Genomic DNA, 57671 nt, shown 5'->3' with positions numbered 1-57671 from the left:
CTCGCGGGACGAGCAGCAGGCGTTGATCGAAGCGGTGATCGTTCCGGAAACCTGGTTCTTCCGCTATCCGGAATCCTTCGTCACCCTGGCGAAACTGGCGAGCAAGCGTCTGGCCGAGATCAACCACCTGCGCGCACTGCGGATTCTCAGCCTGCCGTGCTCCACCGGCGAAGAACCGTACTCGATCGCCATGGCGCTGCTCGATGCCGGGCTCAAACCGCACCAGTTCAAGGTCGACGGCCTGGACGTCAGCCCGTTGTCAGTGGAAAAAGCCCGGCGGGCGTTGTTCGGCAAAAATTCCTTTCGGGGTGACGACATTGCGTTTCGCGACCGTCATTTCATTGCCGAAGGCGAGAGCTATCGCCTCGATCAGCGCGTGCTTGAGCAAGTGCGCCTGCAGGTCGGTAATCTGCTGGATCCGGCCTTGCTGGCCGGTGAGCCGCCATTCGATTTCGTGTTTTGTCGCAACCTGCTGATCTATTTCGACCAGCCGACCCAGAAGCAAGTTTTCGAAGTACTCAAGTGCCTGACCCACGTTGACGGCGTGCTGTTTATCGGTCCGGCCGAAGGCAGTCTGCTGGGGCGTTTGGGGATGCGCTCGATCGGTATCGCACAGTCCTTCGCGTTCAGTCGGCAAGGGATGCCGGACCCTGAACCCTTGCCGGCATTCGTTCCAGCGCCATTGCCAGTGTCGCAACCGCTGCGCAATCCACCGCCTGCGCCAGTGCGCAGCCGTCCGTTTGCCCGGGTTGCGCCGCTGCAGGCTGCGCCTGCAATCTCAGGTGCCGATACTGCCGCGCTGCTGGCCAATATCGCCGTGCTGGCCGATGAAGGCAAAAGCGCCGATGCGCGAGCGGCGTGTGAAAGCTACTTGCGCAGCCATGAGCCGGTGGCCCAGGTCTTTTATTGGTTGGGACTGCTCAGCGATGTGGCCGGCAATACCCTTGAAGCCCAGGGTTTTTACCGCAAGGCGTTGTACCTCGAACCGCAACATCCTGATGCGTTGATGCACCTGGCCGGATTGCTGCAGGCCCAGGGCGACGTGATGGGAGCCAGACGATTGCAGGAGCGTGCCGCCCGCAGCGCACGCGCCGCCGACAGTGAGCGTAAACGATGATCGCCTCCGACACCTTTAGCGTCACCCGGGATGCCCAGGCCATCGACGACTGCTGGAACCGCATTGGTATTCACGGCGACAAGTCCTGCCCGCTGCTCAGCGAGCACATTCATTGCCGCAATTGTGCGGTGTATTCCGCGGCCGCCACACGCTTGCTGGATCGCTATGCGTTGCAGCAGGAAGATCGCGGGCCCGTGTCCGCCTCGGTCGAGAGCGAGGTGAAAACCCGCTCGCTGTTGATGTTCCGTCTGGGTGAAGAGTGGCTGGGGCTTGCGACCCGTAGCCTGGTAGAGGTGGCGCCGCTGCAAGCGATTCACTCTTTGCCGCATCAACGTTCCCGGAACTTGCTCGGTGTGGCGAATGTGCGCGGTGCGCTGGTCGCCTGCCTGTCGCTGGTGGAGCTGCTCGACCTCGACGGCACCAGCAACGTGGCACCCGGCGCGCGGGTCATGCCACGCATGTTGATCATCGTCGCCGATGGCGGGCCGGTGGTGGTGCCGGTGGACGAGGTCGACGGGATTCACGCCATCGATGAGCACATCCTCGATGCCGCGTCGCGCTCGGGTGCTCAGGCCAGCGCCAAATACACCCGTGGCGTGTTGCAATTCAAAGGTCGCAGCCTGCGTTGGCTGGATGAAGAACAGCTGCTGTCCGCCGTGACCCGGAGCCTCACATGACCCCCGAGCAAATGCGCGACGCCTCTCTGCTGGAACTGTTCAGCCTGGAGGCCGAGGCCCAGACCCTGGTCTTGAGCGCCGGCCTGCTGGCGCTTGAGCGCGATCCGACTCAGGCCGATCAACTTGAATCGTGCATGCGTGCGGCGCACTCGCTCAAGGGGGCGGCGCGAATCGTTGGCGTCGATGCCGGGGTCAGCGTTGCCCATGTGATGGAAGATTGCCTGGTCAGTGCCCAGGAAGGCCGCCTGTTGCTGCGCCCCGAGCACATCGATGCTTTGCTGCAAGGCACCGATTTGCTGATGCGCATCGCCACACCGAGCAACAACCCGGAGGCCGCGGACATCGAGGCCTACGTGGTATTGATGGCGCGGTTGCTGGACCCGGCGGCCTTCCTGGTTGCGGCTGCTGCACCGGTGATGGCCGAGCTACAACTCGAGGCACCCGTGCCCAAGGTCGAGCCGCCGGCGCCGGCCGTCGAACCGCCACCGGCGCCAGCCCCGAGCAAGACCAAACGCACCACCGAAAACGGCGAACGTGTGCTGCGCGTCACGGCCGAGCGCCTGAACAGCCTGCTCGATCTGTCGAGCAAATCCCTGGTGGAAACCCTGCGGCTCAAACCGCACCTGGCGACCATGCAGCGACTCAAACGCATGCAGAGCAATAGCCTGCGCGCACTGGAGAATCTCAACGTGCATCTCAAGGATCACGCCTTGAGCCTGGAGGCTCAGGAAACCCTTGAGGATGCGCGCCGCTTGCTCGCGCAATCCCAGCAACTGCTCATGGAAAAGAACGCCGAACTCGATGAGTTCGCCTGGCATGCCAGCCAGCGGGCGCAGGTGTTGTACGACACGGCGCTGGCCTGTCGCATGCGGCCGTTTGCCGATGTGCTGACCGGGCAGGTGCGGATGGTCCGGGATCTGGGGCGCGATCTGGGCAAACAGGTGCGGCTGGAAATTGAAGGCGAAAAAACCCAGGTCGATCGCGACGTACTGGAAAAGCTCGAAGCACCGCTGACTCACCTGTTGCGCAACGCGGTCGACCACGGCATCGAAACCCCGGAGCAGCGCCTGCTGGCGGGCAAGCCGGCTGAAGGTTTGATTCGCCTGCGCGCTTCGCATCAGGCCGGTTTGCTGGTGCTCGAATTGAGCGATGACGGCAACGGCGTGGACCTGGAAAAGGTCCGTCGCAGCATCGTTGAACGAAGTTTGTCGCCCGTGCAAACCGCCGCTCAGTTGAGCGAAGAGGAGTTGCTGACGTTCCTGTTCCTGCCCGGTTTCAGTCTGCGCGACACGGTCACCGAGGTGTCCGGTCGCGGCGTCGGCCTGGATGCGGTGCAGCACATGGTCCGGCAGTTGCGCGGCGCGGTGGTGCTGGAGCAGACGGCGGGCAAGGGCAGTCGTTTCCACCTTGAGGTACCGCTGACCCTGTCGGTGGTGCGTAGCCTCGTGGTGGACGTCGGCGACGAAGCCTATGCCTTCCCGCTGGCGCATATCGAGCGCATGTGCGACCTGGAGCTGGCGGATATCGTGCAGGTCGAAGGCCGCCAGCATTTCTGGCACGAAGGCCGGCATGTCGGCCTGGTGGCAGCCAGTCAGTTGCTGCAACGTCCGGCCAGCCAGAACAGCGGGCAAACCCTGAAAGTCGTGGTGATTCGCGAGCGCGATGCGATCTACGGGGTGGCGGTGGAACGGTTTATCGGTGAGCGGACATTGGTGGTGCTGCCGCTGGATGAACGTCTGGGCAAGGTGCAGGACATTTCCGCCGGGGCCCTGCTCGACGACGGTTCGGTGGTGCTGATCGTCGATGTCGAAGACATGCTGCGCTCGGTGGAGAAGCTGCTCAACACCGGGCGTCTGGAGCGCATTGCCCGTCACAGCAATCAGGTGGTCGAGGCGGCCCGCAAGCGAATTCTGGTGGTGGATGATTCCCTGACCGTGCGAGAGTTGCAGCGCAAGCTGTTGCTTAATCGCGGCTACGACGTGGCGGTTGCGGTAGACGGCATGGACGGCTGGAACGCGCTACGTTCGGAGGATTTCGATCTGCTGATCACCGACATTGATATGCCGCGCATGGATGGCATCGAACTGGTCACGCTGCTGCGCCGGGACAATCGCCTGCAATCGCTGCCGGTGATGGTGGTGTCCTACAAGGATCGTGAAGAGGACCGGCGCCGTGGACTGGATGCCGGGGCCGACTATTATCTAGCCAAGGCCAGTTTTCATGACGATGCCTTGCTCGATGCGGTGGTCGAGCTCATTGGGGGAGCGCGGGCATGAGGATCGCAATCGTCAACGACATGCCCATGGCAGTGGAGGCCCTGCGCCGCGCCCTGGCATTCGAGCCGGCCCACGAGGTGGTCTGGGTCGCCGGCAATGGCGCCGAAGCGGTGCGCCAGTGCGCGCTGGACACGCCGGACCTGATTCTGATGGACCTGATCATGCCGGTGATGGACGGCGTCGAGGCCACGCGGCGGATCATGGCCGAGACCCCGTGTGCCATCGTCATCGTCACCGTGGATCGCCAGCAGAATGTGCACCGGGTGTTTGAGGCCATGGGCCACGGTGCGCTGGACGTGGTCGACACCCCGGCCCTTGGCGCCGGCAATGCCCAGGAAGCGGCCGCGCCGTTGTTGCGCAAGATCTTGAACATCGTCTGGCTGATCGGCGACAAGGGCAACCGCCCGCGCCCGACGCCGGCACCGTTGCGCAGTTCGGGCTCACGCCAGAGCTTGATCGCCATTGGCTCATCCGCCGGTGGACCGGCAGCGCTGGAAGTCTTGCTCAAGGGACTGCCAAGTGATTTCTCTCCGGCCATCGTGCTGGTGCAGCACGTTGACCAGGTGTTTGCCGCCGGCATGGCCGAATGGCTCGGCAGCGCCAGCGGCCTCGACGTGCGCCTGGCCGAGGAAGGCGAACCGCCGCAAAGCGGCACGGTATTGCTGGCCGGCACCAATCACCATATTCGCTTGCTGAAAAACGGCACGCTGGCCTACACCGCCGAACCGGTCAACGAGATCTACCGGCCCTCCATCGATGTATTCTTCGAGAGCGTGGCCAGTTACTGGAACGGCGACGCCGTGGGGATTTTGCTCACCGGCATGGGGCGTGATGGCGCCCAGGGGCTTAAACTCATGCGCAAACAGGGCTACCTGACCATCGCACAAGACCAAAGCAGCAGTGCGGTGTACGGCATGCCGAAGGCGGCCGCGGCCATCGATGCTGCCGTGGAGATTCGCCCGCTGGACAAGATAGCACCACGATTGCTGGAGATTTTCGCCAAATGAGCACCTTTTCCCTCATTCCTGGCTCAGGTAGTACTCAGGTGACCGAACATGACTGAATTACAGCTCGACGACTTCAAGACCGACGAAAACGCCGCCATGGTGTTGCTGGTGGACGATCAGGCCATGATCGGCGAAGCCGTGCGCCGCGGCCTGTCGAACGAAGAGAATATCGATTTCCACTTCTGCGCCGACCCGCACCAGGCCATCGCCCACGCGGTACGCATCAAGCCGACAGTGATCCTGCAGGATCTGGTCATGCCCGGCCTTGACGGCCTGAGCCTGGTGCGTGAATACCGCAATCACCCGGCGACCAAGGACATTCCGATCATCGTCCTGTCGACCAAGGAAGACCCGTTGATCAAGAGCGCGGCCTTTGCGGCCGGGGCCAACGATTATCTGGTCAAGCTGCCGGACAACATCGAACTGGTCGCGCGCATCCGCTATCACTCGCGCTCCTACATGACCCTGCTGCAACGGGACGCGGCGTACCGCGCGTTGCGGGTCAGCCAGCAGCAACTGCTCGACACCAACCTGGTGCTGCAACGCCTGATGAACTCCGATGGCTTGACGGGATTGTCGAACCGTCGGCACTTCGATGAATACATGGAACTGGAGTGGCGTCGTTCGTTGCGTGAGCAGAGCCAGTTGTCGTTGTTGATGATCGACGTGGACTACTTCAAGGCCTACAACGACAGCTTCGGCCACCTGGAAGGCGATGAAGCCCTGCGCAAGGTCGCCACGGCGATCAAGGACGCCAGTGCCCGGCCTTCGGACCTGCCGGCCCGCTACGGCGGCGAAGAGTTCGCGTTGGTGCTGCCCAACACCTCCCAGGGCGGGGCACGGCTGGTGGCCGAGAAGCTGCGCCAGACCGTGGCAGCCCTGAAGATCCCGCATAACTCACCAACCGAAGGTTCGAGCCTGACCATCAGCATCGGCCTGTCGACCATCACGCCGAAAGCGGGCAGCAACTGCCGCGACCTGATCCTGGCGGCGGACAAGGGGCTGTATTCGGCGAAGAACAATGGGCGCAATCAGGTGGGCGTCGAGTAACGCTCGACCTGATGGTGATGAACCTATGGTGGGTGGTGACTGCTTGATTTGCAGTTGGCAGGTGGCCGCTGACTGAAACCATTCGCCGGTAAACCCGCCATGCGGGCTGCCGGGGCCGCTTGATTACGGTATACTCGCCGGCTTTCAAAAGTTCGCCAACGAGTGCTGCCCGTCATGGAAATCAACCCGATCCTGAACACCATCAAGGACCTGTCCGAGCGCTCCGAAACTATTCGGGGGTATCTTTGACTACGATCAAAAGCATGAGCGTCTGACCGAAGTCAATCGCGAGCTTGAAGATCCGAGTGTCTGGAACAAACCTGAATACGCCCAGGAGCTGGGCCGCGAGCGCGCTGCGCTGGCGCAGATCGTCGATACCCTCGACGAGCTGAACACTGGTCTGGCCGATTGCCGCGACCTGCTGGACATGGCCGTTGAAGAGAACGACGAAGGCGCAGTGGGCGATGTCGTCGCCGAGCTGGCCCGTCTTGAGGAAAGTCTGGCCAAGCTGGAATTCCGGCGCATGTTCAGCCATGAAATGGACCCGAACAACGCCTACCTGGACATCCAGGCCGGTTCCGGCGGCACCGAAGCCCAGGACTGGGCCAACATTCTGCTGCGCATGTACCTGCGCTGGGCCGACAAACGCGGTTTCGACGCGACCATCATGGAGCTGTCGGCCGGTGAAGTCGCCGGGATCAAGGGCGCCACCGTGCACATCAAGGGCGAATACGCCTTTGGCTGGCTGCGTACCGAGATCGGCGTGCACCGTCTGGTGCGCAAGAGCCCGTTCGACTCCGGCAACCGTCGCCACACCTCGTTCTCCGCGGTGTTCGTCTCGCCAGAGATCGATGACAAGGTGGAAATCGAAATCAACCCGGCAGACTTGCGGATCGATACCTATCGCTCCTCGGGTGCCGGTGGTCAGCACGTAAACACCACCGACTCGGCCGTACGTATCACCCACGTACCGACCAACACCGTGGTCAGCTGCCAGAACGAACGTTCCCAGCACGCGAACAAAGACACCGCCATGAAAATGCTGCGGGCCAAGTTGTACGAGCAGGAAATACAGAAGCGCAACGCGGCGTCCCAGGCGCTGGAAGACACCAAGTCCGATATCGGCTGGGGTCATCAGATCCGTTCGTACGTGCTTGATGCCTCGCGGATCAAGGATCTGCGCACCAACATCGAACGCAGCGACTGTGACAAGGTGCTCGATGGCGACATCGACGAATACCTGGAAGCGAGCCTGAAGTCCGGGCTGTAAGCAATGCAATACAGGATCGGCTGACTCAGCGCGATCCTTGTAGGAGCGGGCTTGCCCGCGATCCCCAGCCGCAGGCTGGGGACAACGAACCTGATGGAATTTTTAAAGACATGAGCGACCTAGAACTCGACCCGCAAGCCCTGCAACAGGAAGAAAACTCCCTGATCGCCCTGCGCAAGGAAAAGCTTGCTGCCGAGCGCGCCAAGGGCAATGCCTTCCCGAACGACTTCCGCCGCGAAAACTACTGCGAACAACTGCAGAAACAGTACGCGGACAAGACCAAGGAAGAGCTGGCAGAGGCTGCGATCCCGGTCAAGGTTGCCGGTCGCATCATGCTCAACCGTGGCTCGTTCATGGTGATCCAGGACATGACCGGTCGCATCCAGGTCTACGTCAACCGCAAGACCCTGTCCGAAGAAACCCTGGCCGCGGTGAAAACCTGGGACATGGGCGACATCATTGCCGCCGAAGGCACCCTGGCCCGTTCCGGCAAGGGCGACCTGTACGTTGAAATGACCAACGTGCGCCTGCTGACCAAATCCCTGCGCCCGCTGCCGGACAAGCACCACGGCCTGACCGACACCGAACAGCGCTACCGCCAGCGCTACGTTGACCTGATCGTCAACGAAGACGTGCGCCAGACTTTCCGCGTGCGTTCGCAAGTCATCGCGCACATCCGCAGCTTCCTGATGAAGCGTGACTTCCTGGAAGTGGAAACGCCGATGCTGCAGACCATTCCTGGCGGCGCGGCAGCCAAGCCGTTCGAAACCCACCACAATGCGCTGGACATGGGCATGTTCCTGCGTATCGCGCCGGAGCTGTACCTCAAGCGCCTTGTTGTTGGCGGCTTCGAGAAAGTGTTCGAGATCAACCGCAACTTCCGTAACGAAGGCGTTTCGACTCGTCACAACCCTGAATTCACCATGTTGGAGTTCTACCAGGCCTACGCCGACTACGAAGACAACATGGACCTGACCGAAGAGCTGTTCCGCGAACTGGCGCAGCTGGTTCTGGGCAGCACCGACGTGCCATACGGCGACAAGGTGTTCCACTTCGGCGAGCCGTTCGTGCGTCTGTCGGTGTTCGACTCGATCCTCAAGTACAACCCTGAGCTGACCGCTGATGACCTGAGCGACATCGACAAGGCTCGTGCCATCGCGAAGAAGGCCGGCGCCAAGGTGCTGGGCTTCGAAGGCCTGGGCAAGCTGCAGGTGATGATTTTCGAAGAGCTGGTCGAGCACAAGCTGGAGCAGCCGCACTTCATTACCCAGTACCCGTTCGAAGTGTCGCCGCTGGCCCGTCGTAATGACGACAACCCGAATGTCACCGACCGTTTCGAGCTGTTCATCGGTGGTCGTGAAATCGCCAACGCCTACTCCGAGTTGAACGACGCGGAAGACCAGGCCGAGCGCTTCATGGCCCAGGTGGCCGACAAGGACGCCGGCGACGACGAAGCCATGCACTACGACGCCGACTTCGTTCGTGCGCTGGAGTACGGCATGCCGCCAACGGCGGGTGAAGGCATCGGTATCGACCGTCTGGTGATGCTGCTGACCAACTCTCCGTCGATCCGCGACGTGATCCTGTTCCCGCACATGCGGCCGCAAGCGTAAGTGTTTCAAATAAAAAGCCGCCTTTGAGGCGGCTTTTTATTGCCTGTCTGGTACAAACGTATCAACTTGTTACTTTCATCTGAGAGGAAATACCAGTCGTGATTCGTGCAATAGCTCAAGAAGGTGCAGCGGGTATCGCCACTGCGGTCGCTGAAAGTGTTCAGTACCAGGGCCGCAAGGCCAGCCGACAGGGCAGCGAACAGCGACGACAGGAAATCCTGGATGCCGCCATGCGCATTGTCGTGCGTGACGGTGTACGGGCCGTACGGCACCGTGCGGTGGCCGCCGAGGCACAAGTGCCGTTGTCGGCGACCACTTACTATTTCAAGGATATCGATGACCTGCTCACCGATACCTTCGCCCAATACGTGGAACGCAGTGCGGCGTACATGGGCAAACTGTGGGTGAACAACGAGGGCCTGCTGCGCGACATGATCGACAGGGGCGATGGCAGCCCGCAGGCGCGCTCGAAGCTGGCGGACGATATTGCGCGGCTGATGACCGACTACGTTCACCGGCAACTGGTCAATCGTCGTGAGCATCTGATGGCCGAGCAGGCGTTCCGTCAGGAGGCATTGCTCAACCCGCGCCTGGCCGAACTGGTGCGCTCGCATCAGCAAATCCTGTTGCAGGGCTCTTGCCAGCTGTTCCAGGTGTTGGGCTCGCGCGAGCCGCATCAGGATGCCAAGGTGTTGACGGCGATTATCGGCCGGATGGAATATCAGGGCCTGCTCAACGTAGACGAGCCTGCCGCCGAAGAGGAAATGCTCGGCATCCTGACGCGCTACATGCACCTGGTGCTGGCGTCGGTGTAGCTCGGTTGGTGCATTACCTGTGGGAGCGGGCTTGCTCGCGAAAGCGGTGTATCAGTCGACTTGAATGCTGAATGTTGAACCGCCTTCGTCGGAACGCCGCCCGGAGCAAGCCCGCTCCCACAGGGTGAAGCCGTGTGATCTTCAAGGGAGTGTTGAATGAAAGCCTGGCGTGTCGTTGTGATCGCCTTGTCGTTCCTGCTGCTCAGTGGCTGTCTGGTGACCTTCCAGGAACCGCTGCCTGCAAGCGAACCCGCGCCCAAGGGATTGCTCGGCAAATGGACCAGCACCAATGCCTGGGGCGAGCCGCTCAACCTCGAACTGACCCGCATCGGCGACAATCGCTATCAGGCCGTCAGCTATTACCGGGCCAGGCCCAAGGCGCGGGAGACCTATCCCTTCACGGTGTCGCGCCATGGCAACCGCTGGTATCTGTCGGCGAAGGTGCCGGCGCAGTTCGGCGGGCATTTCACCTTGGCCGGTTTTGAACTGACCGACAAACATGAGTTGGTGGTCTACAACCTCGATCTCGAACAGATCAATCAAGCCATCAAGCAGAAAGCCCTGAGCGGTGAAAGCTTCCAGACCCACGACGGCGATGGCGTATTGATCGACAGCCAGATGGATCAGGTCGCTGCCTACCTCGACGACCCGGCCAATTCCGATGTGTTCGTCGAAGCCGTACGCTACCAGCGTCAGGCCAAAGCCAAATAAGCAGCACAAACAGGTTTCTACAGGAGTTTCGGGTGGACGATTACCAACAGTCGATACGCATTTTGTCCGATCGCATCGTGCTGGCGCAGACGCCGATCCGCGTCCTCGATGCGGTCAAGTGGGACGACAACATTCGTAAGGGTTTCCTCAAAGCCAAGGGCAAGGAAATGCCGGCGGTGGACCGCGACTACTACCTCAACCGGCCGCTGGCCTTCGACTCCAGCAAAGTGAAGCTGGAGTTCCAGAACATCGAGCGCGACATCACCCGCCAGCTCGGCCAGTTCAACCCGGTCGGCCAGATCATGCGCCGCATGTGCAAGGAATACCGCATGGTGGTGCGCATGCTCGAAGCGCGCGGCACCGAGGATTTCGGCCTGATTTCCCAGGAGTTGTACGGCGCCGCGTCCGACGCGTTCCACGCTGGCGACCCGACGCTGTCCGACCTGGGCATGATGTTGTCCGAATACCTGAACAACATCGACGGTCGTGGCGACCTCAAGGATGAGCCGAAGACATTGACCGCCAAGGATGCCGTCAACCTGCTGCAACACCGCTTGAACAAGGTGTTCGGCGAGGCCGAGGAAACCATCCGGGTGTTCGAGTCCGACGGCATCGTCGCCGATGCGGCGGCCGGCGCCGATTACATCAAGATCCGCGCCGACGCGATGTTCAACGACCGCGACGTGCGGGCACTGGAAGTTCATGAAGGGCTGGTGCATGTCGGCACCACCCTCAACGGCCTGAACCAGCCGATCTGCACCTTCCTCTCCAAGGGGCCGCCCTCGTCGACGGTGACCCAGGAAGGCCTGGCGATCCTGATGGAAATCATCACCTTCGCCTCTTACCCGAGCCGCCTGCGCAAACTGACCAACCGCACGCGGGCCATTCACATGGTGGAGGAGGGTGCCGACTTCCTGCAGGTGTTCGAGTTCTTCCGCGAGCAAGGCTTCGAAATGCCCGAGAGCTACAGCAACGCCAGTCGCGTTTTCCGCGGCTCGGTGCCGACAGGTCTGCCATTTACCAAAGACTTGTCCTACCTCAAGGGCTTCATCATGATTTACAACTACATTCAGCTGGCCGTGCGTAAAGGCAAGCTGGAGCAGATACCGCTGTTGTTCTGCGGCAAGACCACCCTGGAAGACATGCGTACCTTGCGCCAGTTGGTGGACGAAGGCCTGGTGGTGCCGCCCAAGTACCTGCCGGAACAGTTCCGCGACATGAACGCGCTGTCGGCGTGGATGTGCTTCTCCAACTTCCTCAACCACCTGAGCCTGGACCGGATCGAGGCGGATTACTCCAACATCCTTTAAGGCTGGTGAGATCCAAATGTGGGAGCGGGCTTGCTCCCACATTGAACCGTGTTCCACTCCTTTTCTGCGAGGTTTCAACGGATGAGAATCCTCGGCATCCTCTGCCTTCTCCTGGCCTTGAACGGTTGCAGTTCGCTGTTGTTCTACCCTGAACCCGGCCAGTTGTTCACCCCTGAAAAAGCCGGGCTCGAATACCGCACCGTCACCCTGATCACCGCCGATTGCCTCAAGCTGAATGCATGGTGGCTGCCGGCGAAGAAGGGTGTGGAGGTCAAAGGCACGGTGCTGCACCTGCACGGCAACGGCGGAAACCTGCCCATGCACCTCGGCGGGAGCTTTTGGTTGCCGAAAAATGGTTACCAGGTGTTGCTTGTGGACTATCGCGGTTATGGCTTGTCCGAAGGCGAGCCGAGCCTGCCGGCGATCTACCAGGACATCGATGCGGCGTTCGCCTGGCTGGACAAGGCGCCGGAGGTTCAGGGCAAGCCGCTGATCCTGCTCGGCCAGAGCCTCGGTGGTTCGATGGCCGTGCATTACCTGGTGCAGCACCCGGAACGCCAGAAACAACTCAAGGCCATCGTGCTCGATGGCGTCCCCGCCAGTTACCGCAGCGTCGGCCAGTTTGCCCTCAGCAACTCCTGGCTGACCTGGCCGTTCCAGGTGCCGTTGTCGTGGCTGGTGCCGGACGGCGACAGCGCGATCAACGCCATCGCACAACTCAAGGACGTGCCGAAACTGATCTACCACAGCATCGACGATCCGATCGTGCCTCTTTCCAACGGCATCCGACTGTATCAAGCTGCGCCGCCGCCGCGGGTGCTGCAACTGACCCGTGGCGGTCATGTGCAGACGTTCGCCGACCCGGTCTGGCGCAAGGTCATGCTGCGTTATCTCGATGATCCACAACATTTCAACGGCCTGCGCCGGTTGGGTGAGATTCCCAATTACCCGGCGCCCCCGAATTCAGAAGATGAACCACCAGAGAGTCCGCAATGAGTGAAGAACGTAACGCCATCCCGCTGATCATCACCGGTATCTGCAGCATCCTCGGCACCGTCGGTGCCCTGTGGTGGTACGGCTACCTGCACTTCGCCAAGCCCGAGGATGCGTTGCTGCTCAACGAATTCACCATGCTCAAGACCGTGCCGGGTGAAGACTACAAAGTCTCACTGGAACCGGCAGCCCAAGTGGCGCAGTGCATCGATGGCGTGCTGGTGCTGTTCGACATGGAACAGAAAGGCCTGACCGGCGTGTTGGTCGACAGCAAGAAAAAAGCCGTGCGCTGCATGGGGCAGGAGACGCCGCAGAAGCTGGAGCAGTAACCCGGTTCTAACTAACAACACAGATCCAATGTGGGAGCAAGCCCGCTCCCACAGGTTCTGTGGAAAATCAGTGTTTCTGTTTGTCGTCAGGCACCGACAAATCGTGCAAATGCCGACGGGACAGCGCCAGAAAGCGCGGGGTCGGCCCGATGTCTTCGTATAGCGGATCGCCTTCTTCATCGGTGGCGACCACGGTCGTGCCTTTGACGTACGGGAAGCTTCTTTCCAGCTCTTCCAGTGCGGCGCCGATCAGATCGCCGAGCAGTTCTTCGGGATGCCGCTTGGGGTACATCTCGACGAGCGCGGCCAGCCGTGCGGCAGACTCCACATCCAGATGAATCGAGTAGCCGGTGTCGGTCAGGCGACCCTTGGCGTTTTCTTCCCAGTGGTGGGCAAGCTCGCGGATTTTCATATTGACCTCATTGCGCTCCCGCTCGTGGCAGGCAGAGTGAGTGTCCGGCATTGGCCGGCGACAACCGTTGTACGGCTTACCGTTCAGACTAGCCTCAACAGGCAGGGTTTACAGTCCCTTCGTCGTCTTGCTTGTAAGAACCTGTCTGGGGCGGCACTCTCTAGGTTCTTAGCCGCCCGGATTTTTTGCTGGAGACCTGCTGATGACCGATATTGATGCACGCTTGCGCGAGGACGTTCACCTGTTGGGTGAGCTGTTGGGCAACACCATTCGTGAGCAATATGGCGACGGTTTTCTCGACAAGATCGAGCAGATCCGCAAGGGCGCCAAGGCTGACCGGCGTGGCTCCATGGACGCCGAACTCAGTGCCAGCCTCAACCAGTTGAGCGAAGACGAGTTGCTGCCGGTGGCGCGGGCGTTCAACCAGTTTCTCAACTTGGCCAACATCGCCGAGCAGTACCAGTTGATTCACCGCCGCGAGGAATCCCAAGAGGCGCCGTTCGAAGCCCGGGTACTGCCGGAGTTGCTCGCGCGCCTGCGCGCCGAAGGGCATGGCGCCGAAGCGCTGGCCCGGCAACTGGGCCGGCTGGAGATCGAGCTGGTATTGACCGCGCACCCGACCGAAGTTGCACGCCGCACACTGATCCAGAAGTACGACGCCATCGCCGCGCAACTGGCGGCTCAGGATCACCGCGACTTGACCAGTGCCGAGCGCGAGCAGATCAAGACCACCTTGCAGCGCCTGATCGCCGAAGCCTGGCATACCGAAGAAATTCGCCGCACGCGTCCGACACCGGTGGACGAAGCCAAGTGGGGTTTCGCGGTGATCGAGCATTCGCTGTGGCAGGCCATTCCCAATTATCTGCGCAAGGCCGATCAGGCCCTGCACGCCGCCACTGGCCTGCGCTTGCCACTGGAGGCGGCTCCGATTCGCTTTGCCTCGTGGATGGGCGGCGACCGGGACGGCAATCCGAACGTGACGGCGGCGGTTACCCGAGAGGTTTTACTGTTGGCGCGCTGGATGGCGGCCGATTTGTACCTGCGCGATGTCGATCGCCTGGCCGCCGAGCTGTCGATGCAGCAGGCCAGCGATGAATTGAAGGCCAAGGCGGGAGACAGCGCCGAACCGTACCGGGCAGTGCTCAAGCAGCTGCGCGACCGCCTGCGGGCAACGCGCAACTGGGCACATGCCGCCTTGTCGACGCCAGCCTCTGCACCCGCCGATGTGCTGCAAGACAACCGCGAACTGCTCGATCCACTGGAGCTTTGCTACCGCTCCTTGCACGAGTGCGGCATGGGCGTGATCGCCGACGGGCCGTTGCTCGATTGCCTGCGTCGGGCAGTGACATTCGGTCTGTTCCTGGTTCGTCTGGATGTACGCCAGGACTCGTCGCGGCACACTGCGGCGATGACCGAAATCACCGACTACCTCGGCCTGGGTCGCTACGAGGACTGGAGCGAGGAAGAGCGCATCGCCTTCCTGATGCGCGAATTGAGCAACCGTCGCCCCTTGTTGCCGACGTACTTCAAGCCTTCCGCCGACACCGCCGAGGTGCTGGCGACCTGCCGGGAAATCGCCGCTGCGCCGTCGGCATCCCTCGGTTCCTATGTGATTTCCATGGCCGGAGCGGCTTCCGATGTGCTGGCCGTGCAATTGCTGCTCAAAGAGTCCGGCGTGTTGCGGCCGATGCGCGTGGTGCCGCTGTTCGAAACCCTGGCCGACCTCGACAACGCGGGTCCGGTGATCGAGAAGCTGCTGCTGTTGCCGGGCTATCGCGCGCGCCTGCAAGGGCCGCAGGAAGTGATGATCGGCTACTCCGACTCGGCCAAGGACGCCGGCACCACCGCAGCGGCCTGGGCGCAGTACCGGGCGCAAGAGCGACTGGTGGATATCTGTCGCGAGCAACAAGTCGAGTTGCTGTTGTTCCACGGTCGCGGCGGCACCGTGGGGCGCGGCGGCGGCCCGGCCCATGCGGCGATCCTGTCGCAGCCACCGGGTTCGGTGGCGGGGCGTTTCCGCACCACCGAACAGGGCGAAATGATTCGATTCAAGTTCGGCCTGCCGGACATCGCCGAGCAAAACCTCAATCTGTACCTGGCCGCCGTGCTGGAGGCGACCTTGCTGCCTCCGCCGCCACCTACGCCCGAGTGGCGCCATTTGATGGACGAACTGGCCGCAGACGGTGTCAGTGCCTACCGTGCCGTGGTTCGAGAGAATCCGCAGTTCGTGGAGTATTTCCGCCAGTCGACGCCGGAGCAGGAACTCGGTCGTTTGCCGCTGGGCAGTCGTCCGGCCAAGCGCCGGGCCGGGGGGATCGAAAGCCTGCGGGCGATTCCGTGGATCTTCGGCTGGACCCAGACGCGCCTGATGCTGCCGGCCTGGCTGGGTTGGGAAGCGGCCCTGAGCAAGGCTCTGGAGCGCGGCGAAGGCGAACTGCTGGGGCAAATGCGCGAGCAGTGGCCGTTCTTCCGCACCCGCATCGACATGCTGGAAATGGTCCTGGCCAAGGCCGATGCCGACATTGCACAGTCCTACGATGAGCGTCTGGTGGAGCCGAATCTGTTGCCATTGGGTGCGCACTTACGCGACCTATTGTCGCAGGCGTGCGCCATCGTTCTCGGCCTGACCGGGCAGTCGCAGCTGCTGGCACATAGCCCAGCGACCCTTGAGTTCATCCGCTTGCGCAACACCTACCTCGACCCGCTTCATCTATTGCAGGCCGAGTTGCTGGCCCGTTCAAGAGTGCAGGACGTGGCGCAGGGCAGCCCGGTAGAACAGGCCTTGCTGGTGTCTGTGGCGGGGATTGCCGCCGGTTTGCGTAACACCGGCTAAGGTTTTTGCCGTGGGGTCAGGCATCCGGCAGGTGAGCCGGATGCCGCCGTTTGACGGGTGCAAAAGTGCTGTCAGGCGACAGTTAATGATGGGGTTGCGACTTGGGAAACTGTGCGCAATGGTCGCAAGAGGCAGCGGTTTCTCCGACTTTCGGCGTCTTGTGTGGGCGCAGCCTGCTGTGTATCTTGAGCAGCCTTTGACCGTTTGGGCGGTCACGACCCTATTTTTGAGATTGGCCCCACGAGGCGAATCTGACGTTATCCATATAAAAAATTGAGGAGCACATCGATGCGCGTCATTCTGCTGGGAGCTCCCGGGGCCGGTAAAGGTACTCAGGCTAAGTTCATCACCGAAAAATTCGGCATTCCGCAAATCTCCACCGGCGACATGTTGCGTGCAGCGGTCAAGGCCGGCACCGAGCTGGGCATCAAGGCCAAGAGCATCATGGATGCCGGCGGCCTGGTGTCCGATGACCTGATCATCGCACTGGTCAAGGACCGCATCGCCCAGTCCGACTGCGCCAACGGTTTCCTGTTCGACGGCTTCCCGCGCACCATTCCCCAGGCTGAAGCCCTGGTGACTGCCGGCGTCGAGCTGGATGCAGTGGTTGAAATCGCCGTTGAAGACGAAGAAATCGTCCAGCGTATCGCCGGTCGCCGTGTTCACGAGGCCAGCGGCCGCGTGTACCACATCGTCTACAACCCGCCGAAAATCGCTGGCAAAGACGACGTCACCGGTGAAGAGCTGGTGCAGCGCAAGGACGACACCGAAGAAACCGTGCGTCATCGCCTGTCGGTCTACCACTCCCAGACCAAGCCGCTGGTGGACTTCTACCAGAAGCTGTCGGCTGCCAATGGCAAGCCACAGTACAGCCACATCGAAGGCGTCGGTTCGGTTGAAGCGATCACCTCCAAGGTGCTTGCAGCCCTGAGCTGAAAAACCTGACCCGCTGTATCATCCACGGCCCGCTTGCGGGCCGTAGTTGTTTATACTGACGCACTTTTTTCTGATCTCTCTTGTGGATACATCGATGAGCACCTTGCTGGCCCTGGACACCGCGACTGAAGCTTGCTCCGTTGCCTTGCTGCATGACGGCAAGGTCACGAGTCATTACGAGGTGATCCCGCGCCTGCACGCGCAAAAGCTGTTGCCGATGATCAAGCAATTGCTGGCCGATGCAGGCACCACGCTGCAAGCGGTCGATGCCATCGCGTTCGGCCGTGGCCCGGGCGCCTTCACCGGTGTGCGCATTGCCATCGGCGTGGTGCAAGGCCTGGCGTTTGCCCTGGATCGCCCGGTGCTGCCGGTGTCGAACCTGGCCGTGCTGGCGCAACGTGCGCTGCGCGAACACGGTGCCACTCAGGTCGCCGCGGCCATCGACGCACGGATGGACGAAGTGTATTGGGGTTGCTACCGCGAAACGGCCGGGGAGATGCGCCTGGTGGGGGCCGAAGCGGTACTGCCGCCGGAGTCCGCTGCATTGCCGGCCGATGCCGGCGGCGAATGGTTCGGCGCAGGCACCGGTTGGGGTTATGCCGAGCGTATCGCCGTCAGCCTGAGCGGGCAGGACGCGGGCATGTTGCCCCACGCGCAAGACTTGCTGACTTTGGCGCGGTTTGCCTGGGAACGCGGCGAGGGGATCGTGGCCGATGAGGCGCAGCCGGTTTATCTGCGCGATAAAGTGGCGACTCCCAAGGCACCGAAAACATGATCGAGATATTTTGAATCTTAAAATTCTCGCTTGGTATTTGTTCATGGCTCGATATGTATTCATGCCGGTAGCTGCGCCGGCATAGGCTATTGCGACGTTATCAAACGTTGTCTCCAGTGGTTAGTAATCTTAATCGGTTTACTCTTCCGCTCCCCGCACACATGGGAATTTTCATTTTTGCAACTGTCATGTTTGACAGTTTCATATGGTTAGTTTAATCGCGCTTAATTCAGGTTCATCAGCCTTGAGTGGCTTCATTCCTGGATGAATGAGTTACGCTTCATTCCTTTGAAATGAAATCGCTGTGGATACCAATCGTATTCGTCTGGGCTGTAATCAGGAGCGAATAAATGAAAACTGAAAAAACTCTAGCCGAACAGCGTGTGGGATTGCCACTGGACCGAAGCTTCGGCGAAGCAGGGCAGATCAGACCGAATCTTTTGAGAGGTGATGCCCGAGCAGCGCAATTGTCAGCGGATGGCTCGCTCTACTTCGCGACTTGGCAAAATGAAAACTCTTTGTTTCGAGCAACACCTGAGGGGGCTTTAGACCCGTCCTTTGGAAATGGAACGGGTCGCGTCAAGTGGCATTTTGTCCACGGTGAAGAGTCCAGACCTTCCTGCCTTTTGGTGCAAGCGGATCACAAAATACTTGTGATCGGTGATACGAGAAGGACTGACAGCACAGCCCGTGCCGCGCTGACCCGCTTCCATAGCTCAGGCAGTCCTGATCTTGTGTTTGGTACAGTTTTGGTCCCTGTATTCGAGGGGCGCTATGTAGTGATGGAGTTGGTGAGTGGTTGTTTGCAAGCGGACGGTAAAATACTGATTGCGTTCGGGTACGGAACGGCTGAAGGTTTTGGTTCTCTGTTAATACGTTTGAAGGCGGAGAATGGGGAGCTAGATGACAGCTTTGGCAATGGTGGTTATGTAGACGTCAAAAGTAACGGTCCCGCTATCGAACTTAGAAGTGTTCTGGTCCGGGATGACGGGAAAATAATTGTCGGGGGGACGGCTGACGATCAACTGGTAATTGGTTGTTATACCTCTGATGGAGAGATTGACAGCAGTTTTGCCCACGAAGGGTTTGCCTACTACAAGAGCCCCGAAGGGGCGCTGAAAATGAGGCAGCTAGTCGCTCAACCCGACGGGAAACTTGTATGTGCAGGCCAAGTCATCTTGAACAGCGGCGGCTCTAAAGGCATGGTAATGCGGTTCGAATCCAACGGAAATTCTGACTCTGGTTTCAACGAAGGGCTACCTGTTTTCACCGATGCAGGTCGCAACACCATTTGGTATTCATTGGCCGTTCAATCGGACGGTAAAATCGTGATGACGGGAAATAACTTGGTATCGGGGCCATTGGTTGTAATAGGCAGGCTTTTACCCAATGGTTCATCTGATCCCGGTTTCGGTGAGAATGGCTGGGGCTCGGTTGGTGTTGGTGGGCTTTCTTGGGATGTAAGGATTCAAGCCGACAAACGAGTTATTGTTGCCGGGGAAAATCTTAATGACTCTGGATACCGTACACCGTCGATTTATGCACTTTCGGTGTAAAAGACATGGCGCCCTGAATGCCCCTTGAACAAAGCAGTTGGTCGATTGATCGACTGCTCGGGTAGCCCCCTGTAGGAGCTGAATGTCCGTCGTAGAATTCACCAATCGTCGTTTACTAACCGCAGCTTTTAAACCTTTTGCCTTTTATGTGTTCTTGTTATCACTCGGCGGTTTGCGAAGTGGAAAGTGCGCCACTAAACTGCCATCACTGATTCTGAGTATGCACCTATGCGTATAGACGGCGTTTCCTCTCAGTCCTATCCCATCAAGCGCAAACCTCGCAAAGGCCGCGTGGTGGAAGACGACGCCATTGATATCGAAGGCGAGCTGGAATTCCCGACTGAAGAGCAACTGGCTGCCCGCGCTGCCAAAGCCTCTGCGCAAAAACTGAGCAATCTCCCCGCCCGTCAGCAAGACATGATTTACCACCGTGCCATGAGCAAAAGCGTGGCGACAGCCTTGGCCAGCTACCTGAGCACCGCCGGTTTCGTCGATTGGGAAGCCGATGTGCTGGGTCTTGACCTGTACATCTGATGTTGCTGCCTTATTACCTCGGTTGTCCGTCCTGGAGCGAAAACGCCTGGCGTGACTACCTGTATCCGCCGGACGCCAGGCCCGCCGACTTTCTTGATCTCTATTCCCAGGTTTTCAATGCCGTGGAAGGCAACACGACCTTCTATGCGAGCCCGGCTGCCAGCACCGTGCAGCGTTGGGCCGAGACCATGCCCGAACACTTTCGCTTCACCGCCAAGTTTCCCGGCGAGATCAGCCACGGTGGTGACCTGCGCGAGCAACTGACCGCCGCCGAGACCTTCACTCAGTTACTCAGTCCTCTGGGTGAGCGGGTGTCGCCATTGTGGTTACAGTTGTCGAAAAACTTCACGCCCCAACGTTTGCCCGAGTTGGCCGGGTTTATCGATGCCCTGCAGCGGCCGCTGGCCGTGGAAGTGCGGCACGACGAGTTTTTCGCCAAGGGTGACAGCGAGCGAATGCTCAACCGTCTGCTGCTGGATCGCGGTGTCGAACGCATCTGTCTCGATCCCCGTGCGCTGTTCAGTTGCACCTCGACCGAGCCCTCGGTGCTCCACGCCCAATCGAAGAAACCCCGTGTGCCACCGCGTCCCGCGGCATTCACGCAATTCCCGCAGGTGCGTTTTATCGGCCACCCGACGCTTGAGGCCAACGATACGTTCCTGGAGCCGTGGGTCGAGAAAATCGCGTTATGGATCGAAGAAGGTCGCACGCCGTACATCTTCCTGCACACGGCCGACAACCTGCTGGCCGCGAAACTGGCGCAGCGTTTTCACGCCCGGCTAATGCAGCGTTTGCCTGGCTTGCCGGCGCTGCCTGAGCTATACAGAGAACCCGTCGCCGAGCAACTTGGCCTGCTCTGAGGCGGATTCTTTCCCCTCTTCAGGAGCCAGCCCAATGGATACGCAAACCCTTCGAGCCCAGGCGTTCACAGCCCTTCACGAACGCCCCGGGGCTTTTGTGATTCCCAATCCGTGGGATGCAGGTTCAGCGAAAATGCTCGCCAGCCTCGGCTTCGAGGCACTGGCGACCACCAGTGCCGGTTATGCCTTTTCCCAGGGCCGTGCCGATGGCGGATTGACCCTCGACGACACCCTGTTGAACGTTAAGGCGATTGTCGCCGCCACCGACCTGCCGGTTGCCGTGGACCTGGAAAACGGCTTTGCCGACAACCCGGCCGACTGCGCCAAAAGTATCTTGCGCGCAGCAGAGGCCGGAGCTGTCGGTGGTTCGATCGAAGATGCCACCGGCCGCGAAGAAGGCCCGATCTATTGTTTCGAACACGCCGTGGCGCGCATAGAAGCTGCTGTGGCTGCCGCTCGCAGTCTGCCGTTCCACTTTACGTTGACTGCCCGGGCGGAAAACTTCCTGCACGGCAATCCCGATCTGGCCGACACCATCCGCCGCTTGCAGGCATTCGCCGAGGCCGGTGCCGACGTGCTCTACGCACCGGGCTTGCGCAGCGCCGAGGATGTGCTGGCGGTGGTGCGCGCCGTGGCGCCCAAACCGGTAAATGTGTTGATGTCGGGCGGCTTGAAGCTGACAGTCGCGCAGTTGGGTGAGATGGGCGTCAAACGCATCAGCGTCGGCTCGGCGCTGGCATTGGCGGCCTATGGTGAATTCTTTCGCGCCGCCGAAGAAATCCAGACGTCAGGCACGTTCGGTTTCACTTCCCGGTCGATGCCGTACCAGAAGGCCAATCAGTTTTTCAAAGGCTGAGGGAAGAGGGCGCGGCTGAGGATCAGGCGGCGATGCGCAGGTTCTGCAAGATGATCGGGCGCGCCCAGCCATTGTCGAAATCGAGTTGTTTCTGCTGTTCCACCCGTTCTTCCGGCGAGAACGGCGGGAACGGCTTGTCGAGCAGGTCGAGTTCGAATTCGGCGATGGGCAGGTGCAGCGGACGCGGTTGCGAGGCAGGGCCTGCTTCGTATACCGGCTGACCGGCCTTCAGCACGATCGGGCGAACCCAGCCGCTTTCGAAGTCCTGCTGTTTTTGCTGGGCGACGATTTCATCCGCCGGGAATGGTGGGCGTGGTTTGTCGGCCAGGTCCATTTCGAATTCGGCAATCGGCAGGAACAGTGGCTCGGGCGGGCGGATTACATTGTCTTTCACCTCGCATGCGCGCTGGGACACGATGTGCTCCAGCAGCTCGCTGCCGACGGTCGGTTCGACCGGACTTTCGAGATCGACCGGTGGGAAATTCAGCGATTGCGGTAGCACTTCCCCTGACTGTTCGGCCAGCGCTCGGGCAAAGAAATCCTGCCAGATGTGGCTGACGCCGCTCAGTGCCTGGGTGTTTCGCAGGTTGTAGTCGCCGTAGGGCGAGATAAAACCTGTGATTGTGGGTTGAATGTCTGACATTTCTCTCGGTCGACGCTCAGCTCTGGCAAAATGCTCGATAGTTTTGTTATCGGCAGTTTTTGCCGATCATTAATTTTTTGAGCGTGTTTTCCGATGATTGATCAACCTGCGGCCTGCCGCATCCATGTCCAGGCCCTCGACGCGGCTTTCGAGCCACAAGCCGAGCAATGGGCCGAGCGCCTGGGCTTGCCAATGCAAGTGGCGAACGGCGAGTTTGCCTTGCAGGTGGGTGACCAGGGCTTGCAGCTGCAACAGCTGGGGCCGGATGCGCCGGGGCCGGTGCGGGTGGACTTCGTCGAAGGCGGTGCGGCCCATCGCCGGTTGTACGGCGGTGGCAGCGGGCAGATGATCGCCAAGGCTGTTGGCGTCGCCCAAGGCGTACGCCCGCGGGTGCTGGATGCCACGGCGGGGCTGGGCAAGGACGCGTTCGTGCTGGCCAGCCTCGGTTGCGAGATGAGCCTGATCGAGCGTCAGCCGCTGATTGGTGCCTTGCTGGAAGATGGCCTGGCCCGAGGCGCGGAAGATTTCGACGTGGCGCCGATCGTGGCGCGCATGCGCTTGCTCAAGGGCAATTCGATCGAGGTCATGCGCAACTGGGAAGGCGAGCCGCCGCAGGTGATCTACCTTGACCCGATGTTCCCGCACCGCGAGAAAACCGCGCTGGTGAAGAAAGAGATGCGCCTGTTCCGGCCGCTGGTGGGCGATGACCCGGATGCGCCGGCACTGCTCGAAGCCGCCTTGGCCCTGGCCAGCCACCGGGTGGTGGTCAAGCGTCCGCGCAAGGCGCCGTGCATCGAAGGGCCGAAGCCGAGTCATGCGCTGGATGGCAAGTCCAGTCGGTATGACATTTATCCGAAGAAGGCGCTCAAGCCTTAAGACCGGGTCGCCTGCTTCGCGAGCAAGCCCGCTCCCACATTTGACCGCGTACTGTCTGACGGAACCGGGTCACCTGTGGGAGCGGGCTTGCTCGCGAATACGCCCGCCCAATCGCCACAAACTCATCTGCCTCACTCCGGCCGATAAGCCCGCATAAACAACCCCACCACTTCCCGCACATGGCTCTCCGCCGCCTCGCCCACCGGCGGCTCGCCGCAGCCATACAGCAAGCGAAAGTTCCCCGCGCCCTTGAGCAGGCAGAAGAAGTGTTCGGCCGCGTTGTGCGGCTTGTCGATGCGCAGCACACCACTTTCATCGATCTTGCTCAGCAAGCGCTCCATGCCATGCAGCATGCGCTCCGGCCCGGCTTCGAAGAATATCTGCGACAGCTTAGGGTCCTGGCTGCCCAAGGTCATCATCAAGCGGTGCAGGTTCACCGATTCATCACTGTTGATCAGCTGATGAAAACCGCGTGCAATGTTCAGCAGCACGGTTTCCACGGCCACACCTTCCGGCAACTCGAAGAACAGTGGTGGCAACTGCTCCTCGCACTTGGCCATCACCGCAGAGGAGAACAGCGTCTCCTTGTCGTTGAAGTGGCTGTAGACCGTCAGCTTCGACACACCGGCCTCGGCCGCGACGGCATCCATGCTGGTATTGGCATAACCCTTACTCAGAAACAGCGCTTTGGCCGCATCGAGAATCGCCTGACGCTTGACCAGGTCCTTGGGTCTGCCTGGGCCATTGGGTGCTGAAAGATTGTTTGGCATATTCGTTTTTATTACTGGACTGGTGAGTTTGCTATTAATAACATACTGCTCAGTATAATTATTCAAAGCACCATTAGCGAAAGGTCCTTCACCATGTTCCGCTATGCCTTGCCCCTCGCGTTGCCAGTCACCCTGGCTTTTTTATTGTCTGCGTGTGGTCACGAAGAGGCACCGCAGGTCAGTGTGCGCCCGGCCATGGTGGTCCAGCCAGAGCCTTCGGCGCAGGCCATGGAAAGCTATCCCGGTGAAGTTCGCGCGCGGTATGAGCCGGATCTGGCGTTCCGTATCGGCGGCAAAGTCAGCCGACGACTGGTCGAGGAGGGGCAGCGGGTCAAGGCCGATCAACCCTTGGCGGAGCTCGACCCCCAGGACGTGCGCCTGCAACTGGAGGCCACCCGGGCCCAGGTCGCAGCCGCTGAAGCCAATCTGAACTTGGTGCGTTCCGAGCGTGATCGCTACAAGATCCTGATGGAGCGTCAACTGGTCAGTCGTTCGCAATACGACAACGCCGAAAATCTCTACCGCTCCGGTGAGGCGCGCCTCAAGCAAATCAAAGCCGAATTCAACGTTTCCAATAACCAGGCCAGCTACGCCGTGTTGCGTGCGCCGCAGGACGGCGTCGTGGCCAAGCGTCTGGTGGAAGTCGGGCAAGTCGTGGCCGCCGGGCAAACGGTGTTCACACTGGCAACCGATGGCGAGCGTGAAGTCTTGATCAGCCTGCCGGAGCAGAACTTCGGCCGCTTCAAGGTCGGTGAGCCGGTGTCGGTGGAACTCTGGACCCAGCCCGACCAGCGTCTCGCCGGGCGCATCCGGGAATTGTCGCCAGCAGCGGATCCCAAGTCGCGCACCTTCGCGGCGCGTATCGCTTTCAACGCCGGCAACGTTCCTGCCGAGCTGGGCCAGAGCGCCCGAGTGTTCGTGCAGGCCGCCGACGTGGTCCCTCTATCCGTTCCGCTGTCTGCGCTGACTGCAGAAAACGGCGTGACCTATGTCTGGGTCGTCAGCGCCAACAACACCTTGAAGAGAACTCCGGTGCGAATCGGTGCCTTTGGCGAAAAAACCGTACCGGTACTTGAAGGGCTTAACGCCAGCGACTGGGTGGTGGCCGCCGGTGTCCATGTGCTTCTCGAAGGGCAGCAGGTGCGCCCGGTGGATCGCTCCAATCGCGTGGTCAATCTGGCGGACAAGGAGTAAGCCCCGATGCGCTTCAACGTTTCCGAATGGGCGCTGCGTAATCGCCAGATCGTCCTGTTCCTGATGCTGTTGCTGGCCATCGTCGGCGCACTTTCCTACACCAAGCTCGGTCAGAGCGAGGACCCGCCGTTCACCTTCAAGGCCATGGTGATTCGCACCAACTGGCCGGGAGCGACCGCCGAGGAAGTCTCGCGCCAAGTCACCGAACGCATCGAAAAGAAACTGATGGAAACCGGCGAGTACGAGCGCATCGTGTCGTTCTCTCGCCCTGGCGAATCCCAGGTGACCTTCATCGCCCGCGACTCCATGCACTCGGTAGAGATCCCGGAGCTCTGGTATCAGGTGCGCAAGAAGATCAGCGACATCCGTCATACCTTACCGCCGGGGATTCAGGGGCCGTTCTTCAACGATGAATTCGGCACCACTTTCGGCAATATCTACGCCCTGACCGGCAAGGGTTTCGATTACGCCGTGCTCAAGGATTACGCCGACCGCATCCAGATCCAGCTGCAACGGGTCAAGGATGTGGGCAAGGTCGAGCTGCTGGGGTTGCAGGACGAGAAAATCTGGATCGAACTCTCCAACGTCAAGCTCGCCACCCTCGGCTTGCCGCTGGCGGCCGTCCAGCAAGCCCTTGAAGAACAGAACGCAGTGTCCACGGCGGGTTTCTTCGAAACCAGCAGTGAACGATTGCAGCTACGGGTGACGGGGAATTTCCAGACGGTCGACGAGATCAAGAGTTTCCCGATCCGCGTCGGTGATCGCACCTTCCGCATCTCCGACGTGGCCGACGTGCGCCGTGGTTTCAACGATCCACCGGCGCCGCGCATGCGCTTCATGGCGCAGGACGCCATCGGCCTGGCGGTGGCAATGAAGGACGGCGGTGACATTCTGGTACTGGGCAAGGCGCTGGAAATCGAGTTCGCCCGCATCCAGAAAAACCTCCCGGCCGGCATGGAGCTGCGCAAAGTTTCCGACCAACCGGCGGCGGTGAAAACCGGTGTTGGCGAGTTCGTGCAAGTGTTGGTCGAGGCGCTGGCCATTGTGTTGCTGGTGAGCTTCTTCTCCCTCGGCGTGCGCACCGGCATGGTGGTGGCCCTGGCGATTCCGCTGGTGCTGGCGATGACGTTCGCCTGCATGTATTACCTCGGCATCGGCCTGCACAAGATCTCCCTCGGCGCGCTGGTACTGGCCCTGGGTTTGCTGGTGGATGACGCAATCATCGCCGTGGAAATGATGGCGATCAAAATGGAGCAGGGCTTCGACCGGGTCAAAGCGGCGAGTTATGCCTGGACCAGTACCGCGTTCCCGATGCTCACCGGTACGCTGATCACCGCGGCCGGCTTCCTGCCGATTGCCACGGCGCAATCGGGCACGGGTGAATACACCCGTTCGATCTTCGAGGTGGTCACCATCGCGCTGTTGGCGTCGTGGGTGGCCGCGGTGGTCTTCGTGCCGTACCTCGGGGAAAAGCTCCTGCCGGACCTGGCGAAGATTCATGCAGCCAAACACGGTGCCGGCCAACCCGATCCGTATGGCACGCCGTTCTATCAGCGCGTCCGGCGTCTGGTGGAGTGGTGCGTGCGCTGGCGCAAAACCGTGATCCTGGCGACCGTGCTGTTGTTCATTGCCTCCATCGTGCTGTTCCGTTTTGTGCCGCAGCAGTTCTTCCCGGCATCGGGTCGCCTGGAATTGATGGTCGACCTGAAACTGGCCGAAGGCGCTTCGCTGAGCAACACCGCCGACGAGGTCAAGCGCCTCGAAGCGCTGCTCAAAGACAAGGCCGGAATCGACAATTACGTGGCCTACGTCGGCACCGGTTCACCGCGTTTCTACCTGCCGCTCGATCAGCAACTGCCGGCGGCGAGCTTCGCCCAATTTGTCGTCCTGGCGAAAACCATCGAAGAACGGGAAACCCTGCGCATCTGGTTGATCTCAACCCTCAACGAGCAATTCCCGGCTCTGCGCTCTCGGGTCACGCGTTTGGAAAACGGCCCGCCAGTTGGCTATCCGGTGCAGTTCCGCGTGACAGGGGAGAACATCGAGGAAGTGCGGGCGCTGGCGCGTAAAGTCGCGGCCAAGGTTCGCGAGAACCCGCATGTGGTCAACGTCCACCTGGATTGGGAAGAGCCGAGCAAGGTGGTGTACCTGAACATCGATCAGGACCGTGCGCGGGCGCTGGGTGTGAGCACGGCGAACCTGTCGAGGTTCCTGCAAAGCTCCCTGACCGGTTCCAGTGTCAGCCAGTACCGTGAAGACAACGAGTTGATCGAGATCCTGTTGCGCGGCACCTTGCATGAGCGCACCGAGCTGTCATTGCTGCCGAGCCTGGCGGTACCGACCGATAACGGTCGCAGTGTCGCGCTGTCGCAGATCGCGACCCTGGAGTACGGCTTCGAGGAGGGCATCATCTGGCACCGCAACCGCCTGCCCAACGTGACGGTTCGCGCCGACATCTACGGCAAGGAACAACCGGCGACGCTGGTGCAGCAAATCATGCCGACCCTCGATCCGATTCGCGCCGAACTGCCCGACGGCTACTTGCTGGATGTCGGCGGCACGGTGGAAGACTCGGCGCGCGGACAGAACTCGGTGAAGGCCGGCGTGCCCTTGTTCATTGTGGTGGTGTTGACCTTGCTGATGCTGCAGCTGCGAAGTTTTTCGCGCACGGCGATGGTGTTCCTGACGGCGCCGCTGGGGTTGATCGGGGTGACGCTGTTTCTGTTGGTGTTCCGTCAGCCGTTCGGTTTTGTGGCCATGCTGGGGACCATCGCCTTGTCCGGGATGATCATGCGTAACTCGGTGATTCTGGTGGATCAGATCGAGCAGGATATTGCGGCGGGGCTCAAGCCCTGGCAGGCGATCATCGAGGCGACGGTGCGGCGGTTCCGGCCGATTGTGCTGACGGCGCTGGCGGCGGTGTTGGCGATGATTCCGTTGTCGCGCAGTGTGTTTTTCGGGCCGATGGCGGTGGCGATCATGGGGGGGTTGATTGTGGCTACGGCGTTGACGCTGCTGTTTTTGCCGGCGTTGTATGCGGCTTGGTTCCGGGTCAAGAAGGAGACCGTTTGACCGAGTGCATATCCATTTCTTCGGTAACGGCGGCTGGCGGTTTCGCCCTTACGGCGACTCACTTTTTTACAAGCGCCTAAAAAAGTAAGCAAAAAACGCTCGCCCCTTACGTACGGCCCCTCGCCTGGGCTCGGGGTTCCTTCGCTCCGGCATTCATCCGGGGGCATCGCCTCCGGTCGGCTTCGCTCGACCTCCTCTCGATGTGTTCGGCTGCGCCGAACAGCGCTGCGCGCCTACCCCCCGGATGAACGCCTCCACTCAGCCTCCCGAGGGGGCGGGTGGATCAAGATCAAAAGCTGCAGGCGAGCTAACGCTCGGCCTGATGAGTGGTGAAAAGCAGTGGGTGTACGCCGATCTGCTTTTGCTCTTCTGTGGGAGCGGGCTTGCTCGCGAAGGCGGCCTGTCAGCCGACCCATTTCTACCGAATGTACTCGGTCAAATTGTGGGAGCTGCGGTGCGGCGATCCGACTTGCCTGCGATGGCGGCCTGCCAGCCAACCAATCCCTCACAGATGTACTCGACTCAATTGTGGGAGCGAGCTTGCTCGCGATGGCTGCCCAACAGTCAACAATGTTTTTCGCCCAAGCCAACCATTCAGACCATTCCCACAAGACTTTCAGCTTGCCCGTCGGAAGCACGATCTCTAGCCTTTACCCGTCGCTGCCAATTCAGCAACCGGGACTGCAAGCCCGCGAATAGTCGTTAGGCGCCTACTTTGGGAGCTTCGCAATGATCAATGACAGTCCTGATTACTCTGCCTCCGAATCCGAAAAGCAAACGAGAACTTCATACCGCCCCTGCCCAATTTTCACCATCCGCCCAGGCGTCAATTCCGAAACCCTCCTTGTCCATGCCTATGAAACCCTTGCTTCAGCGAATGTGATGGCAACTGAATTGTCGTCCATCTTGAGCGGGCCAACCTGCAATCTGGCACTCGGCATTCAGCAGATGATTGTTCTGGCGCAGCTATCAGTGAATCGCGTCCTCGATCAGCTGGATCCGCAGCAATAGCAAAAGGAAAAAGCCCGCTGAACCTGTACCAACCAGCGGGCCTTCATTGTTCCTGCATTGATCTCGGACCCGTCTGATATTGAGGCTAAAAAGCTCAGGTGTTGTACTCAGAGCCCGGTTTCACGCATGTTTGAGACAGCGCCATGAAAAATCCACCCACATTGAGGGGGCGGTCCGATCCGGTGTTTGATCGGCTGTTGCGATCGCCCCACAAGGAGCGCCTTTCACAATACCTCGCCTTGCTCAAGCCCCTGGACGATCAGGGGCGTTACCTGCCGTTCGATTCATTGCGCTACCGCTGGGCGCCAGGGCTGGATTCGAACCTGTGCTGGGCCTTGGTCAAGAAAGCGCGGACTGCACAGTACTCGAGCCTTTTGCCATTGGGTAAACCGGCGTGCTGGCTGAAATTCATGCTGACGCCGCAGGCGCAAAAAGCCATTTCCGTAGTGGATCGTCAGGCGACAACCGCAGTGCTGGAATACATGACCGGCCAGATTGGCGAGCGTGCTCATTTTAGCTATTTGCTCAATGATCTGATCGAAGACGAGGCCATCAGCAGCAGCCAGCTCGAAGGTGCGGCCACCACGACGCGGGTGGCCAAGGACATGCTTAAGCGCCATCGCTCGCCGCGCACGCCGGATGAGCGAATGGTCATCGGTAACTTCAAGATGATGAACTTCGCCTGGGAGCAGCGTTACGAGCCACTGAGCGTTGAGCTGATTGCAGCCATGCATCGAGTTGGCGTCGAGGGGATCGACGATTCGCAGTACTCGCCTGGAGCGTTCAGGATCAACGATGACGTCGTCGTCCAGGATGGCGAGGGCAACACCGTGCATTTGCCACCGCCTGCAACAGGGCTCGTGTCACGTTTGCAGGTGCTGACGAAGTGGATCAACCAACCCCACAACAACCCTCATCAAGCGGACTACCTTCATCCATTGATCAAAGCCATCGCGCTGCATTTTGTCCTGGGTTACGAGCATCCTTTTCGCGACGGCAACGGTCGGGTAGTGCGCGCGTTGTTTTACTGGTTCATGTTCAAAAATGACTACTCGGCGTTTCGCTACATCGCAATCAGTGTTTTGTTGCGCAATGCGCCGTTGAAGTACGGGCGGTCGTATTTGAATACCGAGGCGGATGACCTGGATCTGACGTATTTCATCGATTTCCAGTGTTCGGTGGTGTTGCGGGCTGTAGCCAGTTTTACCGGGACGTATCGGAAAAGTCTGGACGATGCGCAGCAATTTGATTGCTGGTTGCGTGAAAGTGGTTTTCTCGACCAGCTCACCGAGAAACAGCGGGCGTTGTTTCAAGTGGCCAGGAGCGGAATGGCCAAGGAGTTCACGGCGGTCAATGTGAAGGAGAATCTGGGTTGTTCTTACAACACAGCGTCAGCCACGCTAAATGGGCTGGTCGCGTTGAAGCTGTTCGAGAAACGCAAGATGGGACGGGAGTGGGTGTTCTTTCTAAGACCCGTATCAGCGGCCTGAACCTTTGTGGGAGCAAGCCTGCTCCCACAGGTTTTGTGTCGCGGCTCAGAGCGTACCAAACACCTTCTTCGCCAAACTGGTCGCCGCAGCCGCCGGGTTCTGACGGATGGTTTCTTCCTGTTTGCCGATCATTTCGAACAAGCCATTCAACGCCTGCTCGGTGACGTAGTTTTCGACGTTGGCATTTTTCGCATCCACTACGCCCATTGTCGCGGCTTGCCCGGCGAACGAGTTGTACTGCTGGGCCAGGCCAACCTTGTCGGTGGCTTGCTTGACGATGGGCAGGAACTTGGCGCGGATCTGTTCGCGGCTGGTCTTGCTCAGGTATTGGGTGGCCGAGTCGTTGCCGCCGCTGAGGATGCCCTTGGCATCTTCCACGGTCATTTTCTTCACGGCATCGACGAGGATGGGCTGGGCCTGGGTCACGGCGGTTTCCGCCGCCTTGTTCATGCTGGCTTCCAGTTCATCGACCTGGTCACCCATGCCGAACTGTTTCATCTTGCTCGCGACCTTGCCCAGCTTGCCCGGCAGCTCGATTTTCACGTCGGGGTTGTTGCTGAAGCCACCCGGGGTGCCGAGTTGTTTCACGGCCAGTTGCGCGCCTTGGGTCAGTGCGTCCTTGAGCCCGCCGGTGGCGTCTTTCTGCGACAGGTCGGTGAGGGACAGCGCCAGGGCGTTGGCACAGATCATCAAGCCTGCGCACAGGCCTGCGAAGCGAAGGGTAGGACGGAACATGGCAACTTCCTTTTTCGAAAAAGACACTTAGTAGCGGGCTGGGTCGACGCGGACCTTGAGCGGTTGTGGATCGGTGCCGTCCAGGCGCACGGCATGATTCTCGGTGGTGATGAACATCAGTTTGCCGTCGACTTCAATGCGCGCGCTCACCGAGTAACGGTGGTTGGGCTCTACCTTCAGCGGGTCGTAGCTGAGATGAAAGGCCAGGGGCACCTGGCCTTTGACCTGGCCGCGCTGTTCGTCGATGACCTTCGCCGGGGCATCGGCGAGTGAGATGTCCTGCAGGCTGACGCTCAGGATTGCTGTCGGCGGCAGGGCTATGCGTTGCAGGTAGAAGACTTCTCCGTCGAGGCTGGCCTTGGAGCCGGGGGGCGTCGCCTGGCAGGCGCTCAAGAGTGTGGCTACAGCCAGCAGAGTCAGTTTTTTCATCAAAAATCTCCGTGTCGAACGCGCCAGAAGTAGACTGGCGCGATGTGCAATTTAACGGAATTCCATACCTGAGTCTTTTGAGATTCAGCCGACTGCGGTTTATACGATAAAGAAGGGTACTGGAAAGATAACTTCCTGATGTGTTTCGTTGTTACTCAGGTCAACAGAGAAGATATGGTTAGTATTGATCATCAGTATTGCGTCAGGATCATTTTTGCTGTTCCAGAACCCTCCGTCCTCTGGCTGATTTGGTCCAGGCCTCCAGACTCGCATCACTACACGATAAGCTCTTTCAGCGTCGCCGGCTTCTTGGTTGATATGGAAAACACTACCCAAGTCACTGTCGTCAATGCGCTCAAGGATAACGGTGGAAATCAGTTTTTCTTCCGAATTGCTAAGGATTTCATACGTGTATTCTTCCACTGCGAAATCCCGCATGGATGTGTAAGGAATATATTTAAGATTGTATTGAATATCGATTGTTTTGGTCATCGTAACTTCCTTGTTTGATGAGATAAGTGTGGTCGAGATTAACAGTGTTTGCTTTGTTGCGTAGTGTTCAAGTTGTATTTTGATGTTTTTTAGGGGGGGGCGTTTGCGCTGTGTTAGATACTCATTAGCAGTAAGGAAGAACATCCATGTTCTTTCCATTATAGGTCAGATAAGTATCAAGCCAGTTCCGCCGCATCTTCACTGCGATGCAACGCCACCTGCCGAATCGACAAACGAATCTCCGCCGGCAACACCCGTTTGGCCGCGCCTTCGGCCAGTTCACCGAGCAGTTCGTGATAGCTCAGCTTGCCCGCTTCATCGCGCTTGAGCACGTCAAGGTCGAGCATCGTCTGGATGAAGTGGCGGAACAGGCTCTTGTCGAAGAATTCCGGGGCGTTCAGGCCATGCAGGATCGACAGGCGCTGGGCCATGACCGTGCACAGGTCTTCCAGCTCTTCGGCGCTGATGCTGTTCTGGCCGCTGTTGAGCAGCAGGGACACGGTCATGTAGAAGCGCTGCAAGGTCTGGGCGATGCTTTTCGACAGCAAGGTCAGCAGCACGAAATGCCGCGAGCTTGGCGCCGGACGCAGGTACACGTCGTTCTCGAAGCGCAGCAGGCCTTGCTCGACGAAGGCTTCCAGCCATTGATCGATCACCGCATCCAGTTCGTCCAGCGACCAGCGAATGAACAGCTCCGCTTGCAGGTAGGGATACAACGCGCGGGTGTAGCGCAGGATCTGTTCGCGGCTCATGCGCGAGGCGCTCTGGAAGAAGCTCGCCAGCAACGCCGGCAGTGCGAAGATGTGCAGCACGTTGTTGCGGTAGTAAGTCATCAGGACCGCATTCTGCTCGTCCAGATACAGGATCTTGCCCAACGCATCGCTCTGCTCCGAGAGCAGGTCCATGTCCTTCACGTGCTCGATCAACGCCCGGCCATCGCCTTCCGGCAAGGTGGTGTGCGGCGAATAGGGGACCTTGCGCAGCAGTGCCAGGTACAGATCCAGCACCCGCGCCATGGCCCGGTCATCCAGCGCCAGTCGGGTGGTCGACAGCAGCGCCAGTGCCACCAGGTTGACCGGGTTGATCGCCGCCGCTTCGTTCAGATGCCGGGCGACTTTTTCGCCGAGGCGGTTGGTGGTTTCGTTGAGCCAGGCGGGTCTGAACTGCGGGCCGAGTTCCTGTTGGCGCCAGTCCGGCTGTTCGCCGTCGAGGAATTCCGCCAGCTTGATTGGCTCGCCGAAGTTCACCGCCACCTGGCCGAAGCGCTGTTTGAGCGCGCCGATGACTTTGAAAATATCGAAGATCGACTCTTTCTTCTTGGCCGCGCCGCGCAGTTCGCCGAGGTAGGTCCGGCCTTCCAGCACGCGCTCGTAGCCGATGTATACCGGCACGAACACGATCGGCATGCGCGACGAACGCAGGAAGCTGCGCAGGGTGATTGCCAGCATCCCGGTCTTCGGTTGCAGCATGCGCCCGGTGCGCGAGCGGCCACCCTCGACGAAATACTCCACCGGGAAGCCCTTGGTGAACAGGGTGTGCAGGTATTCGTTGAACACCGAGGTGTAGAGCGGATTGCCCTTGAACGTGCGGCGCATGAAGAACGCGCCGCCGCGCCGCAGCAGGCCGCCGATCACCGGCATGTTGAGGTTGATGCCCGCGGCAACGTGCGGCGGGGTCAGGCCGTTGCGGAACAGCAGATAGGACAGCAGCAGGTAGTCGATGTGGCTGCGGTGGCATGGCACGTAGATCACTTCGTGACCCTGGGCGACCTTCTGCACGCCTTCGATGTGGTTGACCTTGATCCCGTCGTAAATCTTGTTCCAGAACCAGCTCAGCACCACTTCCATAAAACGGATCGCAGTGTAGGTGTAGTCCGAGGCGATTTCGTTGCCGTAGCGCAGCGCTTGAGCTTTGGCTTTCTCCGGCGAGATGTTCTCGCGCTCGGCTTCGTCGAGGATCGCTTGTTTGACCTGTGGCTGGTTGAGCAGGCCTTTGACCAGGTTGCGGCGGTGGGAAATGTCCGGGCCGATCACTGCAGCCTTCAGGTTGCGAAAGTGCACCCGCAGGATGCGCTGGGCCATGCGCACGGTGCGCTCGTGGCCCTTGTTGTGTTCGATCAGTTCGCGCAGGTGAATCGGCGCGGAGAACTGCACGCGGGTCTTGCGCCCCAAGACGATGATGCTCAGCAAGCGACGCAGGCGCCCGGTAACGGCCCAGCTGTCGGCGAACAGGAGTTTCCATGGGCTGTTTTCGCTGTCCGGCGACTGGCCCCAGAACACGCTGACCGGAATGATCTGCGCATCTTCGGCGGCGTTCTGGCTCAGGGCGCTGACCAGGCGGGTCAGTGTCGGCGGGGCGCCGCGCTTGTCCTGGCGGCCGAGCCAGTCTGGATCCGGCGTCAGGTAGAAGAACGCGGCAGGTTCCAGCAGGTTACCCACCGACACCGGCAGCACCGGGCGTGGCAGGCCGGCCTTGCTGCACTCGGTGTCGACCACAGCGAGGTCGGTCAGCGAAGGGTTTTGCAGGACGTAGAACACCGGACGACTGCGGTCGAGGTTAAGGGTGAACGACGACTGGTTGATCGTCTCGGAGCGAACCCAGAGGTACAACAGTCGGCGCAGGGTGCCAAACACAAGACGGCGGAACGGGGAGCGGGTCATACGGCTTCTGCGTGAGTGAATAAAACCGAGCGTTTGCTCGGGAGGCCGATAGTGTGCAGGATTCGCTGAAAATCGGCAAAAAAGCACCTAAGTAAACTTGAGTTGAGAGTTTCGCTGCCTGTCATATACTCGGCCGTCTGCTGTCGGTGCCCTTGTAGGGACGTCGCACGCAGACAGACGTTCCCGAGGCTTTCCTGCGAAAAGCCCGATCAATAATAAAAAGGGAGTATGAACAAATGGCAACACGCGAAACCGGCAACGTGAAGTGGTTCAACGACGCCAAGGGCTACGGCTTCATTCAGCGCGAGGACGGGGTGGACGTGTTCGTGCACTACCGCGCGATTCGCGGTGAAGGCCACCGATCACTGACCGAAGGCCAGCAGGTTGAATATGCGGTGGTAGAAGGGCAGAAGGGGTTGCAGGCTGAGGATGTGGTGGGGTTGTAATTCCACACTTCAGCTCACACAAAAACCACTGTAGGAGCGAGCTTGCTCGCGAAGAACTCAAGGACGCCGCGCTTTTGCTGAATTGACGCGTTATCGTTGACGACCATCGCGAGCAAGCTCGCTCCTACAGGGGCGGTGTTCAGGCTTTTATGCAGTTTTCCAGGTGATCTCTTCTTCACCGTCGGCGCTGATGCGAATCCAGCGATCGGCAGTCTCTTCACCCTCTTCCTCGACCCAGGTGCCCGGCGCGCAACGCACTTCCACGTTCAGCGCGGCAAACGCGGCGCGGGCGCAGGCGATGTCGTCGTCCCACGGGGTCTGATCGCTTTCCAGGTACAGGCTGTTCCACTTGCCGACCGCTTTTGGCAGCCAGGTCACTGGCACGTTGCCGGCCTTGCACTTATAGGTCTGGCCCTTCTGGACCCAATCCGTGCACGGGCCCAATGCCGCGCCGAGCCAGGCGGAAATGGGCTTGTGGTCGACGTCGGCGTCTTTCAGGTAAATCTCGATATCGGGTTGGCGCATGGATGTCCTCACTGCGGGTCTGAAAAATCCATTCGCGGATTTAGCCGGTCTCGGGCCGTTGCCCGAGACCAAAAAATTGAAGTTGCTCTCTAACTACTACTGCAGAACGAAATAATCGTAGCGCATCGACACGGTGACCTCGAACGGTTCCGCCTGTTCGATAACTGCTGCCCGGCGCTCGGCACTGGCGCGCCAGCCGTGGGGTGTCATCGCCAACAGGTTCGCCCGGTCCTGACCGCTTTCCAGCGTCAGCTTGAATTCCAGGGTTTCACTGTGGGCCAGCACCATGCCATCTGGTACCAAGGCCAGGTGCTTGTCGTCGGTATATTCACGGACTTCGTCGTACAGCCGCTCACGCAGTTCCATCAGGTGGCCGCTGGTCGGTCCGACTTTCATCAGGCCGCCGCCAACACTGAGCAGGCGCTTGGCTTCCTCCCAGTCCAGCGGGCTGAAGACACTGGCCAGGAACTGGCAACTGCCGGAAGCCAACGGCACCCGCGCCATGCTGGCGATCAACCAGGTGAGCTGCGGGTTGCGTTTGCAGGCGCGTTTGACCGCTTCGCGGGAGATGTCCAGGGCATAACCTTCGGCACCCGGCAAAGCCTCGGCGATTTGCGCGGTGTAGTAACCCTCGCCACAACCGATGTCCAGCCAGTGCTGTGGTGCGTAGCCGGCCGCCAACTCCGCCAGACGCTTGGCCACCGGGGCGTAGTGCCCGGCGTTCAGGAAGTCGCGGCGGGCTTCGACCATTGCCTGGTTATCCCCAGGGTCGCGGCTGTTCTTGTGCTGCACCGGCAACAGGTTCAAATAACCCTGGCGCGCGCGGTCGAAACGATGCCCGGCGGGGCAGGCCACGCCGTTGTCCACCGCATTGAGCGGCTCACTGCAGATCGGGCACGCAAGCATCAGGCGAGCAACTTGATCAGGGTCTGGTAGTAGATCTCGGTCAGTACGTCGAGATCGGCTGCCAGCACGCGTTCGTTGACCTGGTGGATGGTCGCGTTGACCGGGCCCAGCTCAACCACTTGGGTGCCCATGGTCGCGATGAAGCGGCCGTCGGAGGTACCACCGCTGGTGGACGCCTTGGTTTCACGACCGGTGATGTCCTTGATGCTCGCCGACACCGCGTCGAGCAGTGCGCCCGGTTCGGTGAGGAACGGCAGGCCGGACAGCGCCCAGTCGATGTGCCAGTCCAGGCCATGCTTGTCGAGGATGTCCGCCACGCGCTTTTGCAGGCCTTCGACTGTCGACTCGGTGGAGAAGCGGAAGTTGAACACCGCCACCAGGTCACCCGGGATCACGTTGGTCGCACCGGTGCCGGAGTTGACGTTGGAGATCTGGAAACTGGTCGGCGGGAAGAAATCGTTGCCGTGGTCCCAGTGTTCGGCGGCAAGTTCGGCCAGGGCCGGGGCCGCGAGGTGGATCGGGTTCTTGGCCAGGTGCGGGTAGGCCACGTGGCCTTGCACACCGCGTACGGTCAGCTTGGCGCCAAGGGAGCCGCGACGACCGTTCTTGACCACGTCACCCACCAGGGTGGTGCTCGACGGTTCGCCGACGATGCACCAGTCCAGACGTTCCTTGCGCGCGGCCAGACGTTCAACCACGGCCTTGGTGCCGTGGTGCGCCGGGCCTTCTTCGTCGCTGGTGATCAGGAAGGCGACTTTGCCCTTGTGATTCGGATAGTCGGCGACAAAACGCTCGGACGCCACGGTCATGGCAGCCAGGCTGCCTTTCATGTCAGCGGCGCCACGGCCGCAGAGCATGCCGTGTTCGTCGATCAGCGCGTTGAACGGTTCGATCTGCCAGGCCGCCACCGGGCCGGTCGGGACCACGTCGGTGTGGCCGGCGAAGCACAGCACCGGACCGTCGTCCTGGCCGTGGGTGGCCCAGAAGTTATCCACATCCTCGATGCGCATCGGTTCCAGGGTGAAACCGGCATCGCCCAGGCGCTGCATCATCTGCTTCTGGCAATCGGCGTCGATCGGCGTCACGGACGGACGGCGGATCAGGTCGATGGCGAGTTGGAGGGTCGGCGAAAGGTCGGCGTGGGCCGTCATGGAAAACTCCGGAAATCATGAATATGGGCGCGGACTGAATGTAGGAGCGAGCCTGCTCGCGAATGCGGTATGTCAGTAACCATAAACATTGAATGTTACACCGCTATCGTCGGAACGCCGCCCGGAGCCGGCTCGCTCCTACAGGTATTGGGTTCGATCGGCAAACCGCGACACGCCAAGCCCCGCAAAATGGCGCTTATCTTAAAGCAAAACGGCGACCATTGGCCGCCGTTTAGTGCATCCGCGCAGATTTAGACGACAGGTGCCGTTTCAGGCTCGGCGGTCGGTTTCGGCAGCGACGACAGGAACGCCATGATCAGCGCCGCCAAGTATGGCAACGACTGCACCAGCAACATGGTCACCCAGAAACGCATGTCGTTGCTCGGCATGCCGTTCACCAGGAAGATCCCCAAGGCAGCGCCCCACAACAGCAGCATGATGAACATCTCTTCCCGGGCTTCCGAAATCGCCACCCAGAAACCGTGGTTGTCGGCATTCTTCGGCGTACGGAAGAACGGAATGCTGCTGGTGAAGAAGCCGTACAGCACCGCTTTGGCGATGGTGTGGGACAGCGCCAGGCCGGCCAGCGCCGCGCAGAAGGCATCCTTCAGGTTCACTCCAACCGCACGACGGTAGAGGAAGATGATCTTGGCGACCTTGAACACGAACAGCGCCAATGGCGGGATTGCGAAGATCAGCAGCGGCGGATCGACCCGTTGCGGCACGATGATCATCGCCGCCGACCACAACAGCGCGCCGACGGTGAAGAAGATGTTCATGCCGTCCGCCACCCACGGCAACCAGCCCGCGAGGAAGTGGTAGCGCTGGCCACGGGTCAGCTCGGTGTCCTTGCCGCGCAGCAGGCTGGCGGTGTGGCGCTTGATGATCTGGATCGCTCCGTAGGCCCAGCGGAAACGCTGTTTCTTGAAGTCGATGAAGGTATCGGGCATCAGGCCTTTGCCGTAGCTGGTGTGGTAATACGCCGCCGACAGGCCTTTCTCGAATACCCGCAGGCCAAGCTCGGCGTCTTCACAGATGCACCAGTCGGCCCAGCCCAGCTCTTCGAGCACCGAGCGACGGGTCATGGTCATGGTGCCGTGCTGGATGATCGCGTCACGGTCGTTGCGGGTGACCATGCCGATGTGGAAGAAGCCTTTGTATTCCGCATAGCAGAGCTTCTTGAAGGTGCTTTCGTTCTGGTCGCGGTAATCCTGCGGCGACTGCACCACGGCGATTTTCGGGTCGGCGAAGTGCGGCACCATGTGCTTGAGCCAGTTGCGGTCGACGCAGTAGTCCGAGTCAATCACGGCAATGACTTCCGCATCCTTGGCGGTGTGCGGGATCAGGTAGTTCAGCGCGCCACCCTTGAAGCCAGCCAGCGGTGCCACGTGGAAGAACTTGAAGCGTGGGCCGAGGGTTTCGCAGTAATCGCGCACCGGTTCCCAGACCGCCGGGTCCTTGGTGTTGTTGTCGATGATCAGGACTTCGAAGTCCGGATAGTCGAGGTTGGCCAGGGCGTTGAGGGTCTGTTTGACCATCTCCGGCGGCTCGTTGTAGCAGGGCACGTGAATCGACACTTTCGGGCGGTAGCTGGAGTCGCCTTCCACCGGCAGGAACTCGCGCCGGCGCTTGTGCACCCACACTGCTTCGGCCAGTTCATGGGCTTCGGTCAGCAGCACGATAAACACCCCGAGCGCACCGAGTGCGAGCAAAAAGCCCACGGTCAGGCTGAACCATGTGCTGTATTGCTGGCTGTAGTCGTAACCAATCCACACCAGCACCGAACCACACAGGAAGGCGATGAAAGTCAGGAAGGTACGGCCACGCTGGCGCAGGGCCGAGCCGTCGATCAGCAGCAGGGTCAGCGACAACAGCGCCAATACCACCGAACCGATGGCCAATACGCGCCATTGCGGAATCGCCACCACCGGGCCTTCGAAGTTGAACTTCTGCTGGCGCGCGGCGTTGAACACGCCCCAGTAGGCGCCGACGGAACCTTCGTCGCTGGCTTTCCACGGCTGGTCAAACGCTTCGATCACGAAGTAGTTGAAGCCCTGGCGGTTGAGCTTGTTGACCAGGGTTCGCAGGTAGATCGCCTGGTCCGCCGGTGAGGCATCGGCGCCACCGCGCATGCGGCCGTTGCTCGGCCAGCCCACTTCGGACAGCAGCAGCGGCTTTTTCGGGAACATTTTTTTCAGGTCGCGGGCACGGTCCAGAACGAACTGCTGTGCCTTGTCCACCGGGATAAATTCCCAATACGGGAGGACGTGCGCGGCGATCAGGTCGACGTGCTTGGCCAGTTCCGGGTGCTCTTCCCAGACGTGCCACTGTTCGGACGTGGTGACCGGTACTTTGACGGCGGCACGCACACGGTCGAGCAACACGCTCAGTTCGGCGGCGGTGATTTCCTTGCGGAAGATCGCTTCGTTGCCGACCACCACACGAACCACGCTGCGCGAGGAGTTGGCGATTTCAATGGCGCGGGTGATTTCCCGTTCGTTGCGTTCCTGGTCCGGGCTGATCCAGATCCCCAGGGTCACCCGCAAGCCGAACTCTTCCGCCAGTTTCGGGATGTTTTGCAGGGTGCCATCGACCGAGTAGATGCGGATGTTGTCCGTCAGCTTGCTCATGATCTCCAGGTCGCGGCGCATTTGATCGTCGGTCGGGTACTGGTCTTTCTGCGGGAACTGGCCCTGCTGGAATGGCGAGTACGAGAAGCCTGAGATCTGTTCAGGCCAGTTGGGGGCGGTGACCGGGCGGTTGATCAGCGCCCAGAAGCCGGTAAACAAGGCAGCGATGGCGAGCACCACGACCAGGTTGAGTCCAAATTTACGCGATGACATAGCTATTTCGGGTTCCAAAGACTGTGGAACGAAGGAACGGTTGGCGGTCGCCAAGGGGCGCGCATCCTACACCGGGCATTCTCCGGTCGTACAGCAGACAGGGAATTGCCGGACATTGGGCAGTTAACTTTCACATAAGTTCTTACACTTGCAGCTTGAAGCTTAAAACTTGTCGCTGCGCTGTGTCCTGCCTTGCAAGCGCGTTCCTCTTTTGACGAGTGGCTGTGGTCGTCAAGCAAGGCGCCGCGACGAGTCATAGCCCGCTATGGCGAGGAGCGGCAACGCAGCATGACGGCAACAGACGCCGTCAAAAAGGAACAGTGCTTGTGAGGCAGGACACCCTCTATAATGCGCGCCGGTTTTTGGGGTAATGGTCATGAGTACAGAAGATCCGCGGTTTGCTGGCATCGCCCGTTTGTATGGCATCGAAGGCCTTGAGCGCCTGCGCGCGGCCCATGTGGCGATCGTCGGCGTCGGTGGTGTCGGTTCCTGGGCGGCGGAAGCCATGGCCCGTTGCGGCGTGGGCGAGATTTCGCTGTTCGACCTGGACGACGTCTGCGTCAGCAACGCCAACCGTCAGTTGCACGCGCTGGACAGCACTGTGGGCAAGCCCAAGGTCGAGGTGATGGCCGAGCGTCTGCGCGGGATCAACCCGGACTGCACGGTGCACGCGGTGTCTGACTTCGTTACTCGCGACACCATGGCCGAGTACATCACGCCGAACATCGACTGCGTGATCGACTGCATCGACAGCGTCAACGCCAAGGCCGCGCTGATCGCCTGGTGCAAGCGCCGCAAGATCCAGATCATCACCACCGGCGGCGCGGGCGGGCAGATTGACCCGACGTTGATCCAGGTCTGCGACCTGAATCGCACGTTCAACGATCCATTGGCGTCGAAAGTGCGCTCCACGCTGCGCCGCGACTACGGCTTCTCACGCACCGTGACCCGCCATTACAGCGTGCCGTGCGTGTTTTCCACCGAGCAACTGCGCTACCCGAAACCGGACGGCAGCATTTGCCTGCAGAAGAGTTTTGTCGGGGATGGAGTGAAGCTCGACTGTGCCGGCGGGTTTGGCGCGGTGATGATGGTGACGGCGACGTTCGGCATGGTCGCGGCGACCAAGGCTGTGGACAAGATTGTGGCGGGTGTGCGGCGGCCGGCGGATCGGGTCAAACCGCAAGTTTAAAGTGCTGCTGATGGCCTCTTCGCGAGCAAGCCCGCTCCCACATTTTATCTACAGTGAATACAGTTTTTGTGTACGACCGAAATCCAATGTGGGAGCGGGCTTGCTCGCGAAGGCGATTAACCAGCCAACTCATTCATCCGCTGAAGCACCGCATTCAAGCCATTACTGCGAGACTCGGACAACTGCCGCCCCAACCCCAACTGATTGAACCAGTCCGGCAAATCCACCTGCTGCAACTCAGCCGCCGACAATCCGTTGACCCGCGCCAGCAGCAATGCCACCAACCCGCGAATCAAGCGCGCATCGCTGTTGGCGCTGAATTGCCAATGGCCATCGCGCAACTCACCCACCAGCCACACCTGGCTTTCACAGCCATGCACCCGGTTTGCATCACACATCTGCGCATCACTCAAGGCCGGCAGGCACTCACCCCATTGCATCAGCAGGCGTGCGCGTTGTTCCCAGCCGGCCGCTTTCTGAAAGGTGTCCAGTGCCGTCACGGCATCAGCAGGCAGGTTCATCGCAATAGCTCCAGCGCCTGATCCAGGGCTTCAAAGAACCGCTCCAGGTCTTCGGAATCGTTGTACAGCGCCAACGACACCCGAATCGCCCCGGCCAGTTCGAAGCGTTTGAGCAGCGGCATCGCACAGTGATGGCCGGCACGCACCGCGATCCCTTGTTCGGTCAGCAAATGCGCGAGATCGGAGTTATGCACACCCTCGACAGTAAAACTGGCCAGCGCCACTTGTGGCTTGCCCAGCAGGCGAATACCGTTGCGCGCCTCAAGGCCCTTGAGCAGGCAGGCATGCAACGCGGCTTCATGAGCGGACACGGCGTCCTGATCGAGCCCGGCGAGGTAATCCAGGGTCGCTCCCAGACCAATCACACTGGCAATCGGTGGCGTCCCTGCCTCGAAACCCAGCGGTGCCGGGCGAAAGCGTGCGTCGTGGTAGTTGGCATCCAGCACCATTTCACCACCGAACTGCCAGGGACGCAGTTGTTGCAGCGCTGCATTGCGCCCGAACAGCACGCCCAAGCCATCGGGACCGTAGAGCTTGTGGCTGGAAAACACATAAAAATCGCAGCCCAGCGCTTGCACGTCGTGGCGGCCATGGACCACGCCTTGGGCACCGTCGATCACGGTCAGGGCGTTGTGCGTCTTGGCCAGTGCCAGCAATTCAGGCAGCGGCTGCCACGCGCCAATCACGTTGGACAGTTGACTGACGGCGAACAGACGCGTGCGTGGGCCGATCAAACCGGCGGCGGCTTCAAGGTCGATCACGCCGTCGGCATCCAGCGGCAGGATCACCAGTTTCAGCTCGCGACGGTGTGCCAGTTGCTGCCATGGCAGCAAATTGGCGTGATGCTCCAGGGCGCTGATGACAATCTCGTCGTCCGGATTGAAAAGATGTTCCAGGCCATAGGCCAGGAGATTCAGCGCGGACGTCGCGCCATGGGTAAAGATGATCTGCCCGCAATCGCCAGCATTGAGCCATTGCGCGACTTTGCGGCGGCTGTCCTCGAACGCCTGGGTGGCGTGGGCGCCGGGCAAATGCTGCGCCCGATGCACGTTGGCCGCGCCGTTGGCGTAGTAGTGCGCCAGGGCATCCAGTAGGGCTTGGGGTTTTTGCGTGGTGGCGGCGTTGTCCAGATAGGTCTGGTCTTGCCGTTGCAGGGCGGCGATGGCCGGAAAATCGGCACGCCAGGGAGAGAGAATCATCATGCTATCGGGCCCTGGTGAGTGTACGCCGTACCCATGTAGGAGCGAGCCTGCTCGCGATGGACGCATGGACGACGCGTGCTGTCTGTTGCCGCGTGTAATCGTTGACGTCCATCGCGAGCAATCGAGCGTCGACCGGCTGCTCCTACACAGGTGATCGTGTAGCGCTTAGTTGTGAGCGTGCAGCGCTTCGTTCAGTTCAATGGCCGATTTGTGGGTTTTGCATTCCACGGCACCGGTCTCCGAATTGCGACGGAACAGCAGGTCAGTCTGGCCAGCCAGTTCACGGGCCTTGACCACTTTGACCAGTTGATTGTTCTCGTCCAGCAGCGCGACTTTGGTGCCGGCGGTCACGTACAGGCCCGACTCGACGGTGTTGCGGTCGCCCAACGGGATACCGATACCGGCGTTGGCGCCGATCAGGCAGCCTTCGCCGACCTTGATCACGATGTTGCCGCCGCCCGACAGGGTGCCCATGGTCGAGCAGCCGCCGCCCAGGTCCGAACCCTTGCCGACGAATACGCCAGCGGATACGCGGCCTTCGATCATGCCCGGGCCTTCGGTGCCGGCGTTGAAGTTGATGAAACCTTCGTGCATCACGGTGGTGCCTTCGCCCACGTAAGCGCCCAGGCGCAGACGCGCAGCGTCAGCGATACGCACGCCGGCCGGAACCACGTAGTCGGTCATTTTCGGGAACTTGTCCACCGAGAACACTTCCAGCAGCTCGCCGCGCAGGCGGGCTTCGAGTTGCAGTTCGGCCAGCTCGCTCAGGTCGACCGCGCCCTGGCTGGTCCAGGCCACGTTTGGCAGCAGCGGGAAGATGCCGGCCAGGTTCAGGCCGTGTGGCTTGACCAGGCGATGGCTCAGCAGGTGCAACTTGAGGTAGGCCTCAGGGGTGGACGACAGCTGGGCGTCTTCAGCCAGCAAGGTGGCAACCAGCGGCTTGTGGCTCTCGGCCAGGCGGGTCAGCAGGGCAGCCTGGGCAGCGTCGACGCTTTTCAGCGCTTCAGCCAGTTGCGAGGCCTGTGCGGTGCTGAACGCGATGGCCTGATTGCCTTCGGTGTAGCCCAGGATCGGTGCGATAGCGGCGAGGACTTCAGCCGATGGCTTGAGTACCGGGGCGGCGTAGAACACTTCCAGCCATGCGCCTTGACGGTTTTGAGTGCCGACGCCGAAGGCCAGGCTGAACAAGGTAGTGGACATGTGTATACCTCTAACAAAATTGAACGGGCTGCTTACTTGAGCGCGGCCACGTAGATATCTGGCTTGAAGCCAATCAGGGTTCGGTCACCGAGATCGAGCACCGGGCGCTTGATCATCGAAGGTTGTGCGAGCATCAGTTCGATGGCTTTCGACTGGTCGAGATCGGCTTTGCGTTCGTCGTCGAGCTTGCGAAAGGTCGTGCCTGCACGGTTCAACACCACTTCCCAGCCGTGCTCGTTGCACCATTGGGTCAGGTGTTCACGGTCGATACCGACCGCTTTGTAATCATGAAAGTCATAGCTGACAGCGTGTTCATCGAGCCAGGTGCGCGCCTTTTTCATGGTGTCGCAGGCTTTGATGCCGAAAAGGTGCAACGTTTTGCTTGAAACGGTCAAGGAATTGCCCCCTTTGCAGGTGCTGGAATTGAAAGGTGACGGATTATGCCATGGCCGGACGGTTTCGCGGCGGCTGTGGTTGTCATGTCCGCGCAAAACCTGTGGGAGCGAGCCTGCTCGCGATCGCGGTGGCTCATAGACAGCGATGTCGGCTGTGATGCCGCCATCGCGAGCAGGCTCGCTCCCACAGGGATTGCGGTGTTTCAAGGCGTTCGGTGCAGTGCGACATAGGTGCAAGGGCCACCGGTAGTCTAAGCGGCTAATATGGCACTTCGATGCTGTCGACTGGCCTGGAACCACGCTTTATGCAAACCGCTTACACCGTCCTGATCCTGTTGATGCTGGTCGGCGTTTCGCGCCTGATCGGACGGGTGATTCCGCTGCCGTTGCCGTTGGTGCAGATTGCCGCTGGGGCCTTGCTTGCCTGGCCGACGCTCGGCCTCCATGTAGCCCTCGATCCCGAACTGTTCCTGTTTCTGTTCCTGCCGCCGTTACTGTTCTCCGACGGCTGGCGCATGCCCAAGCGCGAATTCTGGCACCTGCGCGGCCCGATCCTGACGCTGGCAGTGGGGTTGGTGCTGTTCACGGTGGTCGGCGCCGGCTATTTCATTCATTGGCTGCTGCCCGGTGTACCGTTGCCGGTGGCGTTTGCCCTGGCGGCCGTGCTGTCGCCGACGGATGCGGTGGCAGTGTCGGCCATTTCCCGCAATCGACTGCCGACCCCGTTGATGCACATCTTGCAGGGCGAGGCGCTGATGAACGACGCCTCAGGCCTGGTGACGTTCAAGTTTGCCCTGGTGGCGGCGGTGACCGGCGTGTTCTCGCTGGCCAATGCCAGCCTGACGTTTGTGCTGGTCGCGGTGGGTGGCCTGGCCGTCGGGGTGGTCTTGAGCTGGCTGGTCGGCCGTCTGCGGGCGTGGATGATCGCGCGGGGCTGGGATGATCCGGCGACGCACGTGGTGTTCATGTTGCTGCTGCCGTTTGCGGCCTACGTGCTGGCCGAGCGTATGGAAGTGTCGGGCATCCTCTCGGCGGTGGCGGCGGGGATGATGCAGAGCTGGCTCGATCTGCTGCCGCGCCAGACCAATACACGCTTGCTCAATCGAAGTGTCTGGTCGCTGCTGGAGTTCGCGTTCAACGGTTTGATCTTCCTGCTGTTGGGTTTGCAGTTGCCGGACATCATCAAGGCGGTGGCCAGTCACGAAACTTCGCTTTGGCCGACGTTGCTGTATCGCGGGCTGGACGTGGTGGCGATTTTCCTGGTGCTGCTGGTTTTGCGGTTAGTCTGGGTGCAGAGCATCTGGCGGCTGTCCATCCTGCTGCGGCGCTGGCGCGGCAAGGCTGAGATAACCCGAGTGCCCAGCGCGCGTTCCTGCTGGTTGCTGACCGTCGGCGGCGTGCGCGGCGCGGTGACGCTGGCGGGTGTGATGTCGGTGCCGATGTTGATGGGCTCCGATGCATTTCCCGAACGCGACTTGCTGATCTTTATTGCCGCCGGGGTGATTCTGCTGTCGTTGATTGCGGCCTGCATCGCGCTGCCACTTTTGTTGCGTGGCATCGAAGCCAGCCCGGACGACAAGCGGCGTAATGAAGTGCGCGACGCCTGGCGCAAGACCGCTGAGGCGGCCATTCATGCGCTTGAGACAGAAGAGGTCAACCCACAGGACGCCGCCCAGTCCGCGCTGGCCGCTGAACTCAAGGCGCGGATCATGTCCGAGTATCGCCACCAGTTGGAGGTGTTCAACGATTCCGCTGAAGCTCAGGCCCTGGCCTTTCAGATGGACCTGCTGGAACGGCGTTTGCGCTTGAAGGCGCTGCGGGCGCAGCGCCTGGAGTTGTATAGCCTCAGTCGTCATCACCAGATTGGTGATGACGTGTTGCGTGAGGTGTTGGGGGAACTGGATCTGAGTGAGGCCAAGCTTGGAGCGGTGAAATAATAATGAGCGTGTTTTCATTGTTGCATTGCGGCGTACATGGAAGATGTATTGAAAGTAACAGTTATCAAGAATCGATTTTTTTGGGGGGGGCTTCGGAGTGTTTTTTAATTGGATTTGCCAATGAATGGTGCCTTTATTGTGTTGAATAGTTCAATCAGTGCGTGTGGTATGTATGTTGTCCTTTGAGGATAAATCTTGCGAATTGCATTCATGTCATTCTTGCTCAGTGTGAAGTTTCCTGGGTGGCTCCAGTTGTTTAGGGTGAGTGTGCTATCAATTTTGTAGTGCATGACTGACAATGGGTCGTAATCACCATAGATATGATCTGTATAGCGAGGTAATGGCAGGACTTGTAAGTCAACGTTATCACGCTCCCAGTCGCTTTTTTCTTTATACCAGGCGTAGACTTTTTCCAGATCCCAAGGAATGTCCGCATCGGGATGTTGATGTTCATGGCGGAGGCCGAGTGCGTGACCAAATTCATGTAATACAAAGCGTTCAAATTCATCATGTTCTAAAGCTACTCCGATTTTCATAGTGGGTTCTTCAGGGGGGCAGGTCAGTGCATCTGTGCCGAGAAAGGAGTAGGAATCGCCGGTTTGGTTTGGCTCGATTTTTATACGAATGTCCCCCGCAGTACCTGAAATGAATTCAAATTTTAAATTGGCATGCGCTAACCATTTGTTCGCGATGTTTTTTACAATGTCGATGGTTTTCTGGTTTTCGTCGTACATGGCTATTTTCAGGGTGCGCCCAGGCTCCCAGAAGGCAGTATGTATGGCGACGCTTCTCTTGGTGCGTCCGGAAGTGTTGGACTTGACATTATCGCTGCGTTCATTGATTGCGGCCTCATAGGAGGCAACTGGATCAATGCTTCTAAGGATGCTGCAAACTTCATTTTTCATAGGGGGACGTCCATGTCTTTTATCGGTTGTGGTTTGTTGATAAAGAGATTTGTTGGTTTTATTTATTTGCGCATTGTTGGAGTGGTAAAGACTTTTGATATGTTTTTCGTATGAGTCGCCGATCATACTGGCTGAGAGTTGCTGCTCTTCTCTGCGTTCCAATTGTCGGTGGTAGGTTAGCTTTGCGTGATTTTGAGTGTGGTATTGCCGCTCTCTTTCTCGAAGTTTTAATCTGGTCAATAGACTGGTTTCGAGTTGGAGACTATTTAAATTAGAGCCACGCTGTAAAGTTACTGCTTGTTAGATGTTGTTGCTGGTGGGCGGCCTGTACTGCGTTGCACAGTACAGGCCTTGTTAGTGTCAGTTGCGGCGGGTTATGAAGTCGCGAATACGTTCTGCCGCTTCAAGGCATTCGGATAATGGCGCAACCAGTGCCATGCGTACTCGGCCTGCACCTGGATTCAAACCATCAACATCGCGGGACAGGTAAGAGCCCGGTACCACGGTCACGTGCTCCTGCTCGAACAGGTCGCGACAGAACGCTGCGTCGTCACCGGCCACATTCGGCCACAGGTAGAAGCTGCCATCCGGCCGCTGTACGTCCATGACCGGGCTGAGGATTTCCAGTACCGCATCAAATTTCTCGCGATACAGCGCTCGGTTGGCGCGTACGTGCACTTCGTCATTCCACGCAGCAACGCTGGCCAGTTGGGTTTGAACCGGCATCGCGCAGCCGTGGTAGGTACGGTAGAGCAGGAAGCCCTTGAGGATGTCGGCGTCACCGGCGACAAAACCTGAACGCAGGCCTGGCAGGTTCGAACGCTTGGACAGGCTGTGGAACACCACGCAACGCTTGAAGTCCTTGCGACCCAGTTCCGCGCAGGCGCTGAGCAGGCCTGGTGGCGGAGTTTGTTCGTCGAAGTACAGCTCGCTGTAGCACTCATCGGCGGCAATCACGAAGTCGTATTCGTCGGCCAGGGCGATCAGCTTTTTCAGGGTTTGCACCGGAATCAAGGCGCCGGTCGGGTTGCCTGGCGAGCACAGGAACAGGATCTGGCAGCGTTTCCAGATGTCCGGCGACACGGCATCGAAATCCGGGTTGAAGCCGTTTTCGTCCAGGCATGGCAGGTAATGCGGCTTGGCCCCGGCGAGGAAAGCCGCGCCTTCGTAGATCTGGTAGAACGGGTTCGGGCTGACCACCAGCGCGTCATCGCCACGGTTGACCACGGTCTGGGTGAAGGCGAACAGCGCTTCACGGGTGCCGTTGACCGGCAGCACGTTGCGCGCCGGGTCGATCCAGCCTTTGGGTACATCGAAGCGACGCTCGCACCATGCAGCGATGGCTTCACGCAGCTCCGGGATACCGAGGGTGGTCGGGTACACCGCCATTTTTTCCAGATTGCTGGCCAGGGCCTCGGCGACAAAACTTGGCGAACGGTGTTTCGGCTCGCCGATGGACAGCGCGATCGGACGCTTGTCCGGGTTGGGCGTCACGCTGCCGAGCAGGGCGCGGAGTTTCTCGAACGGGTAGGGCTGGAGCTGGGACAGAGCGTTGTTCATCGGGGGCCTCTTTCAATGTGGAAGCTAACTAATGTGGTGAGGGGGCTTGTCGGAACGCCGAACCGCCCCGTTCGGCTGCGAAGCAGTCGTAAAACCATCATGTGCGCTGTATCTGATACATCGCGTTAGCTGGTTTTGGGGCCGCTTCGCGACCCAACGGGGGCAAGCCCCCTCACCACAGAAGGTTCATTTCCACAGGGGGAAATGTGTTGATTCAGATGCTGATGCGCGACAGTTTGATATCGGGTTCCTGGTTGACACTCAGTTGTTCGACGATCGCATCCTGCAGGCGGCTGCACAGCAGCGGGTCCGACAACGGCTGGTTGTTGGCGTCGGTGATGAAGAACACGTCTTCCACGCGCTCGCCGAGGGTGGCGATCTTGGCGTTCTGCAACGACAGGTCGAACTCCAGGAAGATCGTGCCAATCCGCGCCAGCAGGCCCGGGCGGTCGGGGGCCGTGAGCTCCAGCACCGTCACCGGGCGCTGGGCGTCGTTGTGGATCGTCACTTGTGGCGCAAAGGCGAAATGCTTGAGCTGACGCGGCACCCGGCGCTGGATGATGGTCGGGTAGTCGTCCGGGTTGCGCAGGGCTTCGGTCAGACCCTCGCGGATCTGTTTGACCCGCGCCGGATTATCGCCAATCGAATCGCCGTCGGTGTCGAGCACGATATAGGTGTCGAGGGTGAACTGGCTGCTGGAGGTGATGACCCGGGCGTCGTGAATGTTCAGGTTGAGCTGGTCCATTGCGGCTACGGTCACGGCAAAGAAGTCGTGCTGGTCCGGGGCATAGATGAAAATCTGCGTGCCACCTTCGAACTCGCGCTGGGTGGTTTCCTTGATCAGCACCAGTGGCCCGCCGTCGGCCGGTTGCTGGAGGATCGCGTCACTGTGCCAGGCGACATCGCCGGCGGTGTGGCGCAGGAAATAGTCATCACCCAACTGCGCCCATAACTGCTCCACATCGTCCGGGTCGGTGCCGCCGCGCACCAGGATATCCAGGGCGGCGCTCTGGGTCTGGCGGATCTGCTCTTCGCGATCCACCCGGTTTTCCAGGCCGCGACGCAGGGCGCGCTTGGTCTCGGTGTAGAGCTGGCGCAGCAGGCTGGCGCGCCAGGAATTCCACAGGGTCGGGTTGGTGGCGTTGATGTCGGAGACGGTCAGCACATAGAGGTAGTCGAGGCGGGTTTCGTCACCGACGATCTGGGCGAAATCGTGGATCACCTGCGGGTCGGACAAATCCTTGCGCTGGGCGGTGGTCGACATCATCAGGTGGTTTTGCACCAGCCACACGATCAGGCGGCTGTCCCACGTGGGCAGTTGATGACGCTGGCAAAAGGCCTCGGCATCCACGGCGCCGATGTCCGAGTGATCGCCATGCCGGCCTTTGCCGATGTCGTGGTACAGGCCGGCCATGTAGATCAGCTCGGGCTTGGGCAGCTTGCCCATGACTTTGCTGGCCAGCGGGAATTTTTCCGACACCTGGGTGTACTGCAACTTACGCAGATGTTTGATCAGGTTCAGGGTGTGGGCATCGACCGTATAGATGTGGAACAGGTCGTGTTGCATCTGCCCGACGATAAAACCGAATTCGGGCAGATAGCGCCCCAGGATGCCGTAACGGTTCATTCGCCGCAGGTTGCGGTGGATGCCGATCTTGCATTTGAACAATTCGATAAACAGGCTGGTATTGCGAATGTCGTTGCGGAAGTCGTCGTCGATCAGGTGGCGGTGTTCCCGCAGCAGGCGAATGGTGTCGGCGCGCACGCCTTTGATTTCCGGCTGCTGGGCCATCAGCACGAAGATTTCGAGCATGGCGAACGGGGTGCGGCGGAAGACGTTGTTGTTGCGTGCCTCGATATAACCGTCATGCAGCTGGAAGCGCGAGTTGATCGGCTGCGGTGGGGCTTCGTCTTCCGGTGCGAGGATCACTTCCTCGAAGTGCTGGATGATCAGGTCGCTGAGCTGGGCGATGCTCATCACCACCCGATAATACTGCTGCATGAAATTTTCGATGGCTTGCTTGGCATCGTCGCCTTTGAAGCCCAGCAGCCCGGCAATGGTGCGCTGGTGATCGAACAGCAGGCGGTCTTCGGAGCGGCCGGCCAGCATGTGCAGGGCATAGCGAACCTTCCACAGGAACTCCTGGGAAGAGGCGAGCAGGGCATTTTCGCTCTCGACCAGGAATCCTTCGCCAGCCAGTGCCCGCAGGTTCAGGGTGCCGTACTCGCGACGGGCCACCCACAGAATCGTCTGGATATCCCGCAGGCCGCCGGGTGAGCCTTTGACGTTGGGTTCCAGGTTGTATTCGGTGTCGTTGTACTTGTGGTGACGGGCCTTTTGTTCGGCACGCTTGGCCAGGAAGAAGTCCTTGCTCGGCCACATGTGCGCGGTGCTGGTTACGTCCAGCATGCGCTGGCGCAAATGCTCGGGGCCGGCAATGGTGCGGCTTTCCATCAGGTTGGTGACGACTGTCAGGTCGGCACGGGCCTCGACGGCGCACTCCTCGACTGAGCGAACACTCTGACCGACCTCCAGGCCGATGTCCCACAACAGCGTCAGAAAACGCTCGATGGAATCGCGGAAAACTTCGTGGTCGGCGCTGTCCAGCAGGATCAGCAAGTCGATATCGGAATAAGGGTGCAGTTCGCCACGGCCGTAGCCGCCGACCGCGACCAGCGCGATGTCGGCGTCCTCGCTCCAGCTGAACTGCTCCCAAGCCTTTTGCAGGATGTTATCGACGAACCAGGCGCGATCCTCGATCAGCCGGCGAATGTCCCGGCCGCTGCGAAATCGAGCGTCGAGCACCTCGCGGGCCTGGCGGATCGCCTTCTTGAAGGCCGCGATCGGGCTTGCCTTCAGGGCCAGTTCAGCCTGGAACTGGCCTCGGTCGAAGAGTTCGGGATCCACCTGCGGCATCGATTGGCTTTCCTTTCTATGGGCGAGGTTCGGTGGCGGGATCAGGCCGAAACGCGAGGGATGGTGTCATCACTGCGCAGGGTGAAGATCTCGTAACCGGTTTCGGTCACCAGCAGGGTGTGTTCCCACTGTGCCGAGAGCTTGCGGTCCTTGGTGATCGCGGTCCAGCCGTCGCCCAGTACCTTGGTGTCGGCACGGCCCTGGTTGATCATCGGCTCGATGGTGAAGGTCATGCCGGCCTTGAGTTCCATGCCGGTGCCAGCGCGGCCGTAGTGCAGGACCTGCGGCTCTTCGTGGAATACCTTGCCGATACCATGGCCGCAGAATTCGCGAACCACCGAGAAGCCGTTCTTTTCCGCGTGCTTCTGGATGATTTCGCCGATGTCGCCCAGGCGGCAGCCGGGTTTGACGATCTCGATCGCCTTGTACATGCATTCCTGGGTCACCAGGGACAGGCGCTCGGCCCAGACCGGCACGTTGCCGACGTGGAACATGCGGCTGGTGTCGCCGTGGTAACCGTCCTTGATGACGGTGACGTCGATGTTCAGGGTGTCGCCATCCTTCAGCGGCTTATCGTTCGGGATGCCGTGACAGACCACATGGTTGATCGACGTGCAGATCGACTTCGGATAGCCCTTGTAGTTGAGCGGGGCAGGGATGGCTTTCTGCTCATTGACGATGTAGTCGTGGCAGATCTGGTTCAGTTGATCGGTGGTAACGCCCGGCTTGACATGTTCGGCAATCATTTCCAGCACATCGGCGGCCAGTTTGCCGGCGATACGCATTTTGGCGATATCCTCGGGGGTTTTGAGGGTGACGGTCATACAGGCTCTCTCTGCGCCAGGCGGCGCTTTCTAAACGGAAAGGGCGTTGCGCAATCGAACTTCGCGGCCCTGAAAAATGCGATTCTACCAGACGATCAGCGCAAATCTGCGTCTGTGTGCATCGCTTCTCTCTATAGAATGGTGCATTCTTGGCGGATTCCAAGGGATGGAGCAAAGCGCTCGCCAGGATTTCAGAATCCGGGTTCCGTTTTGCCCTGCCTTGTGATATAAAATGCGCCGCTTTCCGGGGATGTCCCGTAAAGCCTAAATCCACACACGTGTCGACACGATGACCTGGGTGCCTTCAGCTGATGCTGCTGGTTGGTCATTGGGATACGTGGAGGCCAAACCCGACTTATTAAGGAACTATCATGTCCCAAGTCAACATGCGCGATATGCTGAAGGCCGGTGTGCACTTCGGTCACCAGACCCGTTACTGGAACCCGAAAATGGGTAAGTACATTTTCGGCGCGCGTAACAAGATCCACATCATCAACCTTGAAAAAACCCTGCCAATGTTCAACGAAGCTCTGACTTTCGTAGAGCGCCTGGCCCAGGGCAAAAACAAGATTCTGTTCGTCGGCACCAAGCGTTCCGCTGGCAAGATCGTTGCTGAAGAAGCAGCACGTTGCGGTTCGCCGTACGTCGATCACCGCTGGTTGGGCGGCATGCTGACCAACTTCAAAACCATCCGTGCTTCCATCAAGCGTCTGCGTGACCTTGAAGTTCAAGCCGAAGACGGTACTTTCGCCAAGCTGACCAAGAAAGAAGCGCTGATGCGCACTCGTGACCTGGAAAAGCTGGATCGTTCCCTGGGTGGTATCAAGGACATGGGCGGTCTGCCAGACGCTCTGTTCGTTATCGACGTTGATCACGAGCGCATCGCGATCACCGAAGCCAACAAGCTGGGTATCCCGGTTATCGGCGTAGTCGATACCAACAGCAGCCCGGAAGGCGTTGACTACATCATCCCAGGCAACGATGACGCAATCCGCGCTATCCAGCTGTACATGGGTTCGATGGCTGACGCTGTAATCCGCGGTCGCAACAACGTTGCCGGCGGCACCGTAGAGTTCGCAGCTGAAGAAACTCAGGCTGCAGCTGAGTAATTGACGCCTTGGCGTTGACTCAGTAAGCAAAAAGGGGGCTTGGCCCCCTTTTTGCCACCTCGAAAACCATTTGTTGGCGCCCACCGCTCTATCTGTAACGTGCGGCAGCTAACAAGGGTGGTTGGGGAAGAATTGATCGCCCGTTCGATCGGGTGGAATGGTTGAAAACCTATCCAAGAGGATTTTGAAATGGCAGAGATTACTGCAGCGTTGGTCAAAGAACTGCGCGAGCGTACTGGCGAAGGCATGATGGACTGCAAAAAGGCCTTGACCAAGGCTGGCGGCGACATCGAGAAAGCCATTGATGACATGCGTGCTTCGGGCGCCATCAAGGCTGCCAAGAAAGCCGGCAACGTTGCCGCTGAAGGCGCTATCGCCATCAAGGCTGACGACAAGGCAGCCGTGCTGCTGGAAGTCAACTCGCAGACCGACTTCCTGGCCCTGCAAGACGACTTCAAGAACTTCGTTGCTGCCAGCGTAGAAAAAGCCTTTGACGAAAAACTGACCGACGCAGCTCCGCTGATCGCCGCTCAGGAATCGGCTCGTGAAGCGCTGGTTGCCAAAGTAGGCGAGAACGTCAACATTCGTCGTCTGGTACGCGTAGAGGGTGACGTTGTCGGCACCTACCTGCACGGTAACAAGATCGGTGTTGCTGTTGTTCTCAAGGGCGGCGATGTTCAGCTGGCCAAAGAGATCGCCATGCACGTGGCGGCAAGCAACCCTGAGTTCCTGCTGCCATCGCAGGTTTCGCCAGAAGCCATCGAGCGTGAGAAGGGTGTTTTCCTGACCCTGAACGAAGACAAGATGAAAGGCAAGCCAGCGGAAATCGTCGAGAAGATGATCTCCGGCCGTATCACCAAGTTCCTGGCCGAAGCCAGCCTGGTCGAGCAAGCTTTCGTCATGAATCCGGAAGTCACCGTAGGTGCCCTGGCCAAGAAAGCCGGCGCTGAAATCGTTTCCTTCACTTACTTCAAGGTAGGCGAAGGCATCGAGAAGCCAGTGGACAACTTCGCAGAAGAAGTTGCTGCCCAGCTGGCTGCCGCCAAGCAATAAGACGGTTTTTGACTGTCGCCCAGAAGAGGCTGCCCGCTTACGCGCGCAGCCTCTTTTCAGATGGGGCACCAATTTTTAATTGGTTTCCTTTTGGAACTGGCTTACAAAGCCATGTTCCGATGGCGCTGAGGCAGCGCCAAGCTAGAGTGAGCGCCAGCTGTAAACAGCTCGCAAAGAATTTTTAAAATACGCCGCAGGAGAGATTCGCAATGGCTCAGCAGGGCAGTGGTTATCAGGCTCGCTATAAACGCATTCTACTCAAGCTTAGCGGCGAGGCCCTGATGGGCTCGGAAGAGTTCGGGATCGACCCGAAAGTTCTGGATCGCATGGCATTGGAAGTTGGCCAGCTGGTCGGCATCGGTGTTCAGGTCGGTCTGGTTATCGGTGGTGGCAACCTGTTCCGCGGTGAAGCACTGAGCAAGGCTGGCATGGACCGGGTCACCGGCGACCACATGGGCATGCTGGCCACTGTGATGAACGCCCTGGCCATGCGCGACGCCCTTGAGCGCGCCAACATTTCGGCCATCGTGATGTCCGCTATTTCCATGGTTGGCGTGACCGATCACTACGATCGTCGCAAGGCCATGCGTCACTTGAACTCCAAGGACGTGGTGATTTTCGCGGCCGGTACCGGTAACCCGTTCTTTACGACGGATTCGGCTGCCTGCCTGCGTGCAATCGAAATCGATGCCGATGTCGTGCTCAAGGCGACCAAGGTCGATGGCGTCTACACCGCTGACCCGTTCAAAGACCCGCATGCCGAGAAGTTCGATCATCTGACCTACGATGAAGTGCTGGATCGCAAGCTGGGTGTGATGGATCTGACGGCTATTTGCCTGTGCCGCGACCACAAGATGCCGCTACGCGTATTTAACATGAACAAGCCCGGCGCTCTGCTGAACATCGTACATGGCGGCGCTGAAGGAACCCTGATCGAGGAAGGCCAACAATGATCAACGAAATCAAGAAAGACGCTCAAGAGCGCATGCAGAAGTCCGTGGAGTCGCTGGCGCACAACTTCGGCCGCATTCGTACCGGCCAGGCGCACCCGAGCATCCTGGAAGGCGTGATGGTGCCGTACTACGGCTCTGACACCCCGATCAAGCAAGTGGCCAACATCACCGTCAAAGACGCCCGTACCCTGCAAGTCGTTGCTTTCGAGCGCAACATGCTGGGCGCCGTCGACAAGGCGATCGGTAGCGCGGGTCTGAACCTGAACCCGACCAACCTCGGCGAGCTGCTGTTGATCTCCATGCCTGCCCTGACCGAAGAAACCCGCAAGGGCTTCACCAAGCAGGCTCGTGACGTCGCTGAAGATGCCCGTGTTGCCGTACGCAACATCCGTCGTGATGCCAACAGCCAGCTCAAGGATCTGGTCAAGGAAAAAGAGATCAGCGAAGACGAAGAGCGTCGTGCGACTGGCGAGATCGACGATCTGACCAAGAAGTTCGTGGCTAAAATCGACGCGGATCTGGCGCAGAAAGAAAAAGACCTGATGGCCGTATAAGGGTCGCGTTTTCATGGATAAGACAAAGCAGACTGCACCTTCCGCGGTGCCGCGCCATGTCGCGATCATCATGGATGGTAACAATCGTTGGGCGAAAAAGCGCTTTATGCCGGGTGTCGCCGGGCATAAAGCGGGCGTGGATGCGGTGCGTGCGGTTATTGAGGTTTGTTCCGAGGCCA

51 protein-coding genes (2 of these 51 running past the window's edge) are annotated in these 57671 nt (G+C 59.9%); 32 read left to right on the top strand and 19 right to left on the bottom strand.

Annotation, left to right across the window (positions count from 1 at the left end; genetic code table 11):
* The 12 genes from AC1DVE_RS08460 to AC1DVE_RS08405 form a co-directional block, all read left to right on the top strand.
* On the top strand, positions 1–1117 hold the 3' portion of the coding sequence (locus tag AC1DVE_RS08460; RefSeq protein ID WP_223532491.1) for a CheR family methyltransferase. It extends 155 nt beyond the left edge of the window; 1117 of the gene's 1272 nt are visible here — the last part of the coding sequence; the start codon falls outside the window, past its left edge; the stop codon is at positions 1115–1117.
* Positions 1114–1794 (top strand): chemotaxis protein CheW, encoded by a 681-nt coding sequence (locus AC1DVE_RS08455; RefSeq protein WP_223543469.1) that lies wholly within the window; start codon positions 1114–1116, stop codon positions 1792–1794. The genes AC1DVE_RS08460 and AC1DVE_RS08455 overlap by 4 nt, the downstream gene beginning before the upstream one ends.
* Complete coding sequence (locus tag AC1DVE_RS08450) at positions 1791–4070, top strand: hybrid sensor histidine kinase/response regulator (RefSeq protein ID WP_223458765.1); 2280 nt, start codon at positions 1791–1793, stop codon at positions 4068–4070. The genes AC1DVE_RS08455 and AC1DVE_RS08450 overlap by 4 nt, the downstream gene beginning before the upstream one ends.
* Positions 4067–5077: a chemotaxis response regulator protein-glutamate methylesterase gene (cheB, locus tag AC1DVE_RS08445; RefSeq protein ID WP_223458767.1), complete on the top strand. Its 1011-nt coding sequence runs from the start codon at positions 4067–4069 to the stop codon at positions 5075–5077. The genes AC1DVE_RS08450 and cheB overlap by 4 nt, the downstream gene beginning before the upstream one ends.
* Positions 5078–5125: 48 nt before the next feature.
* Positions 5126–6127 (top strand): response regulator, encoded by a 1002-nt coding sequence (locus tag AC1DVE_RS08440; RefSeq protein ID WP_223458768.1) that lies wholly within the window; start codon positions 5126–5128, stop codon positions 6125–6127.
* Between the two features lie 174 nt (positions 6128–6301).
* Positions 6302–7397, top strand: a protein-coding gene (gene prfB, locus AC1DVE_RS08435) for a peptide chain release factor 2 (protein ID WP_223458770.1) whose coding sequence is annotated in 2 segments (ribosomal slippage) — positions 6302–6373 and positions 6375–7397 — 1095 coding nt in all. Because the reading frame shifts where the segments join, the coding sequence is not laid out codon by codon here.
* 110 nt (positions 7398–7507) lie between these two features.
* Positions 7508–9010 carry a lysine--tRNA ligase gene (lysS, locus tag AC1DVE_RS08430; RefSeq protein ID WP_223458772.1) on the top strand — a complete coding sequence of 501 codons (1503 nt, stop codon included), beginning with the start codon at positions 7508–7510 and terminating at the stop codon, positions 9008–9010.
* A gap of 98 nt (positions 9011–9108) precedes the next feature.
* A complete protein-coding gene (locus AC1DVE_RS08425) occupies positions 9109–9825 on the top strand; it encodes a TetR/AcrR family transcriptional regulator (protein ID WP_223532495.1) in 717 nt (238 codons plus the stop codon).
* A gap of 156 nt (positions 9826–9981) precedes the next feature.
* A complete protein-coding gene (locus tag AC1DVE_RS08420; protein WP_223532497.1) occupies positions 9982–10536 on the top strand; it encodes a hypothetical protein in 555 nt (184 codons plus the stop codon).
* A 32-nt stretch (positions 10537–10568) separates the two neighbouring features.
* Positions 10569–11846 (top strand): flavohemoglobin expression-modulating QEGLA motif protein, encoded by a 1278-nt coding sequence (locus tag AC1DVE_RS08415; RefSeq protein ID WP_116265086.1) that lies wholly within the window; start codon positions 10569–10571, stop codon positions 11844–11846.
* 81 nt (positions 11847–11927) lie between these two features.
* The gene (locus AC1DVE_RS08410; protein WP_477783877.1) at positions 11928–12842 is read left to right on the top strand and encodes an alpha/beta hydrolase; all 915 of its coding nucleotides are present in this window, start codon (positions 11928–11930) and stop codon (positions 12840–12842) included.
* The gene (locus AC1DVE_RS08405; protein WP_046041078.1) at positions 12839–13168 is read left to right on the top strand and encodes a PA3694 family proteiin; all 330 of its coding nucleotides are present in this window, start codon (positions 12839–12841) and stop codon (positions 13166–13168) included. Before AC1DVE_RS08410 ends, AC1DVE_RS08405 begins: the two co-directional genes overlap by 4 nt.
* A 67-nt stretch (positions 13169–13235) precedes the next feature.
* On the opposite strand, the gene AC1DVE_RS08400 is transcribed toward AC1DVE_RS08405, so the two are convergent.
* On the bottom strand, positions 13236–13580 hold the full coding sequence (locus AC1DVE_RS08400; protein ID WP_008051389.1) for a hypothetical protein: 345 nt from the start codon (positions 13578–13580) through the stop codon (positions 13236–13238).
* A 202-nt stretch (positions 13581–13782) separates the two neighbouring features.
* Between AC1DVE_RS08400 and ppc the strand changes: the two genes are divergently transcribed.
* The 7 genes from ppc (at position 13783) to AC1DVE_RS08365 (ending at position 21930) form a co-directional block, all read left to right on the top strand.
* Positions 13783–16413 (top strand): phosphoenolpyruvate carboxylase, encoded by a 2631-nt coding sequence (gene ppc / locus AC1DVE_RS08395; protein ID WP_477783876.1) that lies wholly within the window; start codon positions 13783–13785, stop codon positions 16411–16413.
* Between the two features lie 288 nt (positions 16414–16701).
* Positions 16702–17349: an adenylate kinase gene (gene adk / locus AC1DVE_RS08390; RefSeq protein WP_223458782.1), complete on the top strand. Its 648-nt coding sequence runs from the start codon at positions 16702–16704 to the stop codon at positions 17347–17349.
* A 94-nt stretch (positions 17350–17443) separates the two neighbouring features.
* A complete protein-coding gene (tsaB, locus tag AC1DVE_RS08385; RefSeq protein WP_223458783.1) occupies positions 17444–18124 on the top strand; it encodes a tRNA (adenosine(37)-N6)-threonylcarbamoyltransferase complex dimerization subunit type 1 TsaB in 681 nt (226 codons plus the stop codon).
* Between the two features lie 350 nt (positions 18125–18474).
* On the top strand, positions 18475–19680 hold the full coding sequence (locus AC1DVE_RS08380) for a hypothetical protein (RefSeq protein ID WP_223458785.1): 1206 nt from the start codon (positions 18475–18477) through the stop codon (positions 19678–19680).
* A gap of 228 nt (positions 19681–19908) precedes the next feature.
* Complete coding sequence (locus AC1DVE_RS08375; RefSeq protein ID WP_057716196.1) at positions 19909–20214, top strand: hypothetical protein; 306 nt, start codon at positions 19909–19911, stop codon at positions 20212–20214.
* Positions 20214–21074, top strand: coding sequence for a DUF72 domain-containing protein (locus AC1DVE_RS08370; RefSeq protein ID WP_477783875.1), 861 nt, complete (start codon positions 20214–20216; stop codon positions 21072–21074). Before AC1DVE_RS08375 ends, AC1DVE_RS08370 begins: the two co-directional genes overlap by 1 nt.
* A 34-nt stretch (positions 21075–21108) precedes the next feature.
* The gene (locus tag AC1DVE_RS08365) at positions 21109–21930 is read left to right on the top strand and encodes an isocitrate lyase/PEP mutase family protein (protein ID WP_223458788.1); all 822 of its coding nucleotides are present in this window, start codon (positions 21109–21111) and stop codon (positions 21928–21930) included.
* 22 nt (positions 21931–21952) lie between these two features.
* Here AC1DVE_RS08365 and AC1DVE_RS08360 read toward each other — a convergent pair whose 3' ends face one another.
* Positions 21953–22573 carry an energy transducer TonB gene (locus AC1DVE_RS08360; RefSeq protein ID WP_223458790.1) on the bottom strand — a complete coding sequence of 207 codons (621 nt, stop codon included), beginning with the start codon at positions 22571–22573 and terminating at the stop codon, positions 21953–21955.
* A 93-nt stretch (positions 22574–22666) separates the two neighbouring features.
* On the opposite strand from AC1DVE_RS08360, the gene AC1DVE_RS08355 reads away from it, so the two are divergent.
* On the top strand, positions 22667–23449 hold the full coding sequence (locus AC1DVE_RS08355) for a class I SAM-dependent methyltransferase (RefSeq protein WP_263287202.1): 783 nt from the start codon (positions 22667–22669) through the stop codon (positions 23447–23449).
* Between the two features lie 131 nt (positions 23450–23580).
* Here the strand turns inward: AC1DVE_RS08355 and AC1DVE_RS08350 are convergent, their stop codons facing one another.
* On the bottom strand, positions 23581–24219 hold the full coding sequence (locus AC1DVE_RS08350) for a TetR/AcrR family transcriptional regulator (protein ID WP_223458792.1): 639 nt from the start codon (positions 24217–24219) through the stop codon (positions 23581–23583).
* 93 nt (positions 24220–24312) lie between these two features.
* Between AC1DVE_RS08350 and AC1DVE_RS08345 the strand changes: the two genes are divergently transcribed.
* The 4 genes from AC1DVE_RS08345 to AC1DVE_RS08330 all read left to right on the top strand — a co-directional run bounded on the left by AC1DVE_RS08345 (position 24313) and on the right by AC1DVE_RS08330 (position 30986).
* Positions 24313–25413, top strand: coding sequence for an efflux RND transporter periplasmic adaptor subunit (locus tag AC1DVE_RS08345; protein WP_223458794.1), 1101 nt, complete (start codon positions 24313–24315; stop codon positions 25411–25413).
* 6 nt (positions 25414–25419) lie between these two features.
* Positions 25420–28485: an efflux RND transporter permease subunit gene (locus tag AC1DVE_RS08340; protein ID WP_223458796.1), complete on the top strand. Its 3066-nt coding sequence runs from the start codon at positions 25420–25422 to the stop codon at positions 28483–28485.
* Positions 28486–29214: 729 nt separating this feature from the next.
* The gene (locus AC1DVE_RS08335; protein WP_223458798.1) at positions 29215–29496 is read left to right on the top strand and encodes a DUF6124 family protein; all 282 of its coding nucleotides are present in this window, start codon (positions 29215–29217) and stop codon (positions 29494–29496) included.
* A gap of 143 nt (positions 29497–29639) precedes the next feature.
* Positions 29640–30986 (top strand): Fic family protein, encoded by a 1347-nt coding sequence (locus tag AC1DVE_RS08330; protein ID WP_223532501.1) that lies wholly within the window; start codon positions 29640–29642, stop codon positions 30984–30986.
* 45 nt (positions 30987–31031) lie between these two features.
* On the opposite strand, the gene AC1DVE_RS08325 is transcribed toward AC1DVE_RS08330, so the two are convergent.
* The 4 genes from AC1DVE_RS08325 to plsB all read right to left on the bottom strand — a co-directional run bounded on the left by AC1DVE_RS08325 (position 31032) and on the right by plsB (position 35302).
* On the bottom strand, positions 31032–31721 hold the full coding sequence (locus AC1DVE_RS08325; RefSeq protein ID WP_223458802.1) for a DUF4197 domain-containing protein: 690 nt from the start codon (positions 31719–31721) through the stop codon (positions 31032–31034).
* Positions 31722–31748: 27 nt separating this feature from the next.
* Positions 31749–32150: a YbaY family lipoprotein gene (locus AC1DVE_RS08320; protein ID WP_223458804.1), complete on the bottom strand. Its 402-nt coding sequence runs from the start codon at positions 32148–32150 to the stop codon at positions 31749–31751.
* A 99-nt stretch (positions 32151–32249) separates the two neighbouring features.
* Positions 32250–32642, bottom strand: coding sequence for a hypothetical protein (locus AC1DVE_RS08315; RefSeq protein ID WP_223458806.1), 393 nt, complete (start codon positions 32640–32642; stop codon positions 32250–32252).
* 176 nt (positions 32643–32818) lie between these two features.
* The gene (plsB, locus tag AC1DVE_RS08310; RefSeq protein WP_223532505.1) at positions 32819–35302 is read right to left on the bottom strand and encodes a glycerol-3-phosphate 1-O-acyltransferase PlsB; all 2484 of its coding nucleotides are present in this window, start codon (positions 35300–35302) and stop codon (positions 32819–32821) included.
* A 236-nt stretch (positions 35303–35538) separates the two neighbouring features.
* Here plsB and AC1DVE_RS08305 point away from each other — a divergent pair, with 236 nt between their 5' ends.
* Positions 35539–35748, top strand: a complete 210-nt coding sequence (locus tag AC1DVE_RS08305) for a cold shock domain-containing protein (RefSeq protein ID WP_007954750.1) — start codon at positions 35539–35541, stop codon at positions 35746–35748.
* 147 nt (positions 35749–35895) lie between these two features.
* Here the strand turns inward: AC1DVE_RS08305 and AC1DVE_RS08300 are convergent, their stop codons facing one another.
* The 4 genes from AC1DVE_RS08300 to AC1DVE_RS08285 all read right to left on the bottom strand — a co-directional run bounded on the left by AC1DVE_RS08300 (position 35896) and on the right by AC1DVE_RS08285 (position 41173).
* Positions 35896–36273, bottom strand: a complete 378-nt coding sequence (locus tag AC1DVE_RS08300) for a hypothetical protein (protein ID WP_477783874.1) — start codon at positions 36271–36273, stop codon at positions 35896–35898.
* 96 nt (positions 36274–36369) lie between these two features.
* The gene (locus AC1DVE_RS08295) at positions 36370–37179 is read right to left on the bottom strand and encodes a putative RNA methyltransferase (RefSeq protein WP_223458810.1); all 810 of its coding nucleotides are present in this window, start codon (positions 37177–37179) and stop codon (positions 36370–36372) included.
* The gene (gene dapE, locus AC1DVE_RS08290) at positions 37179–38330 is read right to left on the bottom strand and encodes a succinyl-diaminopimelate desuccinylase (RefSeq protein WP_223458812.1); all 1152 of its coding nucleotides are present in this window, start codon (positions 38328–38330) and stop codon (positions 37179–37181) included. Before dapE ends, AC1DVE_RS08295 begins: the two co-directional genes overlap by 1 nt.
* A 251-nt stretch (positions 38331–38581) precedes the next feature.
* On the bottom strand, positions 38582–41173 hold the full coding sequence (locus tag AC1DVE_RS08285; RefSeq protein WP_477783873.1) for a glycosyltransferase: 2592 nt from the start codon (positions 41171–41173) through the stop codon (positions 38582–38584).
* 370 nt (positions 41174–41543) lie between these two features.
* On the opposite strand from AC1DVE_RS08285, the gene tcdA reads away from it, so the two are divergent.
* Positions 41544–42362: a tRNA cyclic N6-threonylcarbamoyladenosine(37) synthase TcdA gene (tcdA, locus tag AC1DVE_RS08280; protein ID WP_223458816.1), complete on the top strand. Its 819-nt coding sequence runs from the start codon at positions 41544–41546 to the stop codon at positions 42360–42362.
* A 116-nt stretch (positions 42363–42478) separates the two neighbouring features.
* Here the strand turns inward: tcdA and AC1DVE_RS08275 are convergent, their stop codons facing one another.
* The 4 genes from AC1DVE_RS08275 to AC1DVE_RS08260 all read right to left on the bottom strand — a co-directional run bounded on the left by AC1DVE_RS08275 (position 42479) and on the right by AC1DVE_RS08260 (position 45680).
* On the bottom strand, positions 42479–42883 hold the full coding sequence (locus tag AC1DVE_RS08275) for a SufE family protein (protein WP_223458818.1): 405 nt from the start codon (positions 42881–42883) through the stop codon (positions 42479–42481).
* Positions 42880–44085 (bottom strand): aminotransferase class V-fold PLP-dependent enzyme, encoded by a 1206-nt coding sequence (locus tag AC1DVE_RS08270; RefSeq protein WP_223458820.1) that lies wholly within the window; start codon positions 44083–44085, stop codon positions 42880–42882. The genes AC1DVE_RS08275 and AC1DVE_RS08270 overlap by 4 nt, the downstream gene beginning before the upstream one ends.
* Before the next feature lie 165 nt (positions 44086–44250).
* Positions 44251–45285: a 2,3,4,5-tetrahydropyridine-2,6-dicarboxylate N-succinyltransferase gene (gene dapD, locus AC1DVE_RS08265; RefSeq protein WP_223458821.1), complete on the bottom strand. Its 1035-nt coding sequence runs from the start codon at positions 45283–45285 to the stop codon at positions 44251–44253.
* A 32-nt stretch (positions 45286–45317) separates the two neighbouring features.
* Positions 45318–45680 (bottom strand): ArsC family reductase, encoded by a 363-nt coding sequence (locus AC1DVE_RS08260; protein WP_223458823.1) that lies wholly within the window; start codon positions 45678–45680, stop codon positions 45318–45320.
* A gap of 305 nt (positions 45681–45985) precedes the next feature.
* On the opposite strand from AC1DVE_RS08260, the gene AC1DVE_RS08255 reads away from it, so the two are divergent.
* Positions 45986–47617, top strand: a complete 1632-nt coding sequence (locus tag AC1DVE_RS08255; RefSeq protein WP_477783872.1) for a Na+/H+ antiporter — start codon at positions 45986–45988, stop codon at positions 47615–47617.
* A 104-nt stretch (positions 47618–47721) separates the two neighbouring features.
* Here AC1DVE_RS08255 and AC1DVE_RS08250 read toward each other — a convergent pair whose 3' ends face one another.
* The 4 genes from AC1DVE_RS08250 to map all read right to left on the bottom strand — a co-directional run bounded on the left by AC1DVE_RS08250 (position 47722) and on the right by map (position 53823).
* The gene (locus tag AC1DVE_RS08250) at positions 47722–48762 is read right to left on the bottom strand and encodes a zinc metalloprotease (protein WP_223458827.1); all 1041 of its coding nucleotides are present in this window, start codon (positions 48760–48762) and stop codon (positions 47722–47724) included.
* A 120-nt stretch (positions 48763–48882) separates the two neighbouring features.
* Positions 48883–50082 (bottom strand): succinyldiaminopimelate transaminase, encoded by a 1200-nt coding sequence (gene dapC, locus AC1DVE_RS08245; protein WP_223458829.1) that lies wholly within the window; start codon positions 50080–50082, stop codon positions 48883–48885.
* Positions 50083–50296: 214 nt separating this feature from the next.
* Complete coding sequence (locus tag AC1DVE_RS08240; protein ID WP_223458831.1) at positions 50297–52999, bottom strand: [protein-PII] uridylyltransferase; 2703 nt, start codon at positions 52997–52999, stop codon at positions 50297–50299.
* Positions 53000–53040: 41 nt separating this feature from the next.
* Positions 53041–53823, bottom strand: coding sequence for a type I methionyl aminopeptidase (map, locus tag AC1DVE_RS08235; protein WP_477783871.1), 783 nt, complete (start codon positions 53821–53823; stop codon positions 53041–53043).
* A gap of 371 nt (positions 53824–54194) precedes the next feature.
* On the opposite strand from map, the gene rpsB reads away from it, so the two are divergent.
* The 5 genes from rpsB to uppS form a co-directional block, all read left to right on the top strand.
* Complete coding sequence (gene rpsB, locus AC1DVE_RS08230) at positions 54195–54932, top strand: 30S ribosomal protein S2 (RefSeq protein WP_008052780.1); 738 nt, start codon at positions 54195–54197, stop codon at positions 54930–54932.
* Between the two features lie 189 nt (positions 54933–55121).
* On the top strand, positions 55122–55985 hold the full coding sequence (tsf, locus tag AC1DVE_RS08225; protein ID WP_223458835.1) for a translation elongation factor Ts: 864 nt from the start codon (positions 55122–55124) through the stop codon (positions 55983–55985).
* A 209-nt stretch (positions 55986–56194) separates the two neighbouring features.
* The gene (gene pyrH, locus AC1DVE_RS08220; RefSeq protein ID WP_003222124.1) at positions 56195–56938 is read left to right on the top strand and encodes a UMP kinase; all 744 of its coding nucleotides are present in this window, start codon (positions 56195–56197) and stop codon (positions 56936–56938) included.
* A complete protein-coding gene (gene frr / locus AC1DVE_RS08215) occupies positions 56935–57492 on the top strand; it encodes a ribosome recycling factor (RefSeq protein WP_008000041.1) in 558 nt (185 codons plus the stop codon). The genes pyrH and frr overlap by 4 nt, the downstream gene beginning before the upstream one ends.
* Before the next feature lie 13 nt (positions 57493–57505).
* Positions 57506–57671 carry the start of a polyprenyl diphosphate synthase gene (gene uppS / locus AC1DVE_RS08210; RefSeq protein ID WP_223458837.1) on the top strand. The gene runs 590 nt beyond the window's last position, so only the first 166 of its 756 coding nucleotides appear in the window; its start codon is at positions 57506–57508; its stop codon lies beyond the right edge, outside the window.

Source organism: Pseudomonas sp. P4_B4 (genome assembly GCF_056402255.1).
Note: the sequence above shows the minus strand (reverse complement) of the source record. Positions and strands in the feature narration are given on the sequence as shown.

Coding starts and splice junctions, on each gene's coding strand:
- AC1DVE_RS08365 (WP_223458788.1), top strand. CDS start 21,109: ATGGATACGCAAACCCTTCGAGCCCAGGCGTTCACAGCCCTTCACGAA.
- AC1DVE_RS08405 (WP_046041078.1), top strand. CDS start 12,839: ATGAGTGAAGAACGTAACGCCATCCCGCTGATCATCACCGGTATCTGC.
- AC1DVE_RS08355 (WP_263287202.1), top strand. CDS start 22,667: ATGATTGATCAACCTGCGGCCTGCCGCATCCATGTCCAGGCCCTCGAC.
- AC1DVE_RS08305 (WP_007954750.1), top strand. CDS start 35,539: ATGGCAACACGCGAAACCGGCAACGTGAAGTGGTTCAACGACGCCAAG.
- AC1DVE_RS08420 (WP_223532497.1), top strand. CDS start 9,982: ATGAAAGCCTGGCGTGTCGTTGTGATCGCCTTGTCGTTCCTGCTGCTC.
- AC1DVE_RS08320 (WP_223458804.1), bottom strand. CDS start 32,150: ATGAAAAAACTGACTCTGCTGGCTGTAGCCACACTCTTGAGCGCCTGC.
- AC1DVE_RS08330 (WP_223532501.1), top strand. CDS start 29,640: ATGAAAAATCCACCCACATTGAGGGGGCGGTCCGATCCGGTGTTTGAT.
- map (WP_477783871.1), bottom strand. CDS start 53,823: ATGACCGTCACCCTCAAAACCCCCGAGGATATCGCCAAAATGCGTATC.
- AC1DVE_RS08315 (WP_223458806.1), bottom strand. CDS start 32,642: ATGACCAAAACAATCGATATTCAATACAATCTTAAATATATTCCTTAC.
- AC1DVE_RS08400 (WP_008051389.1), bottom strand. CDS start 13,580: ATGAAAATCCGCGAGCTTGCCCACCACTGGGAAGAAAACGCCAAGGGT.
- AC1DVE_RS08300 (WP_477783874.1), bottom strand. CDS start 36,273: ATGCGCCAACCCGATATCGAGATTTACCTGAAAGACGCCGACGTCGAC.
- AC1DVE_RS08455 (WP_223543469.1), top strand. CDS start 1,114: ATGATCGCCTCCGACACCTTTAGCGTCACCCGGGATGCCCAGGCCATC.
- AC1DVE_RS08325 (WP_223458802.1), bottom strand. CDS start 31,721: ATGTTCCGTCCTACCCTTCGCTTCGCAGGCCTGTGCGCAGGCTTGATG.
- rpsB (WP_008052780.1), top strand. CDS start 54,195: ATGTCCCAAGTCAACATGCGCGATATGCTGAAGGCCGGTGTGCACTTC.
- dapD (WP_223458821.1), bottom strand. CDS start 45,285: ATGTCCACTACCTTGTTCAGCCTGGCCTTCGGCGTCGGCACTCAAAAC.
- AC1DVE_RS08285 (WP_477783873.1), bottom strand. CDS start 41,173: ATGTCATCGCGTAAATTTGGACTCAACCTGGTCGTGGTGCTCGCCATC.
- tsf (WP_223458835.1), top strand. CDS start 55,122: ATGGCAGAGATTACTGCAGCGTTGGTCAAAGAACTGCGCGAGCGTACT.
- AC1DVE_RS08255 (WP_477783872.1), top strand. CDS start 45,986: ATGCAAACCGCTTACACCGTCCTGATCCTGTTGATGCTGGTCGGCGTT.
- dapE (WP_223458812.1), bottom strand. CDS start 38,330: ATGACGGCCCACGCCGACCTTTCGCCGACCCTCCAACTCGCCATCGAC.
- lysS (WP_223458772.1), top strand. CDS start 7,508: ATGAGCGACCTAGAACTCGACCCGCAAGCCCTGCAACAGGAAGAAAAC.
- AC1DVE_RS08410 (WP_477783877.1), top strand. CDS start 11,928: ATGAGAATCCTCGGCATCCTCTGCCTTCTCCTGGCCTTGAACGGTTGC.
- frr (WP_008000041.1), top strand. CDS start 56,935: ATGATCAACGAAATCAAGAAAGACGCTCAAGAGCGCATGCAGAAGTCC.
- ppc (WP_477783876.1), top strand. CDS start 13,783: ATGACCGATATTGATGCACGCTTGCGCGAGGACGTTCACCTGTTGGGT.
- AC1DVE_RS08240 (WP_223458831.1), bottom strand. CDS start 52,999: ATGCCGCAGGTGGATCCCGAACTCTTCGACCGAGGCCAGTTCCAGGCT.
- AC1DVE_RS08275 (WP_223458818.1), bottom strand. CDS start 42,883: ATGAACCTGCCTGCTGATGCCGTGACGGCACTGGACACCTTTCAGAAA.
- dapC (WP_223458829.1), bottom strand. CDS start 50,082: ATGAACAACGCTCTGTCCCAGCTCCAGCCCTACCCGTTCGAGAAACTC.
- AC1DVE_RS08375 (WP_057716196.1), top strand. CDS start 19,909: ATGCGTATAGACGGCGTTTCCTCTCAGTCCTATCCCATCAAGCGCAAA.
- tsaB (WP_223458783.1), top strand. CDS start 17,444: ATGAGCACCTTGCTGGCCCTGGACACCGCGACTGAAGCTTGCTCCGTT.
- plsB (WP_223532505.1), bottom strand. CDS start 35,302: ATGACCCGCTCCCCGTTCCGCCGTCTTGTGTTTGGCACCCTGCGCCGA.
- AC1DVE_RS08335 (WP_223458798.1), top strand. CDS start 29,215: ATGATCAATGACAGTCCTGATTACTCTGCCTCCGAATCCGAAAAGCAA.
- tcdA (WP_223458816.1), top strand. CDS start 41,544: ATGGTCATGAGTACAGAAGATCCGCGGTTTGCTGGCATCGCCCGTTTG.
- AC1DVE_RS08440 (WP_223458768.1), top strand. CDS start 5,126: ATGACTGAATTACAGCTCGACGACTTCAAGACCGACGAAAACGCCGCC.
- AC1DVE_RS08350 (WP_223458792.1), bottom strand. CDS start 24,219: ATGCCAAACAATCTTTCAGCACCCAATGGCCCAGGCAGACCCAAGGAC.
- AC1DVE_RS08270 (WP_223458820.1), bottom strand. CDS start 44,085: ATGATGATTCTCTCTCCCTGGCGTGCCGATTTTCCGGCCATCGCCGCC.
- AC1DVE_RS08340 (WP_223458796.1), top strand. CDS start 25,420: ATGCGCTTCAACGTTTCCGAATGGGCGCTGCGTAATCGCCAGATCGTC.
- AC1DVE_RS08370 (WP_477783875.1), top strand. CDS start 20,214: ATGTTGCTGCCTTATTACCTCGGTTGTCCGTCCTGGAGCGAAAACGCC.
- AC1DVE_RS08380 (WP_223458785.1), top strand. CDS start 18,475: ATGAAAACTGAAAAAACTCTAGCCGAACAGCGTGTGGGATTGCCACTG.
- cheB (WP_223458767.1), top strand. CDS start 4,067: ATGAGGATCGCAATCGTCAACGACATGCCCATGGCAGTGGAGGCCCTG.
- AC1DVE_RS08450 (WP_223458765.1), top strand. CDS start 1,791: ATGACCCCCGAGCAAATGCGCGACGCCTCTCTGCTGGAACTGTTCAGC.
- pyrH (WP_003222124.1), top strand. CDS start 56,195: ATGGCTCAGCAGGGCAGTGGTTATCAGGCTCGCTATAAACGCATTCTA.
- AC1DVE_RS08360 (WP_223458790.1), bottom strand. CDS start 22,573: ATGTCAGACATTCAACCCACAATCACAGGTTTTATCTCGCCCTACGGC.
- AC1DVE_RS08295 (WP_223458810.1), bottom strand. CDS start 37,179: ATGCTTGCGTGCCCGATCTGCAGTGAGCCGCTCAATGCGGTGGACAAC.
- AC1DVE_RS08345 (WP_223458794.1), top strand. CDS start 24,313: ATGTTCCGCTATGCCTTGCCCCTCGCGTTGCCAGTCACCCTGGCTTTT.
- adk (WP_223458782.1), top strand. CDS start 16,702: ATGCGCGTCATTCTGCTGGGAGCTCCCGGGGCCGGTAAAGGTACTCAG.